54 protein-coding genes and 3 tRNA genes (1 of these 57 only partly in view) are annotated in these 57,066 nt (G+C 58.1%); 18 read left to right on the forward strand and 39 right to left on the reverse strand.

What is annotated here, in order from left to right; all coding sequences use genetic code 11:
* The 7 genes from NH395_RS14230 to NH395_RS14260 all read right to left on the reverse strand — a co-directional run.
* Positions 1-1,555: retention module-containing protein (locus NH395_RS14230; RefSeq protein WP_253025777.1), on the reverse strand; the 1,555-nt coding region annotated here is incomplete at its 3' end.
* A gap of 225 nt (positions 1,556-1,780) precedes the next feature.
* On the reverse strand, positions 1,781-2,428 hold the full coding sequence (locus NH395_RS14235; RefSeq protein ID WP_253025779.1) for a response regulator transcription factor: 648 nt from the start codon (positions 2,426-2,428) through the stop codon (positions 1,781-1,783).
* The gene (locus tag NH395_RS14240) at positions 2,428-3,855 is read right to left on the reverse strand and encodes an HlyD family type I secretion periplasmic adaptor subunit (RefSeq protein ID WP_253025781.1); all 1,428 of its coding nucleotides are present in this window, start codon (positions 3,853-3,855) and stop codon (positions 2,428-2,430) included. Before NH395_RS14240 ends, NH395_RS14235 begins: the two co-directional genes overlap by 1 nt.
* Positions 3,855-6,023, reverse strand: a complete 2,169-nt coding sequence (locus NH395_RS14245; protein WP_366065963.1) for a type I secretion system permease/ATPase — start codon at positions 6,021-6,023, stop codon at positions 3,855-3,857. Before NH395_RS14245 ends, NH395_RS14240 begins: the two co-directional genes overlap by 1 nt.
* Before the next feature lie 123 nt (positions 6,024-6,146).
* On the reverse strand, positions 6,147-7,943 hold the full coding sequence (locus tag NH395_RS14250) for a TolC family outer membrane protein (RefSeq protein WP_366065965.1): 1,797 nt from the start codon (positions 7,941-7,943) through the stop codon (positions 6,147-6,149).
* 445 nt (positions 7,944-8,388) lie between these two features.
* On the reverse strand, positions 8,389-9,258 hold the full coding sequence (locus NH395_RS14255; RefSeq protein ID WP_253025785.1) for a DMT family transporter: 870 nt from the start codon (positions 9,256-9,258) through the stop codon (positions 8,389-8,391).
* Complete coding sequence (locus NH395_RS14260; protein WP_066321760.1) at positions 9,255-9,524, reverse strand: SelT/SelW/SelH family protein; 270 nt, start codon at positions 9,522-9,524, stop codon at positions 9,255-9,257. Before NH395_RS14260 ends, NH395_RS14255 begins: the two co-directional genes overlap by 4 nt.
* Before the next feature lie 209 nt (positions 9,525-9,733).
* Here NH395_RS14260 and NH395_RS14265 point away from each other — a divergent pair, with 209 nt between their 5' ends.
* The 4 genes from NH395_RS14265 to ettA all read left to right on the forward strand — a co-directional run bounded on the left by NH395_RS14265 (position 9,734) and on the right by ettA (position 13,824).
* Positions 9,734-11,047 (forward strand): MFS transporter, encoded by a 1,314-nt coding sequence (locus NH395_RS14265; RefSeq protein ID WP_253025787.1) that lies wholly within the window; start codon positions 9,734-9,736, stop codon positions 11,045-11,047.
* A gap of 134 nt (positions 11,048-11,181) precedes the next feature.
* Positions 11,182-11,628 carry a PAS domain S-box protein gene (locus NH395_RS14270; protein WP_066321757.1) on the forward strand — a complete coding sequence of 149 codons (447 nt, stop codon included), beginning with the start codon at positions 11,182-11,184 and terminating at the stop codon, positions 11,626-11,628.
* Between the two features lie 140 nt (positions 11,629-11,768).
* On the forward strand, positions 11,769-11,984 hold the full coding sequence (locus NH395_RS14275) for a PA3496 family putative envelope integrity protein (RefSeq protein ID WP_066321755.1): 216 nt from the start codon (positions 11,769-11,771) through the stop codon (positions 11,982-11,984).
* Positions 11,985-12,162: 178 nt separating this feature from the next.
* Entirely contained in the window at positions 12,163-13,824 is a 1,662-nt protein-coding gene (ettA, locus tag NH395_RS14280) for an energy-dependent translational throttle protein EttA (protein WP_253025789.1), read from the forward strand.
* Positions 13,825-13,904: 80 nt separating this feature from the next.
* Here ettA and coq7 read toward each other — a convergent pair whose 3' ends face one another.
* The 6 genes from coq7 to phaR all read right to left on the reverse strand — a co-directional run bounded on the left by coq7 (position 13,905) and on the right by phaR (position 18,302).
* The gene (gene coq7 / locus NH395_RS14285) at positions 13,905-14,543 is read right to left on the reverse strand and encodes a 2-polyprenyl-3-methyl-6-methoxy-1,4-benzoquinone monooxygenase (RefSeq protein WP_253025791.1); all 639 of its coding nucleotides are present in this window, start codon (positions 14,541-14,543) and stop codon (positions 13,905-13,907) included.
* Between the two features lie 40 nt (positions 14,544-14,583).
* Positions 14,584-14,925 carry a histidine triad nucleotide-binding protein gene (locus tag NH395_RS14290; RefSeq protein WP_066321751.1) on the reverse strand — a complete coding sequence of 114 codons (342 nt, stop codon included), beginning with the start codon at positions 14,923-14,925 and terminating at the stop codon, positions 14,584-14,586.
* 55 nt (positions 14,926-14,980) lie between these two features.
* Positions 14,981-15,853 carry a phosphoribulokinase gene (locus NH395_RS14295; RefSeq protein ID WP_085919792.1) on the reverse strand — a complete coding sequence of 291 codons (873 nt, stop codon included), beginning with the start codon at positions 15,851-15,853 and terminating at the stop codon, positions 14,981-14,983.
* Between the two features lie 3 nt (positions 15,854-15,856).
* Positions 15,857-16,297 carry a thioesterase family protein gene (locus tag NH395_RS14300; RefSeq protein WP_253025935.1) on the reverse strand — a complete coding sequence of 147 codons (441 nt, stop codon included), beginning with the start codon at positions 16,295-16,297 and terminating at the stop codon, positions 15,857-15,859.
* Positions 16,298-16,391: 94 nt separating this feature from the next.
* A complete protein-coding gene (purD, locus tag NH395_RS14305; protein ID WP_253025793.1) occupies positions 16,392-17,678 on the reverse strand; it encodes a phosphoribosylamine--glycine ligase in 1,287 nt (428 codons plus the stop codon).
* 72 nt (positions 17,679-17,750) lie between these two features.
* Positions 17,751-18,302 carry a polyhydroxyalkanoate synthesis repressor PhaR gene (gene phaR / locus NH395_RS14310; protein WP_253025795.1) on the reverse strand — a complete coding sequence of 184 codons (552 nt, stop codon included), beginning with the start codon at positions 18,300-18,302 and terminating at the stop codon, positions 17,751-17,753.
* 169 nt (positions 18,303-18,471) lie between these two features.
* Between phaR and NH395_RS14315 the strand changes: the two genes are divergently transcribed.
* Positions 18,472-19,185 carry a 16S rRNA (uracil(1498)-N(3))-methyltransferase gene (locus NH395_RS14315; RefSeq protein ID WP_253025797.1) on the forward strand — a complete coding sequence of 238 codons (714 nt, stop codon included), beginning with the start codon at positions 18,472-18,474 and terminating at the stop codon, positions 19,183-19,185.
* 3 nt (positions 19,186-19,188) lie between these two features.
* Here the strand turns inward: NH395_RS14315 and NH395_RS14320 are convergent, their stop codons facing one another.
* From NH395_RS14320 to hemH, 6 genes are all read right to left on the reverse strand, one after another.
* Entirely contained in the window at positions 19,189-19,716 is a 528-nt protein-coding gene (locus tag NH395_RS14320) for an ATP-dependent zinc protease (protein ID WP_253025937.1), read from the reverse strand.
* 75 nt (positions 19,717-19,791) lie between these two features.
* Positions 19,792-21,072 (reverse strand): lytic murein transglycosylase, encoded by a 1,281-nt coding sequence (locus tag NH395_RS14325; protein ID WP_253025939.1) that lies wholly within the window; start codon positions 21,070-21,072, stop codon positions 19,792-19,794.
* A gap of 75 nt (positions 21,073-21,147) precedes the next feature.
* Complete coding sequence (locus NH395_RS14330; protein WP_253025799.1) at positions 21,148-21,579, reverse strand: DUF3429 domain-containing protein; 432 nt, start codon at positions 21,577-21,579, stop codon at positions 21,148-21,150.
* Positions 21,580-21,625: 46 nt separating this feature from the next.
* Positions 21,626-23,044 (reverse strand): DASH family cryptochrome, encoded by a 1,419-nt coding sequence (locus tag NH395_RS14335; RefSeq protein ID WP_253025801.1) that lies wholly within the window; start codon positions 23,042-23,044, stop codon positions 21,626-21,628.
* Between the two features lie 2 nt (positions 23,045-23,046).
* Positions 23,047-23,205: a DUF2256 domain-containing protein gene (locus NH395_RS18490; protein ID WP_366065973.1), complete on the reverse strand. Its 159-nt coding sequence runs from the start codon at positions 23,203-23,205 to the stop codon at positions 23,047-23,049.
* Positions 23,206-23,385: 180 nt separating this feature from the next.
* Positions 23,386-24,456 carry a ferrochelatase gene (hemH, locus tag NH395_RS14340; protein ID WP_253025803.1) on the reverse strand — a complete coding sequence of 357 codons (1,071 nt, stop codon included), beginning with the start codon at positions 24,454-24,456 and terminating at the stop codon, positions 23,386-23,388.
* A gap of 111 nt (positions 24,457-24,567) precedes the next feature.
* On the opposite strand from hemH, the gene NH395_RS14345 reads away from it, so the two are divergent.
* Entirely contained in the window at positions 24,568-26,148 is a 1,581-nt protein-coding gene (locus NH395_RS14345; protein ID WP_253025804.1) for a cryptochrome/photolyase family protein, read from the forward strand.
* Positions 26,145-26,543: a DUF393 domain-containing protein gene (locus NH395_RS14350; RefSeq protein ID WP_253025805.1), complete on the forward strand. Its 399-nt coding sequence runs from the start codon at positions 26,145-26,147 to the stop codon at positions 26,541-26,543. Before NH395_RS14345 ends, NH395_RS14350 begins: the two co-directional genes overlap by 4 nt.
* A 19-nt stretch (positions 26,544-26,562) precedes the next feature.
* Here NH395_RS14350 and NH395_RS14355 read toward each other — a convergent pair whose 3' ends face one another.
* From NH395_RS14355 to rnr, 9 genes are all read right to left on the reverse strand, one after another.
* The gene (locus tag NH395_RS14355; RefSeq protein WP_066321722.1) at positions 26,563-26,865 is read right to left on the reverse strand and encodes a DUF6482 family protein; all 303 of its coding nucleotides are present in this window, start codon (positions 26,863-26,865) and stop codon (positions 26,563-26,565) included.
* Between the two features lie 120 nt (positions 26,866-26,985).
* Positions 26,986-27,279 carry a hypothetical protein gene (locus NH395_RS14360; protein ID WP_066321721.1) on the reverse strand — a complete coding sequence of 98 codons (294 nt, stop codon included), beginning with the start codon at positions 27,277-27,279 and terminating at the stop codon, positions 26,986-26,988.
* Positions 27,280-27,343: 64 nt separating this feature from the next.
* Positions 27,344-30,253 carry a replicative DNA helicase gene (gene dnaB / locus NH395_RS14365; RefSeq protein ID WP_253025806.1) on the reverse strand — a complete coding sequence of 970 codons (2,910 nt, stop codon included), beginning with the start codon at positions 30,251-30,253 and terminating at the stop codon, positions 27,344-27,346.
* A 196-nt stretch (positions 30,254-30,449) separates the two neighbouring features.
* Complete coding sequence (gene rplI / locus NH395_RS14370; protein WP_066321718.1) at positions 30,450-30,896, reverse strand: 50S ribosomal protein L9; 447 nt, start codon at positions 30,894-30,896, stop codon at positions 30,450-30,452.
* 15 nt (positions 30,897-30,911) lie between these two features.
* Positions 30,912-31,763, reverse strand: coding sequence for a hypothetical protein (locus NH395_RS14375; protein ID WP_253025941.1), 852 nt, complete (start codon positions 31,761-31,763; stop codon positions 30,912-30,914).
* Positions 31,764-31,775: 12 nt separating this feature from the next.
* Positions 31,776-32,003, reverse strand: a complete 228-nt coding sequence (gene rpsR / locus NH395_RS14380; protein ID WP_009097135.1) for a 30S ribosomal protein S18 — start codon at positions 32,001-32,003, stop codon at positions 31,776-31,778.
* Positions 32,004-32,039: 36 nt separating this feature from the next.
* Complete coding sequence (gene rpsF, locus NH395_RS14385) at positions 32,040-32,429, reverse strand: 30S ribosomal protein S6 (RefSeq protein ID WP_066321716.1); 390 nt, start codon at positions 32,427-32,429, stop codon at positions 32,040-32,042.
* A 215-nt stretch (positions 32,430-32,644) separates the two neighbouring features.
* Positions 32,645-33,430 carry a 23S rRNA (guanosine(2251)-2'-O)-methyltransferase RlmB gene (rlmB, locus tag NH395_RS14390; RefSeq protein ID WP_253025807.1) on the reverse strand — a complete coding sequence of 262 codons (786 nt, stop codon included), beginning with the start codon at positions 33,428-33,430 and terminating at the stop codon, positions 32,645-32,647.
* A gap of 2 nt (positions 33,431-33,432) precedes the next feature.
* Positions 33,433-35,865, reverse strand: a complete 2,433-nt coding sequence (rnr, locus tag NH395_RS14395) for a ribonuclease R (protein ID WP_253025808.1) — start codon at positions 35,863-35,865, stop codon at positions 33,433-33,435.
* Positions 35,866-36,110: 245 nt separating this feature from the next.
* Between rnr and NH395_RS14400 the strand changes: the two genes are divergently transcribed.
* The 3 genes from NH395_RS14400 to NH395_RS14410 all read left to right on the forward strand — a co-directional run bounded on the left by NH395_RS14400 (position 36,111) and on the right by NH395_RS14410 (position 36,459).
* A tRNA-Leu gene (locus NH395_RS14400) sits at positions 36,111-36,197 on the forward strand.
* A 55-nt stretch (positions 36,198-36,252) separates the two neighbouring features.
* Positions 36,253-36,339, forward strand: a tRNA-Leu gene (locus NH395_RS14405).
* A 33-nt stretch (positions 36,340-36,372) separates the two neighbouring features.
* Positions 36,373-36,459: transfer RNA gene (locus NH395_RS14410), tRNA-Leu, on the forward strand.
* 40 nt (positions 36,460-36,499) lie between these two features.
* On the opposite strand, the gene NH395_RS14415 is transcribed toward NH395_RS14410, so the two are convergent.
* Both NH395_RS14415 and NH395_RS14420 read right to left on the reverse strand, forming a co-directional pair.
* Positions 36,500-37,360, reverse strand: coding sequence for a DNA/RNA non-specific endonuclease (locus tag NH395_RS14415; RefSeq protein WP_253025809.1), 861 nt, complete (start codon positions 37,358-37,360; stop codon positions 36,500-36,502).
* A gap of 52 nt (positions 37,361-37,412) precedes the next feature.
* Positions 37,413-37,688: an Lrp/AsnC ligand binding domain-containing protein gene (locus NH395_RS14420; protein ID WP_027338179.1), complete on the reverse strand. Its 276-nt coding sequence runs from the start codon at positions 37,686-37,688 to the stop codon at positions 37,413-37,415.
* Positions 37,689-37,997: 309 nt separating this feature from the next.
* Here NH395_RS14420 and NH395_RS14425 point away from each other — a divergent pair, with 309 nt between their 5' ends.
* Entirely contained in the window at positions 37,998-38,312 is a 315-nt protein-coding gene (locus tag NH395_RS14425; protein ID WP_066321706.1) for a high-potential iron-sulfur protein, read from the forward strand.
* 57 nt (positions 38,313-38,369) lie between these two features.
* Here the strand turns inward: NH395_RS14425 and NH395_RS14430 are convergent, their stop codons facing one another.
* From NH395_RS14430 to NH395_RS14450, 5 genes are all read right to left on the reverse strand, one after another.
* Entirely contained in the window at positions 38,370-39,935 is a 1,566-nt protein-coding gene (locus tag NH395_RS14430) for a SpoVR family protein (protein ID WP_253025810.1), read from the reverse strand.
* A 21-nt stretch (positions 39,936-39,956) separates the two neighbouring features.
* Complete coding sequence (locus NH395_RS14435; RefSeq protein ID WP_253025811.1) at positions 39,957-41,246, reverse strand: YeaH/YhbH family protein; 1,290 nt, start codon at positions 41,244-41,246, stop codon at positions 39,957-39,959.
* A gap of 25 nt (positions 41,247-41,271) precedes the next feature.
* The gene (locus tag NH395_RS14440) at positions 41,272-43,194 is read right to left on the reverse strand and encodes a PrkA family serine protein kinase (RefSeq protein WP_253025812.1); all 1,923 of its coding nucleotides are present in this window, start codon (positions 43,192-43,194) and stop codon (positions 41,272-41,274) included.
* A 357-nt stretch (positions 43,195-43,551) separates the two neighbouring features.
* On the reverse strand, positions 43,552-44,595 hold the full coding sequence (locus NH395_RS14445) for a low specificity L-threonine aldolase (protein WP_253025813.1): 1,044 nt from the start codon (positions 44,593-44,595) through the stop codon (positions 43,552-43,554).
* 140 nt (positions 44,596-44,735) lie between these two features.
* Positions 44,736-46,757 (reverse strand): NADPH-dependent 2,4-dienoyl-CoA reductase, encoded by a 2,022-nt coding sequence (locus NH395_RS14450; protein WP_253025815.1) that lies wholly within the window; start codon positions 46,755-46,757, stop codon positions 44,736-44,738.
* Positions 46,758-46,957: 200 nt separating this feature from the next.
* Here NH395_RS14450 and NH395_RS14455 point away from each other — a divergent pair, with 200 nt between their 5' ends.
* From NH395_RS14455 to NH395_RS14465, 3 genes are all read left to right on the forward strand, one after another.
* Positions 46,958-47,878, forward strand: a complete 921-nt coding sequence (locus NH395_RS14455) for a DMT family transporter (protein WP_253025817.1) — start codon at positions 46,958-46,960, stop codon at positions 47,876-47,878.
* A 108-nt stretch (positions 47,879-47,986) separates the two neighbouring features.
* Positions 47,987-48,307 (forward strand): hypothetical protein, encoded by a 321-nt coding sequence (locus tag NH395_RS14460; RefSeq protein WP_253025819.1) that lies wholly within the window; start codon positions 47,987-47,989, stop codon positions 48,305-48,307.
* 145 nt (positions 48,308-48,452) lie between these two features.
* Positions 48,453-50,021 (forward strand): bifunctional GNAT family N-acetyltransferase/carbon-nitrogen hydrolase family protein, encoded by a 1,569-nt coding sequence (locus NH395_RS14465; RefSeq protein ID WP_253025821.1) that lies wholly within the window; start codon positions 48,453-48,455, stop codon positions 50,019-50,021.
* 219 nt (positions 50,022-50,240) lie between these two features.
* Here NH395_RS14465 and NH395_RS14470 read toward each other — a convergent pair whose 3' ends face one another.
* Together NH395_RS14470 and NH395_RS14475 are read right to left on the reverse strand one after the other, a co-directional pair.
* A complete protein-coding gene (locus tag NH395_RS14470) occupies positions 50,241-50,540 on the reverse strand; it encodes an MGMT family protein (RefSeq protein ID WP_085919828.1) in 300 nt (99 codons plus the stop codon).
* Positions 50,541-50,555: 15 nt separating this feature from the next.
* Complete coding sequence (locus tag NH395_RS14475) at positions 50,556-51,419, reverse strand: LysR substrate-binding domain-containing protein (RefSeq protein ID WP_253025823.1); 864 nt, start codon at positions 51,417-51,419, stop codon at positions 50,556-50,558.
* 115 nt (positions 51,420-51,534) lie between these two features.
* Here NH395_RS14475 and NH395_RS14480 point away from each other — a divergent pair, with 115 nt between their 5' ends.
* Both NH395_RS14480 and NH395_RS14485 read left to right on the forward strand, forming a co-directional pair.
* Positions 51,535-52,707 (forward strand): TauD/TfdA family dioxygenase, encoded by a 1,173-nt coding sequence (locus tag NH395_RS14480; RefSeq protein WP_253025825.1) that lies wholly within the window; start codon positions 51,535-51,537, stop codon positions 52,705-52,707.
* Positions 52,708-52,762: 55 nt separating this feature from the next.
* Positions 52,763-53,701, forward strand: a complete 939-nt coding sequence (locus NH395_RS14485) for an ABC transporter substrate-binding protein (protein ID WP_253025827.1) — start codon at positions 52,763-52,765, stop codon at positions 53,699-53,701.
* A gap of 155 nt (positions 53,702-53,856) precedes the next feature.
* Here the strand turns inward: NH395_RS14485 and NH395_RS14490 are convergent, their stop codons facing one another.
* Positions 53,857-54,285, reverse strand: coding sequence for a secondary thiamine-phosphate synthase enzyme YjbQ (locus NH395_RS14490; protein ID WP_253025829.1), 429 nt, complete (start codon positions 54,283-54,285; stop codon positions 53,857-53,859).
* A gap of 97 nt (positions 54,286-54,382) precedes the next feature.
* Here NH395_RS14490 and NH395_RS14495 point away from each other — a divergent pair, with 97 nt between their 5' ends.
* Positions 54,383-54,934, forward strand: a complete 552-nt coding sequence (locus NH395_RS14495) for a lipocalin family protein (protein WP_253025831.1) — start codon at positions 54,383-54,385, stop codon at positions 54,932-54,934.
* Here NH395_RS14495 and NH395_RS14500 read toward each other — a convergent pair.
* The gene (locus NH395_RS14500) at positions 54,931-55,851 is read right to left on the reverse strand and encodes a LysR family transcriptional regulator (RefSeq protein WP_253025833.1); all 921 of its coding nucleotides are present in this window, start codon (positions 55,849-55,851) and stop codon (positions 54,931-54,933) included. The two genes, NH395_RS14495 and NH395_RS14500, sit on opposite strands and share 4 nt — an antisense overlap.
* A gap of 142 nt (positions 55,852-55,993) precedes the next feature.
* On the opposite strand from NH395_RS14500, the gene NH395_RS14505 reads away from it, so the two are divergent.
* On the forward strand, positions 55,994-57,066 hold the 5' portion of the coding sequence (locus NH395_RS14505) for a tartrate dehydrogenase (protein ID WP_253025835.1). Its footprint extends 4 nt past the window's final position; only the first 1,073 of its 1,077 coding nucleotides appear in the window; it begins with the start codon at positions 55,994-55,996; its stop codon lies beyond the right edge, outside the window.

Consider the following 57,066-nt stretch of genomic DNA (forward strand, 5'->3'; position numbering starts at 1 on the left):
TGACCGTGAAGGTCTGCTGCTGGGCTTCGGTGAACTGCGCCGAGGTCGGTGCGATGCTGATGGTGATCGGGTCGCCGTCGTTGGGCGTGCCCGGCTCGTCCGGCGTGCCGGGTTCGTCGGTCACGGTCACGCTGGTCTCACCGGCGGTGGCGAGCTCTTCGAACTCGCTGTCGCTGTCGTTGAGGACTTCGGCGATGCTGTTGGTCAGGGTGGCCTGACCGCCCACGAAGGCGTCGTCGCCCGCGGTCACGGTGGTGCTGCCGCTCACTTGACCGGCGGCGATCGTCACGGTGCTGCCATCCGCCAGGCGGAACTCGAGCCCGTTGTGGGCACCGAGATCGGCGCCTTCCGGCCCGGTCAGGGTCACGCTGTAGGTGACTTCGCCGCCTTCGGCGACGCTGTCGGTGTCCGCTGTCAGCGTGGCGGTGACGGTGTCGTTGTCGTCAACCGTCGTCACTGTGGCTTCAGCGCTGGTATCAAGTGCTTCGTAGTTACCGCCCTCGGTGGAGGCGATGCTCAGGGTCTGGCTCTCTGCACCCTGAAGGAAGACATCGTCGTTACGACTGTCGAACGTCACGCTACCTTCTGTGGCACCGGCAACGATCGTGATCTGTTGCTCGTTGCTTAGCGTGATCACCAGATCGGTTTCTGGAGCATTGTCCACGCGGGCGGTGACCGTAATATCACCGGCCTCAGTGACTTGTTCCGGGACTTCCAGGGTGACGGTGGTAACGTCATTGTCGTCCACCACATTGACACTACCGGTGCTGCTGGTGTCCAACGACTCATAGTTACCGCCGGAGGTACCGGCGATACTTAGATCGATAGGCTGACCGCCCTGCTGGAAAGCGTCGTCATCACGGGTAGAGAAGGTCACATCGCCACTGGTGGCTCCCGCCACAATAGTTATTTGCTGGCCATTACTGAGGGTAATGACCAAATCGGTTTCTGGTGCGTTGTCGACTGATGCCGTGACGGTGATTTCATCGGCTTCAGTAACCTGCTCTGGCATACTCAGCGTAATAATGCCCTGTAGTCCAGCCTCATCATCTTCAGCAGCTGCATCGTCTTCGACCGGAGCTTCGGCAAACTCAACCGCAGGCGGGCCACCATCCACACCACCTGCATACTCAAACTGCAAACCTTGAACAGATTCTTCGATGCGCGCGAGCTGGACGAAGTCGGCGCCACCGCCGCCGCCACCACCGGCAGCACCACCGCCTGCGGCGGTTGCTTCAAGGAGTTCAAGGATGTCGCCGTCTTCTTCTTCCAATACAGACAGCAACGTTTCTATCTCGCTGTCTTGGGCAACGGTTTCTTCTTCCGTCGGGGCGTTTTCGGCATCCACGTCATTGGTGATCGCGACTTCTTCGTTGCCGCCGATCAGCGTCGGAGGCAGACCGTCGTCAAAATCAAGTTGCACACTGCCATTGGTAGAGGTGACGAGCGTTTCGCCTTCCTGAAGAACATCACCGATGGCCAGTTCGCGCAGGTTACCGTCAGGATCGCGTGCCCAGGCCTGACCGGTAATGGTAACAACGGTTGCAATGCTCATAGGAGTCATCCTCTAACAACAGAAATAAGGTTTTATATTGATAGTCACACTAGGCCAGACTGGGGAAGCTTAGTATTGGACCGTGGTACAGGATGGGGGACTATTTCGGTAGGTACTTCATACGTACTGGGGGGCTTTAAATCGCCCCAGCGGTATAGAAAAGGGCTAGATAGCTGGGCAGGTTGCTATCCGCCAAAGAGGTTATAGCCGCTTGCTACTGGCTGACTACTTTGAGGTGGAGTAACTGAGAGTCTCGTTTGCCTTTGCTGATGCGCCTTTCCCGGTCAGCTTGATGATCAGCTGTAATCGGTCATGGATATCGAGCTTGGCGAAGATGGCGGTCAAGTGAGCTTTCACGGTTCTTTCCGTTATGTCGAGTTCTCGGGCCACCACTTTATTGCTGGCTCCCTTGGCCACGGCCAACGCCACTTCGCGCTCGCGCTGGGTCAGCACTTCCAGCACCGATGACTGAACCTGTTCGTCGCCATTGAGTAGCCGCCAGGTACTCCCCATGACCTGGGCCATCAAATCGGCCGGAACCCAGATACCCTGGTTCATTACCACCGTGGCGATTTGTTTTAGCGTATCGGCGGGACTCAGCGCGTGGGCGTAGCCTCTTGCGCCTTGTTGAAGCGCGTCCATCGCCGCGCCATTTTCCGGCATCATTGACAGCACGACAACGGTGGCACGCTGGGACAGGCGGCGCACGAAAGAGGGCCCGTCATTGCCATGCTCTTCTTTCAGCACCCACACCAGGGTGCCAGCATTCGCCCACGCCTCGGCCTCCTCGGCCGTTACGCACTCAGCCTCGGCGAAGGCGGCTTGCCAGCGAGGCATCAACGCCTGGTCTTGCGTGACAAAAAGGTGGTTCATCAGCGTTCCCCTAATGAATTATTCCACGCGCGCAGGACAGGTTTCAGGAGAAACTCCATCACCGTACGCTTGCCGGTCATGATATCCACCTGGGCGGTCATGCCGGGAATGATGTCCATGTCTTCGTTATTGATTTCACCCTGTTCAGTACGAACCTTGACGCGATAAAAGGTGTTGTCGTCGTCATCGGTAATGGTGTCGGCACTGATGTTTTCGAGCTCGGCCTTTAAACCACCATACTGGGAATAGTCGTAGGCCGTCAGTTTGACGGTTGCCTCCTGCCCTGGAGTCAGGAAGGCGATGTCCTGGGGTGCAATACGCGCCTCGACCAGCAGCCGGTCGTCGGTGGGAATGATATCGACGACCTCCTGCCCGGCTTGGGCGACGCCACCGATGGTCGTGATGTGCAGGGTCTGCACGACCCCTTTCACCGGCGAACGAATATCGGCGAGCTGCACGCGATTCTGCAAGCCCGAACTGCCTTCATCCAACGCCGCGATTTCACTCAGCGTATCGGACAGGTCGTTGCGCCACTGGCTACGTCGTTCAGCGCCCAGTTCGCGCAACTGTGATTCACTTTCCTCAACGGCGGCTTCGAGCCGCTCGATCGCCGCATTGGCCTGGTCGCGCTCGCCGCGGTTGCGGGAAACTTCGCGCTCCAGACGCAGTACCTCGACTTCCGATACGGCACCGGAGGACAACAAAGGTCGTGTGAGCTGGAGCTCTTCACTGGCCATCTGCAACTCACGAGTGGCGGTGTCACGCCGTAGTTTTGCCTCGAGCAACTCGGCTTCACGTTGGCGGATACGGTCGCGAATCACGGCTTCCTGCTGGCGTAACTCGTACAGGCTGCTTTGATAAGCTTCGCGCTCTTGCGAAACGACAAGTGGCGCTTGTGCCATCAGCTCATCACTGGGCGAAAAGTCAGAATCCGTTACCAGGGCACGCAGCCGCTCGGCACGGGCTTTTAACGCCTGGGCCTGCACCCGGTTCTCACGAAAATCGGAGACAAAGCGGGTCGGGTCGATGCGCATGATGACCTCGCCCGCCTCGACCATCTCGCCTTCCTGAACGAGGATTTCCTCGACCACGCCGCCGTCGAATGACTGAACGCGCTGCAGCTGCTGGGCGGGAATGACGCGGCCCTGACCGCGGGTGACTTCATCAATTTCCGCAAAGCAAGCCCAGACAATCAACGCAATGATGGCCAGCACGATGCCGTAGAGAAATCCGCGGGCACGGAGGGGGTCCTGCTGCATGCGCGCCCAGTCGGCGTCGCTGGCCCAGTCCCGATTTATATGGGCCGAGGTGACGCGCTTGGAAAACAGCCGGTCCATGAACGGGCGAAAGGGTTTGCCACCCTTTTCGCTAAACCGCCCCAGCGCTTCAAAGCCCTGCTGTTCGGCGGATTTACGCTTTTTCGCCATTAGTTCGCCCTCCCGACCTGGCCTTTGCGCAAGGCTTCGACGACTTGCTCGCGCGGGCCATCAGCAACCACTTTGCCCGCGTCCATCACGATAATGCGGTCAACAAGCGAGAGCAGCGAGGTGCGGTGGGTAACGATCACCATGGTTTTTTCTTGACTGAAACGCGTCAGGTTCTTCTTCAGCGCCTCTTCGCTGGCGTGGTCCATCGCGCTGGTGGGTTCGTCGAGCAGCAGCACGCTCGGGCTGTTCACCAGCGCACGCGCAATGGCGACCGATTGACGCTGACCGCCGGAAAGCATGCTGCCCCCCTCACCGACCGGCAGATCAAGCCCGTAAGGATTGGATTTGACCAGGGACTCAAGGCCGCTCAATCGGACAGCCTCCAGCAGCGCTTCGTCATCAACGCCCTCGCTGCCCGCCCCAGCGACGATGTTCTCGCGCAGGGTGCCGAAAAACAGCGCGATATCCTGGGGCACGTAGCCGATATGCCGCCGCAGTTGCATGGGGTCGAACTGGCGTATGTCGACATCATCCAGGAAGATGGCACCGCCCGTGGGCTGATAAAGCGCCAGCAACAGCTTGCTGAGGGTTGACTTGCCCGAACCGATACGGCCTATCAGGGCGACCTTTTCACCCGGCTTGAGTCGGAAGCTCACATCGTTGAGCGCACTGCGCTCTGCCTCCGGGTAGCTCAGGCTGACGCCGTCAAATTTGATATCGCCGTGGACCACGGGGCGGTTGATATAGGCTTTGCCCTCAACGCGCTCGGTGGGCTTGTCCATCACCTCATTGAGGGATTCAAGCGCCGTGGATGACTGGTGGTATTGCGCCATCAACCCCGCCGCCTGGCTGATCGGCGCCATCGCTCGTGAAGACAGCAGGTACGCGGCGATCAGCCCGCCCTGGGTCAGGTCACCTTCGATGATCATGTAGACACCGATAATGATGATCGCCACCGCCACCGTATGCTGCGTCCATAGCGCCACACTGGTGACGGAGGAGCTGACCAGGCGCAACTGCGCCGCCGTGCGGGAAAGAAACGCCGACGCCCGCTCCCACATGCCCTGTAACCGGCTTTCACTGCGCAGCGCCTTGACGGTTTCCAGGTTGCCGATGGATTCCACCAGGGTGGCATTGCGCTGGGCACCGATGCGCCAGGTGGTTTCGGAGAGCTCGTGCAGCTTGCTCTGCGCGGCCAGTGCATAAAGGAAAACGAACACCGCGCCAACCACGATAGGGATCACCAGGGGCACCCCAATCAGCGCGATAATCGAGGCAAACAGAATGACAAAAGGCAGATCCACGAGCGCCACGATGGTGGCAGAACCAATGAACGCCCGCACGGATTCAAAGGATTGCAGCGTGGCGGTAAAGGAGCCTGTTGACGCTGGCTTGGCTTCCATCCGCATACCGAGCACCCGTGACATGATGCTGGAGGTCAGTTTTACATCGGCACGGCTGGCCGCCAAATCCACAAAGGCGTTGCGCATCAGGCGCAGCGCCAGGTCGAAACACAGCACGATAAAGATGCCGACGGCCAGCACCCAGAGCGTCTCGGTGGCCGCGTTGGGTACCACCCGGTCGTATACGTTCATCACGAACAGGGGCATGGCAACGGCAAACAGGTTGATCACCGCCGAGCCGATCAATACATCCCGGTAAAGCTTGCGGTTTTCGCGGATAACCCCCCAGAACCAGTGCCGAGAGCGCTGCTTCTTGACCTCGGGGCCACGCGCATCAAAGCGAAACTTGGGCCTGACATAGGCCGCCTGGCCGCTGTAGGCGTCTTGCAGGCCGACCAGGCTGACAATGGAGCTTGCCTCGCCCAGCTCGGGGAAAATGACTTCCGCCTGGCCGTTTTTAATGTCCAGGTTGAGCAGCACACAGGCGCGCCCGGATTCCAGCAGCAGAATTGCTGGAAACAGCGCGGGGTTCAGCTGCGATAGGCGTGACTTGACCAGCCGGGCCGTCAGATCAGCGCGCGCCGCTGCACGTCCCAGCACGCCGGGCGTCAGCCTGCCTTCCTCTAGGGGTAGACCGGCAATAAGCGCTTCTCGTGTGGCATCGTGGTGATGAATGGATGCCACAGCGATCAAGCATTCAAGAAGCTCGTCTGTATCGGTTCGAGTAGATGGTTCGTCTGATGCTACGTCTTTTTCGTTAGACACACATACCCCAAATCATAAATGCGACCTGCTCAGATGAGTGCGCCCAGCGATGCTGTCTCGCGTTCTTGTGTTTGTAACGAAAACTGGAAGAACGCGAAACAACCTACAGCGCCATCCTCTTACTTAACTGCTGACAGGAAAGGCTTCATCATACCCCATATCGCTCAACTGGCGACGAAAGCCTGGTACTGCATCAGGGGTGGTGCCGATCTGAACACGGTAAAGACCACCACCGTTAACGACGCGGGTTGGCATGTTCAACTGACCTTCAAGTTCTTTTTGCAACTCAGCGGCCGATGATTGGCTGCTGAGGGCCGCTACCTGAAGAAATGAGCTTGCATTCGCAGGAGTGGTGTTAACGATCTCATCCGTGAACGCTGAAGGACGCTCCGAGGGCTTGTCCGAAACGTCAGCGACCGAACGCGTGTCAATGGCGCGATCCCCACCAAACGAGCTCGTTGTACTGACACCCGAAGAGTTACCATTGCCGGTACTACCCACCAGATCCTCCAGCGTATAGTTGGCAGGCGCTTGAGTCGGGCAGATTGCCTCGGCATCAATCTCGACGCCATCGCTATCCAGTTCGGACAGGCTCGGCATGTCGGCGCGAGAGACGTCCAGGGTGCGCATCAGGTGCCCCATTGAGGCCAGCGTCTCGGCGTCGGCAATGGCAACATCATACTGAGCGTTCACGTAAGCCCGGCTGGCTTCGAAGAACTCGTTTTCGCTGTCCAATACGTCGAGCAGTGTGCGCTCGCCGATATCGAACTGCTGCTGATAAGCGCCGCGTACCCGGTCAATGGATTGGCGATGCTGATTCAGGTACTGCATCTGCTCGCGCAGCCGCTGGGTGTCCCCGTAGGCGATCTGGGTCGTTTGGCGAACGTTGCGACAAGCCAGCTCGCGATTTTCAACGGCTTCTTCGATGCGTTCGCTGGCGGCACGGAATGAGGCCAGATCCGAGCCACCCCGATACAGGTTCATGCTGGCAACCAGTTCGATGCTGCTCTGGTCACGACGACCGAATGCTGACGAGTCATCGTTGTTGCTGCCGGTGCGCCCTACGATATCCAACCGCGGATGGAAACCTGCTTCGGCAATGTCCCGCTCCGCACGCGATGCGGCAATGTCTTCAATCGCGGCGTGAAAGTCGGGGTTACCTTCATAGGCAAGATTGACCGCCTCTTGCACCGAGCTTGGCAGCTCATCCGAGAGTTCCGGCGTGGACGCCAGATTTTCTACCGGCAGGTCGCCGACGATGCGGTTGTAGCGCGCCGAGACATCGTGCAGGTTTGAGGCTTCGGTCAGCAGGTTGGATTCGGCCAGCGCGACACGACCGGTAATCTGCTCAAGATCAACACCGCGGCCGGCGCCGGATAGCGCACGCTCTTCGATCTGATCGTAGACCCGCATGTGCTGGCGGTAATTATCCTGGGCCAGGCGAACCAGCTCACGATAGCGCAGCACATCCGCATAGGCCCTGGTCGCTTCCAGGGCAACGTTTTCACTGGCGCCCAGCAATTCGTAGTAACGTACCAGCTCCGCCCGGTCCAACTGCTCTACCCGTCCGGCCGTCGCAAAACCGTCGTAGACCATTTGGGTCAACTCGAGCTGCACGTAATCCGTGTCATAGCTACCGCGGCCATCACCTTCGACGGACTCGCGGCCCACGCCAGCGGTGGCATCCACACTTGGCAGATAACCTCCCCAGGCTTCATCCCTGTCGTAACCCGCCGCATTGAAGGCGCGGAACGCTGCGTTCACTTCGGGATTCTGGGTGATCGCCTGCTGGACAGTCTCTTGCAAGTTGGATGAACCCGGTATCGCCATATCGGATGGAAGTGACTGAGCCATCGCCTGGCTGAGCGGAAGAAGTGTCAGGCTGGTGCCCAAAGCGGCCGCCTGAATGATACGTGACAAGCCAAACCGTTGGTAAAGCCCGTTGGTGCAGCTGTTTTTTTTTTCATCTGTGGTCCCCTCATGAAATATGAGACAGCGACTGCAGCAAAGCCACCGCAATCACCGATAGCAATCGATACGTTATTTTTTTATCGCGGGACTCACCCAACACTTGCTATGTTCAGGTGGCGCATCCTTTCCCGGTTTCCATACCCTGGTGGTGCTCGGCTCTAGCGCCTTGCGTGTCAATGTGGCTCATCAAAAGAGCTTAAGCACCCTGATGACGTATTTCCTCTTTATAGCTTATAACGCATGAGTTACGTCAGAAATATTAATGTAAGTAATCGTAAAACAAAATTGCATTATGTACAAAGTAAAAATGCCATAAATTTCTTAATAAGCAGGCATTGATACGTAAACCAAAGCCACATTTTTTGTTTACAAAGCTGATAACAAAGGCTTAACCCTATGGTTGACGCGTTTGCTGCCAGCCTAGCCCAGCCAGAATCAGCACCAAACCTACCAGGGTTGAAGGATAAATTGACTCACCAACGACTACAAACAGTAACAAAAGCGAGACAGGAGGGGACAGAAAGATCAGGTTTGAGACCTTGGCGGTGCGCGATACCTTGTGAACCGCCAGCTGCCAAAAAATAAAGGCGATCCCCATCTCGAACAGCCCCACATAAATACCGGCCATCAGCGCCGAGCCGCCATGCCACTGAAACCCTGGCCCCCATAACAGCAACAGCGTCAATACCGGCAACCCAACGGTGAAATTTTGCCACTGCCCCACCAAGGGCTGGCGTTTGTCGCGGGCATTGAGCAGCCAGTAAAGCGCCCACAGGAGCGTGGACGCTAGCGCAAAGGCCACGCCAAGCGGGTCGGCAAAGTGGACATCGAACACATTGCCACGGGTGGCGATCACCCAGACGCCTGCGTAGGCGACCAGCCCAGCGGTGATATCCTTGACGGTCAGGCGGTGCCCCAAAAGCGGTACCGCCAGAAACGCCATGGCCAGTGCCCAGGTGTAATTCAGCGCCATGGCTTCCTGGCCGGGCAGCCGATCATAGGCGGCAAACAGCACCAGATAATAGGCAACCGGGTTCATCAGCCCGGCCCAGGCAGCGGTTTTCCAGCCGCTGTTTAGCGCTATTCTGGCGTTACCCTGGTACACCACCAGAATGCCCATCAGCAGCCAGGAGACCAGCGCCGCCAGCCACATCAGTTCCAGGGGCGACATCCAGGTCAAGGCTACCTTGAAAGCGGTGGCGACGGTGGACCAGAGGGCAACCGCCCCCAAGCCATATAGAATTGCTTGGCGGTCCTGATTCATCGGTCGGTATGACCGAGGTTGCGGGCGGGTTCAACGTGGTCTCGCACCCGCTGTTTGAGGGTTTTTATATCCGGAAAACCGTCATCGCGCTTGCGCTCCCATAGCAAGGCATCGTCGCACCAGATTTCGAAGGTGCCGCCGTGGCTTGGGCAAAGTGCCACTTCGTCCAGCGCTTCGCCGAAAGTGGAGAGCAACTCCTGTGCATACCAGCCGCTGCGTAGCAGCCACTGGCATTGCGTGCAATAGCGGATTTGAATGCGCGACATCCTTGAGCTCCTTGGCGAGACTCGCCATTATCCATGAGTACTGTTAATAATCTGCGTAACAATCTGCGGGCATTGACTAATCTGCAGGCGTTAACCACCGCGTATAGTGAATACCTGTACTAGACAGGGGTATTGCCCAGCAAGAGTGTACTGAATAACACGGCTCGTCAAAACGAGCCGCCCGGGACGACGACTGCCAAGGAGCCTAGATGGCCAGACATGACCTTTCTGAATCGCGCATCTACGAGTGGCTGACCGGCGACGAGGACAGCCGGATGTGCGATGACATTCCCGATAGCGCCTGCCATGAGCAACCGCGTAACTTCATGCTGCATTTATGGGCAGCATTGGGCAATAAGCTGGCGGATGAGCTATCCAGCGCACGTCTGGTTCTACCCTGGCTGATGGGCATTATCGGCGCACCGGTATGGATGGTCGGGCTTCTGGTGCCTATTCGCGAGTCCGGGGCACTGTTGCCGCAGATTTTTGTGGCGGGCTTCATTCGCCTCAAGCCGCAACGCAAATGGGTGTGGGTGGCCGGTGCTGCCCTGCAGGCGCTGGCGGCAGTCGTGCTGGCAGCGTTGGCGTTGTGGAGCAGTGGCAGCCTGGGAGGCAGCCTGGTCTTGATGGCACTGGTCATGCTGTCGCTGGCCCGGGGCCTTTCGTCCATCGCCACCAAGGATGTCATGGGCAAGACCATTGCCAAACGCCGCCGTGGCACCCTGATGGGCTGGAGCGGCAGTGTTGCCGGGGCAGCCACCCTGGCCGCCGGGGGTGTGTTGATGTTTCTGGATGACTCCCTGGGCAAGGTGACACTTGCGGCGCTGCTCGGCATTGCGGCTCTTGGCTGGGCCGTCAACGGGATCTGCGCTGCCCGTATCGAGGAAACGCCGGGCGCTGTCGAAGGGGGCGAAAACGCCTGGGACAGCATCAAGCAGGGGCTTTCATTACTCCAGCAGGACCGCACGTTTTTACACTTCAACCTGTGCCGGGCGTTGCTGCTTTCCAGTGCCCTGGCCCTTCCCTATCTGGCGCTGCTGGGGCAACAGCAAAGCGGCAGCGAGCTAAGCAGTCTGGGGCTACTGGTCGTGGTATCGGGCCTGGCCGCCATGGTGGCAAGCCCCGTGTGGGGCAAGCGCGCTGACCAGTCCAGCCGAGGCGTCATGCGCGATGCCGCCATCGGCACGGCCGTATGCTGTTTGCTGGGTGCTGGCATTGTATGGCTGCCTGCCGTCGTTTCCGAGCGTATATGGCCTTACGCACTGGTCTATGCGGCACTGGTGATTGTTCATCATGGGGTGCGTTTGGGTCGCAAAACCTACCTGGTCGACATGGCAAGCCAGGATAACCGCGCCCTTTATGTGGCACTCTCGAACACCCTGACGGGGGTACTGATGCTGCTGGTGGGCGGGGTGGTCGGCCTGTTGGCACAGTGGCTGGGCAGTAGCGCCTTGCTGCTCGTTTTGTCCGCCACCGCCCTGGCGGCGATGTTCAGTGCCCTGCGATTACCGCAGGTTGAGTGACGTTCAGGATTGCAAAGCAGGGCAACGCTCGCCATGATGGTAAGTCGGTGGCAGCCGTTATGCGGCCTTTTGCTATCATAAAAATTACGTGACAATACGCCACGATAGGTTTGGAGCTGCAACAGGACCCCTTGATGAAACGATCTCCCATGATCAGCCCCGCGTTGCTCGAACGCATGGTTGACGCCTCCGAAGACGGCATTGTGGTTGCTGAACAGGAAGGTGACGAAAACATCCTGATTTATGTCAACAAAGGCTTTGAGCGACTCACCGGTTACAGCGCCGATGAAATTTTATATCGGGACTGCCGCTTTTTGCAGAATGAGGATCGCGATCAAGATCCTCTCAACGCGATTCGTGAGGCGCTGAGTGCAGGCAAGCCTTCGCGGGAGGTGCTGCGCAACTATCGTAAAGACGGCACCATGTTCTGGAATGAGCTGTCGATCACGCCGGTTTTCGACGAAGCCGATAACCTGATGTACTACATCGGCGTACAGAAGGATGTTACCGAACGGGTGGAAGCACAACAGGCACTCGCCGAACTCCAGGCCAAGCAGGCAGACACAAAAACAGAAAAATAAAACGACAAGGCTTGATCTTCAACCTGACCGGCGTTATATAGCGGCAAGGCGCTTGATGAAGCGCTTGGCGCTTTCTGTTGCTCTGCCAACCAGAAAGCCATAATGACGCCGGCACGCCGGCTTGGGTTGGAGGGCCAGTCATGAGCCGTAATCCCTTGAGTCGTGAAACTTTCTCTCCTGAAGACGGTGAAGTGGATGAGTTCGATTCCTCCGACGCCGTCAATGACGAACACTACAGCCGTTCTCGGCCGAGCAACAAAGCCGATACCCTGCGCGCCAGACGCCAGGTTGAGGCCTGGCTTGAAGAACGCCGCCTCAAACGTGCCATCGATGACGGCTGGGACGAAGAAGAGTAATGATGCAGAGTCATCAGGAACATTCCTGATGTCTTCCCCGCTGCGGCATCAGGTACCAACCTGACCGCACCTAGACGGTCAGCCCTCCCTGGCTGGCCTTTCGTCACGTGGGGCTCTATCATCTGCCTATCGCTCAGCGGTGACGCTGGCATTTTTTTCATCAACTAGACGGATTTCCATGGCGCAATACGTTTTCACCATGAACCGGGTCGGCAAGATCGTGCCGCCCAAAAAGCAAATTCTTAAAGATATCTCGCTGTCGTTTTTCCCGGGGGCCAAGATTGGCGTACTGGGCTTGAATGGCGCGGGTAAATCCACACTGCTGCGCATCATGGCCGGTGTCGATAAGGAGTTTGAAGGTGAAGCCCGTGCGATGCCGGGAATCAACGTCGGCTACCTGCCTCAGGAGCCGGAGCTCGACGACAGCAAGAATGTCCGTGAGACCGTCGAAGAAGCCCTGGGCGCCATCAAGGAAGCCCAGGAAAAGCTCGATGGTGTTTACGCTGCCTACGCCGAGCCGGACGCCGACTTTGATGCCCTGGCGAGCGAGCAGGCACGCCTGGAAAATATTATCGAAGCGGCTGACGCCCATAACATCGAGCGCAAGCTGGACGTCGCTGCTGAAGCGCTTCGCCTGCCCCCCTGGGACGCCCAGGTCGGCAACCTTTCCGGCGGTGAGCGCCGCCGTGTAGCGCTGTGTCGTCTGCTGCTCTCAAGCCCCGACATGCTGCTGCTCGACGAGCCGACCAACCACCTGGATGCCGAGTCGGTTGCCTGGCTCGAGCGCTTTCTGCACGACTACAGCGGCACCGTGGTCGCCATTACCCACGACCGCTATTTCCTCGACAACGTGGCGGGCTGGATTCTGGAATTGGACCGCGGCCAGGGTATTCCCTTCGAGGGCAATTACTCACAGTGGCTCGAGCAGAAAGAGCAGCGCCTGGGTCAGGAAGCCAAGCAGGAAGCTTCTCGCCAGAAAGCCATCAAGCAGGAGCTTGAGTGGGTACGCTCCAATTCGAAGGGCCGCCAGGCGAAAAGCAAGGCACGCCTTAACCGCTTCGAGGAAATGCAGTCCGGTGATTTCCAGAAGCGTAATGAAACCAATGAGATCTATATTCCACCCGGCCCGCGCCTGGGGGATAAGGTCATCGAGTTTCATGATGTGGCGAAACGCTTCGACGACAAGCTGCTTTACCAGGACCTTTCGTTCTCGGTTCCCCCCGGTGCCATCGTCGGCATTGTGGGCGGTAACGGCGCCGGTAAATCGACCATGTTCAAGCTGATTACCGGCCAGGAACAGCCCGATGCCGGCGAGGTCGTGATTGGTGAGACCGTGGATATCGCTTATGTCGAGCAGCTGCGCGATGCGCTGGACGACAAGCAGACCGTCTGGCAGGCCGTTTCCGGTGGTCAGGATATCCTTAACATCAATGGTTACGAGGTCGCTTCACGGGCGTACGTGGGTCGCTTCAACTTTAAAGGCAACGACCAGCAGAAACGCCTGGATGAGCTGTCCGGTGGTGAGCGGGGTCGTTTACAACTGGCGCAAACGCTCAAGCAGGGTGCCAACGTGCTGCTGCTTGACGAACCGTCCAACGATCTGGATATCGAGACGCTGCGTGCGCTGGAAGAAGCCCTGCTGGCCTTCCCGGGCTGCGCCATGGTGATCTCCCACGACCGCTGGTTCCTTGACCGGATTGCGACGCATATTCTGGCGTTTGAGGGCGATTCGGAAGTGGTCTTCTTTGACGGCAACTACACCGACTACGAAGAAGATCACAAGAAGCGTGTGGGCAACGACACGCCCAAACGCATGAAGTACAAGCGCATCGATGCTTAAAGCGTGTGATCCTGAAAGCAAAAAGCCCCGCCATGCGGGGCTTTTTTTATGCGTGGCTGTTTATGGATATCTGCCAGCGGTTAGCCGTGATACGTCGTTTTACTGACCGCCTTGAAGGCGCCGCGCATCAGCCACTGTACCGGCGGAGGTAGACTGACACCGCCCGCTTCCAGCGCCAGTTGGGCATGGTGATTTTTCTCCACGGCCACTTTGCGAAGCAGGGTACGTGACGTCTGACCAGCCTCCGGCAGGCGTGACTGCTGATCACTGAACCGCTTGGCGGCTTGCGTTTCGCAGGCGGCCAGCAGCCCCAGGCCAAGGCGCTCACTCAGTACACCCGTAGTCGCGCCAATACTGAGCGAGGCTATATAGAAACACGGGGCAAGCAGGCTTGTACGGCTATCCAGTTGCCGCAGCCGCTGGCTAAACAGGGCCAGATGGCCAAGATCATTGGTCGCGGATTGTTGCATTTGTGCGCTGGCATCCGGCCGTTGGGCAAATAGCCGCTGTCCCTGGTAAAGCCCTTGCAGGCACACTTCACCGCTGTGGTTGACGCGCATCATGCCCGCCACGTGGTGGGCCTCGAAGGCGGTCAGGGTTTCATCGGCTGGCGCTACCAGCACAGGCGCTTTAGAGCGCGCCTTGGGTGGCGCCAGCGTGCGCAGCGCACGGTCAAACTGATAGATCCATTGGTCAGAACGGGGGCATTGACGCCTCATGGCTCGCTCCTGGGCCGTGGGTCGTAAAGGTCGCCACGACCTACCCGGCGGGCCAGGTAAACTGACGCCCGCCGAGCAGGTGCATGTGGATATGATAGACCGTTTGACCGCCCATTTCGTTGCAGTTCATGACGACGCGGTAGCCGTCGTCGGCAAAGCCCTGCTCCTGGGCGAGTGTCGCCGCGGTATATTGCAGCCGACCAACGGTCGCCAGGTCATCGGCATGAATATCATTGAGCGTGGCAATGTGCTTCTTGGGGATAATCAACTGGTGCGTGGGTGCCTGGGGATTGATGTCGTTGAACGCCAGCACGTGCTCGTCTTCATAGACAATATCCGCAGGGATTTCGCGGTTGATGATCTTGCAAAACAGACAGTCCATAAAAGCTCCTCGGTGAGCGTGACCTGGCAACACAGGTAAACGGTTACCTGTGAGCCTAACGAAAACGCCGCTGTGACAACAAGTGGCGCACCAACGGTGCCAGGATAAGCTCCATGGCCAGCGACATTCTGGCGCCAGGCACCACCAGGGTGTGGGGCCGGGTCATGAACGAATCCTTGATCATCGCCAATAGCCAGGGAAAGTCCACCGTGGAAGGATCTCGGAAGCGGATAACCACGAACGATTCCGCATCCGTCGGTATATCCTGCACCTCAAAGGGGTTTGATGTATCCACCGTGGGCACGCGCTGAAAATTGATATGGGTGCGCGACAGCTGGGGCTGGATATAGCGCACGTAGTCATCCATACGGCCCAGAATGGTGTCGATAACCGCTTCCTGGGAATAGCCACGCATCTTGGTGTCACGATCAATTTTCTGGATCCATTCCAGGTTCATCGTGGGGGCCACGCCCACCAGCAGGTCAACGTGGCGTGCGATATCGTATTCTTCCGTGACCAGGCCACCGTGCAGACCTTCGTAAAACAGCAGATCGGTTCCGCAGGGTAGCGACTGCCACTCTGTGAAGGTGCCTACCTTGTGGCCCGCCTCGATCTTTTGTTTATCCTCGGCGTGGATATAGTGCCTGAAGGTCCCCGTGCCATGCTCGCCGTATTCGATAAACATGCCTTCGAGGCGATCCAGCAGGTTGGCTTCGACGGCAAAATGCGAAAGCTCGTTCTTGCGCTCGGGCTCTTCGCGGAACATGCGATGCAGTTCATCGCGGGTGTAGCGATGGAAGGCGTCACCGTCCACCATGGCAGCGTGCACATCTTCACGCAGGAACATGCGCTCAAAGCTACGCCGCACGGTGGTGGTGCCGGCACCGGACGAGCCGGTGATGGCAATGATCGGATATTCACGGGACATCGGTCAGGTGCCTCTTGCTTGCGCTAATGCCTGCACGACCGCCTCTGGCACTTTCACCGGACGGCCCGACGCCATATCAATCAGCAGTTGATTGATACGCGCGGTCGCCACTGCCTTGCCGCTTTCTGCATGGGCGATGCGCTGATAGACCGTCAGCGCCTTGCCGTCGGGAGGCGGTACGGCGGTTTCGACCACCAGGGCATCCGGCCAGCGCGCTTCGCTTTGGTATTGCACCGCCAGGTCAGCCACCACGCTGGGATAGCCCTGCATGTCCCATTCAGGCAGATCGATAGCGGCAAACGCCTGGATGCGCGCCTCATGAAGCAGCGAGACCAGCGCGTCGTGGCCGAGATGACGACCGTAGTTCATATCCGTGACGCGGACGCTTAGCGAATGGCGATGAATGATCGCTGCGTCGGGAAAATCGATCTGAACCCGTTCCATCCAGTTATCCTTGTTGTGATCGGAAAGCGTTGTGGTCGGAAAGCGAGGCAGGATGCCCATGTGGCTATCAAAGCGTCAACCTTCGGGGGAAGCGTCAAGCTTCCCGGGCAATCGCCCGGTGAGCGATATCGCGGCGACAGATAACGCCCTCCCAATGAATTTCATCGACGCCCTGATACGCCTTCTGTTGCGCCTGGGAGACGCTATCGCCCAAGGCGGTAACGCACAGTACGCGGCCCCCTGCCGTCAGGACATCGCCCTGGTCATTGTGCTGGGTCCCCGCATGGAACACCTTACAGCCATGACGCTCGGCATTGGCAATGCCGCGAATCACGTCGCCCTTGCGGTAGCTGCCCGGGTAACCGCCCGCAGCCAGTACGACACCCACCGCGGCGCGAGGGTCCCACTCGCAGCGCTGACCGGCCAGCTTGCCTTGTGCACCGGCAAGGCACAGCGCGGCAAAATCCGAGGTCAGACGCAGCATGATGGGCTGGGTTTCCGGGTCGCCAAAGCGGCAGTTGTATTCAATCACCTTGGGGTTACCCTGGCCGTCGATCATCAGGCCGGCATAGAGAAAGCCGCTGTAGGCATGGCCTTCAGCGGCCATTCCCTTGACCGTGGGCAGTATCACCTGCTGCATGATGCGCTCATCGACATCCGGCGTGACCACGGGCGCCGGTGAGTAGGCGCCCATACCGCCGGTGTTGGGTCCGCTGTCACCGTCGTAGGCGCGTTTGTGGTCCTGGCTGGTCGCCATGGGCACCACGTTTTCGCCATCGACCATGACGATAAAGCTGGCCTCTTCACCGTCCAGGTATTCTTCGATCACCACCCGTGCGCCTGCATCCCCAAAGGCATTGGCTTCCAGCATGTCACGGATCGCCGCTTCGGCCTCAGGCTGGCTCATCGCCACAATGACGCCTTTACCGGCCGCCAGGCCATCGGCCTTGATGACGATGGGCGCGCCTACCTTGGCCAGGTAGTCAAGCGCTGGCTCAACGGCGGTGAAGGTTTGATAGTCGGCCGTGGGAATCGCGTGACGCGCCAGGAAGTCTTTGGTAAACGATTTCGAGCCTTCCAACTGGGCGGCTGCCTGGGTCGGGCCAAAGATGGACAGCCCCGCGGCCTGAAATTGATCCACCACGCCTTCGACAAGCGGTGCTTCCGGCCCCACCACCGTCAACGCCACGTCTTCTTCGCGGGCAAACGCCACCAGCGCGGAAATATCGCTTGCTTCGATGGCGACGTTGGTCAGCTTTTCCTCACCGGCGGTGCCTGCATTGCCCGGTGCCACAAACACCTGCGAGACGCGCGGCGACTGAGCCAGTTTCCATGCCAACGCGTGTTCGCGACCACCGCCGCCTATCATCAAAACCTTCATGGGTATCCTTCTTTGCGGAAGAGCAGATTAATAGCGGTATTATGCCACAGCTTGCCCGCGCGTCGCTGGCGCTTAGGATGACTTGTCGTCGCTCTTTTTATCATGCGCTTTTTTATCATGCGCTTTTTTATCATGCGCTTTATCGTCATGAGTTTCGTCGCTCTGGCCCGGATCGTCGCTGCCGTTTTTGCCGGTGGGCGGTGCCTGATTCATGGTCTTCTGCCAAAAGCGCATGTTTTCCTCGGCCAGCTCGCGCATGAACTCCATGGGCGTGTGGCGCATGGCCTGCTGCCACTGGCTCTGCATGCGCTTTTGCTGCTCCATCATGATCTGGGTGCCCTGCTCCAGGTAACGCGCCAGCGGTAGCGGCGAGGACATGTCATAGACCCGGATCAGCTGAGCCAGGAGGTCGTTGGAGAACACTTCGGCATCACTGTCGGCACTTTCCTGTTCGATGATAATCGACAGCAGGATCGTCCGCGTAAGGTCTTCACCGCTTTTGGCGTCCTCGACCCGAAACGGTTCTTCCTCGAGAATCAGACGGCGCAGATCCTCCAGCGTCACGTAACGGCTTTGTTGGGTATCGTACAGTCTGCGATTGGCATATTTACGAATGACGCGCACGGCGATTCTCCTTAAACGCGATAGGGCTTTGCTTCCCGTTTCTGTTATTGTGCCTGCACTTGACGGCCATGCAAGCCATGTAACGATATTCAATAGGCGTCGCGTCGGCCGGGACGTGACATACGGGCTTTTCTCTACCTTTCCAAGCACTCAATAATCGACCACTGCCATGAACCTGATTTTACTCGAACCTCACGATGTGGCCCAGAACGGCCAGGCGCTGTTGCGCGACCAACGCCGTTTGACACACCTGCGCGAGGTACACCGCGCCCAGCCAGGGGATACCCTCACCGTTGGCTGCGCCAACGGGATGATCGGCAAAGCCGAATTGACCGCCATTGGTCCCGATCAGGCAACGTTGCGCTGGGAACACCTTGGTGAACCCCCACCGCCTGCCCTGCCCGTGCATCTGGTACTGGCACTACCCCGTCCACGTATGCTGGCACGCACCCTGGAACACGTGACCGCGCTTGGCGTTAAGCGCATGACGCTGCTGCATACCAAGCGGGTCGAAAAAAGCTATTGGCAATCCCCCGAACTGCGTCCCGAGAAGATACACCAGCATCTGGTGCTGGGCCTTGAGCAAGCACGCGATACGGTGATGCCCAGTGTGACCCTGGTGAAGGGCTTTAGGGCGTTTCTAGACGAGCATTTGCCAGCGCTACTGGCACAGGGCCGTGGTCTTGTCGCCCACCCGGGCATGCCCCACCCTTGCCCGAGGGGCATCAGCGAGGAAACGGTCTTGTTGATAGGCCCTGAAGGCGGCTTTATCGACTGGGAAGTGGAACAATTATTGAACGCGGGCTGCGAAGGCATGCACCTTGGCCCGCGTATTCTGAGAGTAGAGACCGCCGTGACCGCCCTGCTATCACGGCTTTTTTAGTCGTCAGGTTTCATCGCTGGCGTCATCATCGTCGGGATCATGGGCCACTACTTCTGCATCTTCGTCGCAGTCGGGATCTTGCATGAAGGTTTCACGGACATCGAGCAGGCCAAGGTGGCTGATGGTGCGCCGTCCCAGCAATAGCGGGTAATTCATGTCTTCCCGGTTACGCAGGCTGAACTGCTCTTCGTAGACGGTGTCGCCCATGCACACGTTGAGCAGCACGACGGGGCGCCTGTCCGTGCCACCGGCTCCGCGGAGCTTCAGGTTACGGTATAACGGGCGCTCGATCTCGTCGCTGAATACCTCGCCGCTTTCCTGGTCTTCAAGCTTGAGACGAAAACGCACCCAGTCTTCGTCGTCCTTTTCAAACACCTCGATGTCCCGAGCGTCCAGCGACGAGGTCAATGCACCACTGTCGAGTTTGGCTTTGACTTCCGTTCCCCAGGGGTGCAGCGTTGCCTTTTCCACCCAGCCAAATACCTTGTCGTCATTGGCCATTGCCTGACTGCTTGCCAGTGCCGTGACCATGGCGAAACCACTCAACAATGTCGTTACTACCTTGGGCATCATCATTTCCTATCCTGATATCCTTTGGAAGAAGAGCTACTCAACCCGCTGACGCAGCCGCTCGAGCAATGATTGCGTCGCAAAGCCATCAGGGGTCAATCCCTCAGCCCGCTGAAAGGCACGCAGGCCCTGGCGGGTGTTGGGGCCCATGATGCCATCAGCCCCGCCAACATCGTAGCCAGCTTGGTTGAGGTAGCGCTGAAGCGCTTGGACATCATCCCGCGTCAAAGGTGCCTCTTCACGCGGCCAGCTTTGCTGGATGCCATCCCGCCCGGCAATGGCGTCGCTCAGCGTTGCCACCGCCAGCGCGTAGCTGGTTGCGTTGTTATAGCGCAAAATGGCACGGAAATTGGGCCCGACTAAAAACGCGGGCCCATCGGCCCCGGCAGGCACGATGATTTCGGCACTGTCAAAACGCGGGAGTTCGCCGCTCACGGCTTCCACCCCCTGCTGCGCCCAGGCCTGACTGTCGCGACGGCCTGTCTGGGCGTAGTCGTAACTATCCGGCAGATTCACTTCAACGCCCCAGGGTTGCCCAGGCTGCCAACCCGCACGGGCCAGGTAGTTGGCCGTTGACGCCATGACATCCGGAATGCTCTTCCAGATGTCACGGCGGTTATCGCCGTCACCATCGACCGCATAGGCTTCAAAACTGGTGGGGATGAACTGGGTATGCCCCATGGCACCCGCCCAGGAGCCACGCATTTGCTCAGCGGCGATATCGCCCTGCTGGATTATCCGTAAGGCAGCCAATAGCTCCTCGCGGGCGAATTGCTGGCGACGGCCATCAAAGGCCAGCGTCGCCAACGCTTCGAGAGTGGAGAAATCGCCAAAGTTGCTACCGTAATTACTTTCGATACCCCAGATGGCGACAATAACTTCGGCGGGGACGCCGTAGCGCTGTTCCATTTGCTGTGCAGAGCGCCGGTGTTCTGCAAGCCGGTCCTTGCCGTTGTTGATACGGGTGCTGGAAACCGCCGTATCAAGGTATTCCCAGATGGGGCGCACGAACTCAGGCTGATACCGATCGAGCTCGATAATCCGTCCGCGATAGCGAACCTGGTCAAACGCCTCTCGCAGCGTCGCTTCGCTGATGCCCTGGTCCCTGGCATAGCGACGGAAGGCGTCGCGCCACTGGTTGAAGCTATCGTGCTGAAGGTCTTCCGCAACCTCGCCGGCCACCTGGGCGTCCACTTCGGTCATCAGTTGCTGGTTCGCCAGCACCGGCGGGCTCGAAAGCAGCACGGCCATCATCCCGAGCGTGGCGCTGATCGAGGAAATTGTCAGTTTTTTATACAACGTCATTTTATACAACATCATGGCTTCCTTGAGGCAGTCCTTGGCAGCCTCGGATGATGGCGCAGAACGCCTCGGTTTACTAGGGGCTGTTGATCACCACAGACGCGTCAACAAGATGACATGGGCAAGGACGACAATCACGGTCAAGAGCGTGCGCAGTTGCCAATACCACCCCGGCCAACCACCGCGTCCATTGCGGCTGAGGTCGTACCCCCAAACAAGCACAAAGCCGACGCACAGCACGGCAAGTCCCCAAAGCGGACTGAATAGCAACGCGGGCCAGGCAATCAAGCTCGGCGCCATGGCGATTAGCAGCCGTGGGCTATGGCCCGGTTGCGGATTCTGAAGCGCCGCCCCCCAATGGGTACCCCCCAGAAATGACAAGATCACCGCGCTGTAACACAAGAACGCTCGCACTGCGGTTTCTTGCCAGCCCCCAGGTCCCCAGCCTGCCAACCCGAGGGTCAGCAGGAACGGCAAGAGGCCTGCCAGCCCCAACAACCAGGCGGTACGGCGATCTTCCATGGATACTCTCATCAGTTACTCGTCTGTCAGTTACTTGTCTGTCCAGTTACTTGTCCGTTGCTTCCAGCTGCGCTTCATCGATCAGCCAGCGCTGCCAGGCCTCGGGTGCCACCCGAGGTGCCGGGAAACGTTCAGCGGCAACTCGCCATGGCTGGTGCCGAGCCAAACCATTGGGTAAATTTTCCAGTTCAGGCAACCAGTGCGCCACATAAAAGCCTTTAGGGTCATAATGGCCGGCCTGCTTCAATACGTTAAAGTAGCGATCCTGGCGCGGATCGCGCCCGACCCCGGCAATATAACGCCAGTTGCCCCAGTTACTCGCCACATCGTAGTCCAGCAGGCAGTGCTCGAACCAGGCAGCGCCCAGTCGCCAGTCCACGCCCAGGTCCTTGACCAGGAAACTGGCGACGTTCTGGCGGACACGATTGGAAATCCACCCCGTGCGGCTGAGCTCCAGCATCGCGGCGTCGATAAACGGCACACCCGTCGTCGCGTTGCGCCAGGCGTCAAAGTCAGGATTGGTGGCAGGCAGTTGGGCCCGACCGAATAGGGTCTCTCCCTCCAGTTGCGCCGCGCGTAAAAAATACTCCCGCCATAGCAACTCGAAACCAATCCAGTAACTGGATTCATTACTACCGTGCTGTGATTCCCAGGCTTTCACCTCATCCTGCACCTGACGCGGCGATATGCAACCATGGGACAGCCAGGGTGAAAAGCGCGTAGAAAAATTAGCCCCCAAGAGCCCGTTGCGGGTTTTCTTGTAGGTCGCGGGGCCATGTTGCTGCCAGATGTACTGGTGCAGGCGCGCGCGGCCCGCCGCCTCGCCGCCTGCAAAATCCAACCCTTGGCGCGCATCGGGCTGCCAGTTCGCACTGACGGCACAGACCTTGTTCAGCGGCGGAAAGCCACGCGGCGCGTCGGGCCAGGCAGGTAAGGTAACCGGCGCGGCCAGGCTTGGGGGAATGACGCAATGTTTCTCGACCTGGCGCCGAAAGGCCGAGAAGCTCTCGGGCAGTTGAGATAGATCGAACGGCAGGGCCTGCTCGTCGATCAACCGGCCCGATTCATGACACTCAACCGCTGTGGTCTCCGACAGCCGATCCTTGACCGCCTGGATTTGCTGTTTTTCTTCTACGCCGACGTGCTCGGCAACCCTTACTTTGCGCGCCTGAAGCTTTCCGGCGAGCGCCACAACCTCTTCGACGGGATCGCCGATACGCACCAACAGGTCGCTGCCCCGCTGTAACAGCTCGCCGCGCAGTTCCATCAAGCATTGCCACAAGAAACGTAGCCTTGCCGGACCAATTCGAGATACATCGTCATCGTCGAATAATGGCGCCAGCCACGCCTCATCAAGTACATAAAGACAGACAAGATGATCCGGCAGGTCGTCCAGGCGCAGCAGTGGGTTATCCGTCACTCTGAGGTCGTCGTGCAGCCAGACGATATCGATCGTGCTGTTCATGCTCAGTTCTCCTCAGCGCGTTTTGCGATCCGGGCTTCGCGCTGACAGCGTTTGCTGCAATAGCGGACCTCATCCCAGCATCGCGCCCATTTCTTTCGCCAAGTAAACGGGCGCTGGCAGTGAACGCAGACTTTTTCCGGTAAATGGTGTTGATGTGGCATCTTGATGTTCGCCTAAAAGAAGGCGCCCTCTAAACATAGACATCATATCCTACATAGTACAATTATTGTACATATATTTCCCATGCCTATGCGTCACTCGCCGGTGCTACCAGGTACAAAAAAGCCACCCGTAGGTGGCCAATGAAAAACAGAGATACGTAGTAGAGATAGGGTGTTCGCCTACAACCATCCCGACAATTCGTTATTGACCACCGCCACCAGCGCATCGATGTGGTCTTCGCGGTCATTCAGGCAGGGTATATAACTGAAGGTTTCTCCTCCCGCCTCCATGAAGCTGTCGTGGATCTCTTCCTTGATTTCTTCCAGCGTCTCGACGCAATCCGATGAAAACGCTGGCGACAGGATGGCGATGTGCTTGTGGCCCTGCTTGGCCAATTCAGCTACGTGATCAACCGTCTGAGGGCCAACCCACTTTTCGGGGCCAAACTGCGACTGGAAGGCGGTGTCGACTTCTTCCTTGCTGAACCCCAGCTTTTCGCGCAGCAGGCGCGTGGTTTTCTGGCATTGGCAGTGGTAGGGGTCGCCTTCAAGCAGGTAACGCTCGGGCACGCCATGGTAACTGGCGACCAGCTTGGTCGGCCGGGACGCAAATCCTTCGTAGGCTTCCCGCACCGAGTTGGCCAGTGCATCCGTATAGGCCGGATGATCGAAGTAGGCGGGCACGGTGCGGATAGATGGCTGCCACTTCATTTTCATCAGGGTACGAAACGCCTGGTCGTTGGCCGTCGCCGTGGTAGGCGAGCCGTACTGAGGGTAGAGCGGAAAGAAGACAATCTTTTCGCAGCCTTTCTCCTTCAGGCGATTCAGCACGCTTTCGGTCGAAGGATTGCCATAGCGCATGCAGAAATCGACCTCCACATCATCGCCGTAGAGCGCCTTCAAGCGTTCGGTCATTTTCTGTGTTTGCGCTCGGGTGGTAGTCAGCAGTGGGCTTTCGTTCAGCTCGTTGTTCCAGATGCTTTTGTAGGCGTTACCTGATGAGAATGGCCGCTTGGTCAAGATGATCAGTTGCAGCAACGGCTGCCACTTCCAGTTGGCATAATCGACCACCCGTTTATCAGACAGGAACTCGCTCAGGTAACGACGCATCGACCAGTAGTCGGTGGCATCCGGCGTCCCCAGATTGGCCAATACCACGCCCACCTTCGCGCGGGGCACAGGGGGATGGTCGCTGGGGGCATGCATTAGGCGACCTTCGCCCGGCTGATCCTTTGCGACTTGCTCGGTCATGATATTCACTCCTGCTGACAGCACCTTGAAAAATAAATCCTATCACTTTTCTGCAAACCGGCGGCATAAAGTTATACTATTAACATTATTTGTACATATTTGGGTTAATTTATGTCTAAGCCTTTATTGCTCGTGCTGGGCGATCAGCTGTCGCTTTCTCTGACCACGTTGCGCCACGCGCCTGACAATGCCGTTGTCGCCCTATGCGAAGTGGCCGACGAAGCGAGCTACGTTCCCCATCATAGCCACAAGCTTGGCCTGTTCTTCGCCGCCATGCGCCACTTTGCCTACCAGCTGCGCCAACAGGACTTCGAGGTTCACTACAGCAATCTGGATGATGCTGACAACTGCCACTCGTTGATTGGGGAAGCAGAGCGCTTGGCCCTGCTTTACGGCTGCGATGAGATACGCGTGACGCGTCCCGGCGAATGGCGGCTTTATGAAGCCATGCTGAACCGCCAAACCGCCGAGCTGCCCTGGCAACTTCACGAGGACGATCGTTTTTTCACGACGCCCGACGACTTCAGCCAGTGGGCTGAGGGACGCAAACAGCTACGCCTTGAGTACTTCTACCGTGAGCAGCGTAAGCGCACCGGGCTGTTGATGGAAGACGGTAAGCCGATGGGCGGGCAGTGGAATTTTGATCATGATAACCGCGAGCCGATCAAGGGTGATCTGGCGTTTCCGGCGCCACCCAGGCATCACTACGAAAAGATGACCCAGGCCGCCTTCGATGCGGTGAAGCGTCATTTTCCCGACCACATGGGCGACCTGGCGACGTTCAACTGGCCGGTGACGCGCCGCCAGGCACTCACGGATTTGCGGCATTTCCTTGACCACTGCCTGGCCGATTTTGGCCGTTATCAGGATGCAATCAGCGAAAGCGCCGCCTTCCTGTTTCACTCCCGCCTGTCGGCCGCACTCAATATCGGCCTGCTCTCACCGCAAGAGGTGTGCCGGGCGGCCGAACAGCGTTACCTCGATGGAGAAGCGCCTATCAACGCCGTTGAGGGCTTCATTCGCCAGATACTTGGCTGGCGCGAATACGTGCGGGGGCTTTACTGGACGCAGATGCCCGACTACAAGCGCCGCAATTCGTTGGGTTTCGAGCGTGATCTGCCTGCCTTCTATTGGGACGCCAAGACCGATATGCACTGCTTGAAGCGGGCAGTGGAAATGACCATGGACAACGGCTACGCGCACCATATCCAACGCCTGATGGTGACCGGCAATTTCGCCCTGCTGTGCGGGGTCAAGCCGGAGGCACTGTGCGACTGGTATCTGGCGGTATACATCGATGCCTGCGAATGGGTGGAGTTGCCCAATACGTTGGGCATGGTGCTGCACGCCGACGGTGGCCAGATGGGGTCCAAGCCCTACTGCGCGTCAGGCAAATACATCAACAAGATGTCGGACCATTGCCAACACTGCCGTTACTCACCCAACCAGGTCACGGGTGAGAAGGCCTGCCCCTTCAACAGTCTTTACTGGCATTTCCTCGAGCAACACCGCGACACCTTGCAACATAACCCGCGCATGAAATTGATTTATGGCTCGCTTGATCGGATGGCACCTGACAAGCGCACGGCCATTCATCAACAGGCGCAGCAATTTCTCGACCAGCTTGAAACCTCGCCGGGTTACGGGCAATCCCACCACACCGCTGGCTATTCAAAGGAGACCACTTCATGAGTCGATTCAGCCCGCTTGGCGCCAGTGCGCCTGTGACGCTCTATCACGATGGTCACTGCCCTTTTTGCCGTGTGGAGGTTAACTGGCTTTCCCGGCACCACCATCAGGACCGCATCCGGCTGGTGGATATTCAGAGTGCTGACTTCAACGCCACCCACGATCGAGAGACATTCGAGGCAATGATGGGGTTGCTTCACGTGAAAGACAGCCAGGGCAACTGGTATATCGGCATGGAAGCTAGCCGAGCTCTGTATGCCGTTCTGGGATACCGGCGGCTGGTTTGGCTATCGTGCCTACCGGGATTGAAAGGATCCCTTAACTGGGGCTACCGATGGTTTGCCCGTCGACGGGTGCGACTGGGCCAGTGGTGGGAAAAACGGTCTAGCGGATCGTGATAGCGCGCATGCGGAAGATTTAAAAAACCAGCGGCACACGCGAGCTTAACGGAGCATTGTAATGAGCATCACGACCAATCATTTCGTCGTGAGCGACGTGCTGAACCAGATAAGCGCGGTGGATGTCGGCGCGTTTCAGCTCCAGATAGATATCATCCAGTGCGCGAAACATCATCGGCTTACCACGCCGGGTTAACATATGGCGTGTGCCTTCCACGTCTTCCAGTTCCACTTGATAGTAGCGGCTGCCCGCATGGCTGATAACACGTATTTCGAAATTATCATGTTGAGCAACAAACGCCTTGAGCGACGTCATTTCCATGGTTCCCTCCTGGGTTATTAGCATCTCAGTCACATAGCATGCCGAAAGATAATGGCATTTTTGTTGCAGTGCTATGTTAGGGCTATGACGCTGATACCCCAGGAGAGTTCCTGGCTCAGACTATTGATATTCCGAGGGGTCAATCGCCTTGCCTAGCGAATTGCGATCGATCCAGTTGCCTGCTTTGGTCTGCTTGTAACGAAACACCACTTTATCCCCTACCTTCACCGGCAACTCCGAGTCTTCGGTCTGGTAGCTGTATTTTTCGCCATCGACCTCGATGTAGTAGCGGTACAGGTCGGGCATGCCCAGCCACTCCTTGAAGGGCCCTTCTCGTTCGAGGGACTGCAACTCCCCGCGCGCTTCCAACTTGGGTAGACGCTGACGATTACCACGTCGAAAACCACCTGCCATGCTGTGCTCCCGTTCTGTTTACTGATTGGCCGGGCATTATACGAACCTGACTCCCGGTCTCAAGTTAATCACCGAAGGCTTCCCCGTAGCTATCCGGTGCCAGATCTTCAAAGCGTGTGTAGCGGCCGATAAAGGCCATGTGTACGGTGCCGATGGGACCGTTACGCTGTTTACCGATAATCAGCTCGGCAATACCCTGATTATCAGGATTATCTGGATTATAGACCTCATCGCGGTAAACGAAGGCGATCACGTCGGCATCCTGTTCGATGGCGCCCGATTCCCTCAGATCCGACATGACCGGACGCTTGTTGGGGCGCTGCTCAAGGGAGCGGTTCAGCTGCGAAAGGGCGACGACCGGACAGTTGAACTCTTTCGCCAACCCCTTCAGTGAACGTGAAATTTCCGAGATCTCGCCGGTGCGGTTTTCGGAAAAACCGCTGATCTGCATCAGTTGCAGATAGTCGATCATGATCATCGCCATATTGCCGTGCTCACGCACGACACGGCGAATACGCGAGCGCATTTCATTGGGCGACAGCGCCGCTGTATCGTCAATAAACAGCTGCTTGTCTTTCAGCAGGTTGACCGCTGAGGTCAGCCGCGGCCAATCCTCGTCTTCCAGTTGCCCGGTACGCACGCGGGTCTGGTCGATACGCCCCAGGGAAGACAGCATCCGCAGCATCAGCGATTCGGCGGGCATCTCCATGGAAAACACCATCACCGGTTTATCGCTGGAAATGACGGCGTGCTCGACCAAATTCATGGCGAAGGTGGTGTTATGAACACAGATATCTTCCGCAACAAAGTTATGCGTATCGTCTACCGTCAAGTCGTAGACCTGCTGCATGCCGAGGGGCTCGATGGCGACAACCTCATCCCAATAAACATCGGATGTCGCTAGATTTTCGAGGTATGCATCCCCCTCTAAGAGACGGGCAAATTCGGCAGCCCGGTGGCGTGATAGGCAGCGCTCACTGCTACCTGACAAATGCGAATTATAACCCACCGGTAAGGGATCACCCGATTGCGCAAACAGCTCACGCCAGGAACGCTCGCCTTTCCTGGCCAGCACATAGCGATTGACCGACTTGGGCAAGCTATCGCGGTTACTGTGCGCGCGTTTTGTATTGATACAGGCACTAAGCGATTCTAATGCCTGCTCTTTGCTATAAATACCAACGTCCTGGATGAAACGTTTTTGGCTTGCCTGGTCAAGTATCTCAAGCTCCCAGGGTGATTGGCGCAGATTGGCATACTGATTCTGCTTCTCACGAATTTTGCTCAAAATACCAAAGCGCAGAAGCAAATGCTGGACATCGCGGATCAGTTCACGGCTTGACGACGCATAGCTGATGCGTCCTTGGCCATTAGCCTGAACAAAAGCGCTGCCATCACAGGCAAAAAGACGGTTAAGAAATAGAGCTAACGACTGTTTAGGTAGCCGAAATATGCAATCTGGCATGCGCTTGTGCAGTGCTTTTTTTGCCCACACACCGTGCGCTTCAAGAAATTGCCTGACAGGGTTTGGCGCATTTTTAGCCACAGCGCTATAGTCAGACTCAGCACTGTCACTCGCCAAGGGCATGTTCAACGTCTCGCAAAGACGCATGTAGGTTGCCTGAGCGGGCACAGAGTTTCCACTACACCAGGCACTAACCGCTGCTTTACTCACGTTTAACAACCCGGCAAGCGCCTCCCCGGTCATGTTCTGCGCCCGAAGCGTCTCTCGCAGTGCTTGTGAAAACCGCTCCCTCAAGGGGTGAAAGCGTGCCGCATCCCGGCTTACCCGCAATGAAGGCGTTCGCTCAGCACCTTTGTCAGCATTTTCAACCAAACGACAAGTGACGCCAGGAAAATGGCTTACCGCTTGGGTAAACTCAGCACGAAGTTCCGGATTATTATTAGTGAACATGGGGCAGGCTTGCGTTGTGCCGCCATCAGCCAACATAAACGCCAACATCTTGACTTGATGCTCAGGCATTGTCTCTTGGCCAAACACCGGTATTTCACGGGGCACCGCAATGCGCTCACCAACGGCTATCTTTTCCAGCGGCTGCCAGCCATCACCGGTTAAAAACGGGTGCGTTAGCGTTGTCGCCACTTCTCTTCCTGTCGCCGTACGAACACGGAAAACGGGCTTTTCGCCATCGTCGACAAACGCCGATGCATGGGATTGCTTCAGCTTGAAATCATCGGTTAGCGTCAGAAGCGGCGCTTGTTGACGTGCCACGAGTTCATCAATCGTAACCAGCGCGCCAGTGTCCGGGTCGACCAGACGCGACCCACTCATCAAGCACTTACCCATCGAGGGCCTTCCGGCGATGATCACCAGGTCGGACGGCTGGAGCCCGGATGTCATTTCATCGAGATCGCGAAAGCCCGACGATAAGCCGGTCATCTGGCCTTTGAGGTTGAAGAGCTCGTCGATGCGGTCGACCGCTTTGGTCAACAGGTCGCTCATGCCGATGGGGCCACCCGTCTTGGGGCGCTCTTCGGCAATCTGGAAGACCAGCCGCTCGGCTTCATTGAGCAACTCATCGGCGGGACGGCCCTGGGGCGCAAAGGCTCCTTCGGCGATCTGATTGGCGGCCCGGATCAGCTTGCGCAGCGTCGCCCGTTCGCGGACGATATCCGCATAGGCGCGAATATTGCTCGCCGAGGGCGTGTTCCTTGCCAGTTCGGCCAGAAACGCCAGCCCGCCCACGGTATCCAACTGGTCGCGATCTTCCAGCGCTTCAGAGAGCGTCACCACGTCCATTGGCTGCCCGGACTCAGCCAGGTGGATCATCACGTTGAACACCAGGCGATGCTCATAGCGATAGAAATCGTCGGCCACCAAGCGGTCGGAAATACCGTCCCAGGCCTGATTATCCAGCATCAGCCCGCCCAGTACTGACTGCTCTGCCTCTAGCGAGTGGGGTGGCAGCTTGAGCGCTGCCGTTTCCTGGTCAGCGGGTGGCTGGTCCTGCATAACGAGCTCCTTTAAACACGACGGCGTCGTCAATAAACGCTATATCTTAGCCGCCGATGATCGCAATCACTACCGTGAGCGTCACGCTCGACTGTCTACAAATACTGACTGTCTCTACAAATACTGACTGTCTACCAATAATAAAGGGCGCGGGGAAATCCCCGCGCCCTTTAGGACGTTGCCGGTCGTACAGTGCTTACTCTGCGACGACGACGACGCGTACAGCGGCATCCACTTCAGCGTGCAAGTGAAGCGCGATGTCGTATTCGCCGGTCTGGCGAATCGGACCCAGCGGCATACGCACTTCGCTTTTGGAAACCTCGATACCGGCAGACGAAATGGCGTCTGCCAGGTCGCGAGGACCAATCGAGCCGAACAGCTTGCCTTCTTCGCCCGCTTTAGAGACCAACGACAGTTCGATGTCGTTGAGCTGTTCAGCGCGTGCTTCGGCTTCTGCCTTGCGCTCGGCCGCTTGGGCTTCGAGCTCAGCACGCTGGGCTTCGAACGCCGCAATATTATCTTTCGTTGCCGGTACTGCCAGGCCGTAAGGCACCAGGTAGTTACGACCATAACCAGGCTTAACAGTGACTTTGTCACCAAGGCCGCCCAGCTTACCAATTTTGTCGAGCAGAATGACTTCCATCTCGTAAACCTCTAGTCAATTGCTGCGGGCAAGGCGTGCGCGAATGTTCGCGAATGTATCTATCAGCCCCAACAGCAGCACAATGAGAATCGTGGGCCAGGTCGTGATCAGCAGCACATAGAACGCTACCAGCCACAGCCCGTTCATCCCCTTTAATCCAACAATACCATGCACTAATGCAATGCCAGCCACTAGCAGTGGTATCCAGGCCAGCATCGCCAACGCGGAGATGCCCAGCACCATGCTGATAACACTCAAGACAATCAGCACGACCAGTTCCTTGGGTGCTAAACGCAGCCCATGAAACTCTTCACGGAAACCACCCGGGTTATAAAGCCCAGCTTGCCAGCTACGCGCCAGTGCCAGACAGGCAACCGCCGCAAGTAGCACGACAAACCCAGTGACACCACCAACGACAAGCGCGGCTAGCTGCTGGGTATCATAGCCCTGATCGGCAAACTCGTTGAGCATCCGGTCAACTTCCTGCGAGCCTTGGCGTAGCTGTTCGAGCATCTGCTCGGTACCCGCCGGTGGGCTGAAGATACCCAGCTGTACCATCACGGCGGCGGCAATCGCGCCGAGAATAAGGGCTTCACTCCAGCGCATGCGCTCACGCAGGACAACGGCCATCAACGTCACCAGCAAGATACTGGCCAGCGGAATCACATCACCCTGCACCCACCACATCCCGGCTGGCAATGCCGCCGCGATGGTAACGGGCAGGGCTTGCGCAAAACCGCGGCGAAGCGTTACCAGTGCGCTGATGGCGGCACCCAGCCAAAACAGCCAGGGCACGAGGGTGGCCAACGCTGCCCCGCCTGCGGCGTAGGGCGTGCCACGCATTAGCCATCGCGCCAGTGCTAGCATCACGTTAAGCGCTTACTGGTGGCTGTCGGAATAGGGCAGCAGCGCCAGGTAGCGCGAACGCTTGATAGCCGTTGCCAGCTGACGCTGGTAGCGGGCCTTGGTGCCGGTAATGCGGCTTGGAACAATTTTGCCGGTTTCGGTGATGTAAGCCTTCAGCGTGTCGAGATCTTTATAGTCGATCTGCTTGACGCCTTCGGCGGTGAAGCGGCAAAACTTACGGCGACGGAAAAAACGTGCCATGGAATAAGCTCCTTAGGTTACGTGGAGTGAATGCAATCAGGCAGATTCGGATTCAGATTCTTCAGCTTCAGCGCGCGGTTTTTCTTCGCGACGCGGACGCTTCTCTTCTGCCGGCTTCATCATCGGCGATGCTTCGGTCACGGCTTCTTTACAGCGCACAACCAGGCTGCGGATGATGGCATCGTTGAAGCGGAAGATGTTCTCGATTTCGTCGAGTGTCTCACCCGTACATTCAACGTTCATCAGCACGTAATGGGCTTTGTGGATCTTGTTGATCGGGTAAGCCAGGTGACGACGGCCCCAATCTTCAAGGCGATGCACAGTGCCGCCGCTTTCGGTCACGAGGCTGGTGTAGCGCTCGACCATGGCGGGGACTTGCTCGCTTTGATCCGGGTGGACCATAAACACGATTTCATAATGACGCATGGGATCTCCTTGCGGTTTGGCAGCTTCTTATGCGCAAGCACTAGGCAACGCGACATAGAAGCAAGGAGTTAACTGAAGTGCCATCGTCCATTGATGATTCAATGGCATTGGCATCAAGCAGAACAACGATTTAATAACCGTACGTAGCAAACGTTCATAAGAACGAGCACCCGTTTGCCAGACAAACGGGCGCATGCATTCTAGTGGTGGTCGGGTTAACTTGCAAGCTGACGCTGGCGTACCGCCTCAAATAAACAGATACCGGCAGCAACGGACACATTCAGACTCGACACCTGCCCGGCCATGGGCAGCTTGGCAAGGTTATCGCACGCCTCGCGGGTCAAACGGCGCATGCCCTTGCCTTCGGCCCCCATGACCAGCGCGGTCGGGCCCGACATGTCGATGTCGTATACGCTGGCGTCGGCCTCACCGGCGGTGCCGGTAATCCACACGCCTGCATCCTTGAGCTTGGCCATCGCCCGGGCCAGGTTAGTGACCTGATACACCGGCACGACCTCGGCGGCGCCACAGGCCACTTTCCGCACGGTTGCGTTCAGGGGCGCCGCCTTGTCTTTCGCGACGATCACCCCGTGGGCCCCGGCGGCGTCGGCACTGCGCAGGCAGGCACCGAAGTTGTGCACATCGGTCACGCCATCCAGCACCAGCAACAAAGGCGGCGTGCTCGACGGCCAGGCGCGAAGCTTGAGCCACAGCGATTCTTCATTTTCAGGAGACAGCGGCGGACAAAAGGCCACCACGCCCTGATGCGCAGCCCCTTGGGTCAGTTGATCCAGCACGACACGCGGGTGCTCTATGATGCGCGCGCCCTGGCCACCCGCCTGGGTCAGCAGTTCGCTCAACCGATTGCCAGCGCCCTGCTGTACCCAGATCTCCCTGGGGGCTTCACCGCGCTCGAGCAGACTCTGCAAGGCGTGAACGCCGTACACCTGGTCGAGGCCATCCGGGGTATTCGGGCGCTTCTGTGAGGCTGACGACTTCATGTTCAGCCCTTGTTCGGTGATGGCTTGCGCGGACCTTTGCGCGTGCGCCGGGGGCCACGACGCGTATCGGGCTTATCCTTGCCGGACTTATCCTGGCCGGGCTTATCCTTGCCGGACCTTTCTTTATCGCCCTTGCCAGACGTCTTGGCCCCTTCGGTGGAGGTTTTTTTGCGCGGCTGGCGACGCGGACGCGGCTTCTCGTCGGCCAAGGCAAAATCGATCTTGCGATCGTCCATGTCCACGCGGGCCACCTGAACACTCAAACCATCACCCAGGCGGTAGGTGGTGCCGGTGCGCTCGCCTTTAAGGCGATGCTTTTCCGCCTCGTAGTGGTAGTAGTCGGACGGCAGCGAGGTGACGTGCACCAGGCCTTCCACGTAGAACGCATCCAGGCGGACGAACAAACCAAACTGAGTGACCGAGGCAATGGTGCCATCGAAGGTTTCGCCCAGTTTGTCGGACATGAACTCGCACTTGAGCCAGCTTTCCACGTCGCGGGTGGCGTCATCGGCGCGGCGCTCGGTCATGGAGCAGTGCTCGCCCAGTTCGAGCATCTGCTCGAAGGTGTACGGGCACCATTTGCTCGGCGGCTCGACCGGGGCACCTTCGACTCTTAGCACGGTATTGGTCTGGCGCGGCCCGCGAATTACTGAGCGGATGGCGCGGTGCACCAGCAGATCCGGATAGCGGCGAATCGGCGAGGTAAAGTGCGCATAGGCCTGATAGGCCAGACCGAAGTGCCCTTCGTTCTGCGGTGAATACACCGCCTGATTCATCGAGCGCAGCATGACGGTCTGGATGATATCGAAGTCTGAACGATCAGTGATCGTCTCACGCAGCGCCTGGTAGTCTTGAGGCGTTGGCATATCACCACCGCCTAGCGAGAGCCCTAGTTCGTTAAGGAAGAGACGCAGCTTATCGAGCCGCTCGGGCGTCGGCCGTTCATGAATACGGTACAGCGCAGGCAAATCATGTTTATCCAGGAAGCGTGCGGTGGCGACGTTGGCCGCCAGCATGCACTCTTCGATCATCTTGTGCGCATCGTTACGGCTGCGCGGCACGATTTTCTCGATCTTGCGCTCATCGTTGAAGATGATCGCCGTTTCGGTGGTGTCGAAGTCGATCGCCCCGCGCTCTTCCCGCGCCTGGCGCAGCAGCGTGTAAAGCTCATGGAGATTTTCCAGCGGCTTGACCAGCCCGGCGTGTTCTTCGCGCAGTGCCTTACCTTCATCGTTGTCCTCCTCGAGCATCGCCGCCACCTTGTTGTAGGTGAGACGTGCATGGGAGTTCATCACCGCTTCGTAGAAACGGTAGCGGCTGATAGCGCCCGTCTTCGAGATATTCATCTCGCAGACCATCACCAGCCGGTCGACGTGCGGATTGAGTGAACACAGCCCGTTGGAAAGCAGCTCCGGCAGCATGGGGACTACCTGACCGGGGAAGTACACCGAGTTGCCCCGCTTGCGCGCTTCATCGTCAAGCGGCGTGCCGGGGCGAACATAGTGGGAAACATCCGCAATCGCCACCAGCAGCTTCCAGCTACCCGACTTGGTTTTCCAGGCGCAGACCGCATCGTCGAAGTCCTTGGCCGACTCGTCATCGATGGTCACCAGCGGTGTGTCACGCAGGTCGACCCGGTGCTGCTTATCGTCTTCAAGCACCTCTGCCGATATACCGCTTGTCTGGTCCAGCACTTCCGGCGGGAATTCAGCCGGAATCTCGTAGCTGCGGATGGCGATATCGATTTCCATACCCGGGTCCATACGCTCGCCGAGCACTTCGATCACCTCACCCACTGGCTGCACCCGGGTTTCAGGTTGCTTGACGATCTTGGCTGAAATGACCTGCCCGTCTTTAGCACCGTTGCAGGCGCTGTGGGGGATAATCACTTCCTGGGTGATGCGCGGATTTTCGGGGATCAGGATGCCGAATTCCGGCGTATTACTGCGGTAAACACCCACAATGGTCTGCGTGTTGCGTGAGATGACATCGGCAATGGTGGCTTCATCGCGACCACGGCGGTCACGGCCGCTGATTCTCACCAGTACATGATCACCATGGAAGACGCGACGCATCTGGCGCGGAGGCAGTACCAAGTCTGGTTTCTTGCCGTCGTCGCGCAATAGAAAACCGAAGCCGTCACGATGGCCAAGCACCTTGCCCTTGATGAGGTCGAGCTTGTTGATCAGCGCATAGGCGCCTCGACGGTCGCGCAGCACCTGGCCGTCGCGTTCCATGGCGGCCAGCCGACGGCGCACGGCTTCATGATGGTCTTCGTCTTCCAGACCCAGCAGCTGACTCATATCTTCGTGGGTAACTGGTTTGCCGTGCTGTTCCAGCGCCGCCAGTAGATATTCACGGCTCGGCGCGGGGTTATCGTATTTATGCGCCTCGCGCTCGGCGTGCGGATCATCATTCAATGTCCAGTACTTCATGCGATCAACATCCTTGCTTGCGTTGGCGGGAGGCGTAAAAAAAGCGCGTGCATTGCATGCCGCGGATGGGGGCTTTCAGCCTTCACTTGGCTGAAAAATTTCATATTTTGTTTGGTCATGCGCGCATTATAGCGCTGTGCGGCCCATCACCCAACCACCTTGGCAACGATTCTCGTATTTCGACGTCAAAAACCGCTGCCTAACGCTTGCATTTAGCCAATACACCGGTATCATACGCGCCACTTGCCCAGATGGCGGAATTGGTAGACGCGCTAGCTTCAGGTGCTAGTGACCGTATGGTCGTGGAGGTTCAAGTCCTCTTCTGGGCACCAATCAAACTTGTGTTATCCCCTTTTCACAAGGTTGATGGTGTAAAAAGTTGTGTTCGCCCAGGTGGCGGAATTGGTAGACGCGCTAGCTTCAGGTGCTAGTGACCGTATGGTCGTGGAGGTTCAAGTCCTCTCCTGGGCACCAATCGAACACAACCCGCAAGTAACAACTTGATGCGCCCAGGTGGCGGAATTGGTAGACGCGCTAGCTTCAGGTGCTAGTGACCGTATGGTCGTGGAGGTTCAAGTCCTCTCCTGGGCACCATCGATAGTGCCCGCATCAGTTGAACTCCTGAGTTACCTACTTACTGATAACGCCCCGGCTTTTTCGCCACTTCTTCCAGTGCCCAGCCGCCAGTGCGGATTTCGCTTTCCAGGACACTTTCCACGTTGTCATTCAGCTCGTGGAAAAAGTCCAGACCGGTACGTGCTTCGATGTCATCAATGCTGACCAGGTAGTCGTCCAGCGGCTCGTTGCCGCGCACATCCTGGGGCATGATAAATGCAAGCGCCAGCGGTGCTTCATCGTGGGGTGCCACGATGATCTTGTAGAACGCCTCGGGCACTTCGACCAGGCCCACGCGATTGAAGACGTTATCCATAAAGCGTTCAGGAAAGATGGGGCCGGTAATGATTTGCAGGCGATCGAAACGCGGCGCGAAATGGTCCATGACGGCTTCTTCCAAACGCTGCCAGAGCTGGCGATTCAGATTGGGCCGTTGCGGGGTCATGTTGCTCATGTAGAAGGTATCGAGCTGTGCACTGCGCCCGTGAACGGCGGCGATGGCATAGTTGGGGGCCAGGTGGCCGCGATCGTAGCCGCTGCCGGAATAGCTGTCAGTGCCCACCGGCCATAATGTCCGCCAGTCGGGACGAAAGTCCGGACGCGACCCGATGCGCGTATCGTCCACGGCGGCGACCTGATAACTGACCCAGAGCGGGTTGACGCGAACGTCCGACCAGCCCACCAGAAAACCATCGTTGCGCAGCACCCGGTGGAAGGACGTAAAGCTCAGCGCCTCCCAGGTCGGCACGCCCTGCCAGGTGTACATATCTTGATGCTGACGCTCCTGGTACTGCCAGAGCACGCTGCCCAGCACCACAAACAGCACGAGAATCCCTATTCGTCTGGCCTGCCGACGCCAACCCAAGCGTAACTTACCCAATCCCACAACTCCCCTGACCCGCTAGATCCAGCCCTTGATCAGACAGGGCGCGTTACCAACCCAGTGAAAACATGGTTTCCAGATCGTGGCGCGAGTGCACCTGCATGGCGTTGAGCGTTTCCGTGTCGCTGATGCCTTCAACGGCATTGAGTCGTTCGGTGACCAGGTCGGCCAGGCTCTCGAAGTCGCGAGTACGTGCGATAGCCACCAGATCGTAGCGGCCGCAGGTCGAATACACCTCGCTGATACCGTCGACATCCGCCAAGCGCTCAGCGACGGCCTTGACCTGACCTTTCTCGGTATTGATTAGGATGACTGCGTTTTGCATCGCGCCCTCATGAACTGTCGGTGTTGGATATGGTCTGATAGTGGCAGGAGTATAACAGGGCCCTGGCAGCGGGCGTAGTGGCGCAAAAGTAGTGGCGCAAAAACAGTGAGGCTCAAAATAGCGACGCTAACAATAGTCGCTCTCTCAGCGTGACTGATTGTCGCTGCACCGTTCAGGGTATTCGCACTCCACGACGAGTTTCGCTAGCATGCCAATATGCGCCTATTACATTAGGCGCTGTATAATAAATAGCAACGTCGATAACAGACACCGTGACAATACGTCAGTCAATGACGACTAGGAGCAACCATGGCTAACCAAAGCCGACGTGCCTTCATGCGATCCAGCATGCTCAGCCTGGCTGCCCTGCCGCTGGGTGCGGGTATCCTGTCCAAAACCGCCTTTGCGCAAACGCTGCCGCGCCTGGACCCTTCGGCAAGCAATGCTCAGGCATTGAACTACGTGGAAGACGCAGCGGATGCCAGCGATCACCCGGCCTATGAAGAGGGGCAGCGGTGCGACAACTGCATGTTCTACTCCGCCGACAACCAAGGCTGCCAGCTTTTCCCGGAAAACAGCGTCGAGCCCGGAGGCTGGTGCCAGTCCTGGGTCGCACAAGGTTAACAACCAAAATGGCAGAGACGTCATACGCCTCTGCCATCATCCCCTCTTGAGTTTATGTCACTCTTCGCTTTGAGTGTTTTCTTCCACCGGCCACCGATAACGACGCGTGACGCGCCCTTCTTCCATTGAAATCAAGTGGACGGGGAAACCCCATAGCTTCTGCAAGTGCCGAATCACCGGATATACGCTACGTGCCAGTGGGCGGCGGCTGTCTTGCACATGGTGCAGAGTGAGTGAACGATCCCCCCGAATGGCCGCTTCCACGACCTGAATATTGGGCTCGCGCACCGATAGGGCGTATTGCGTTGCCAGCGCATCGCGTACTCGCCGGTAGCCCTGTTCGTTGTGAATGGCGGCCACCTCCAGCATTTCTTCCTGATCATCGTCGACCACCAGAAACAGCTTGTGATCGCGCATGACCTTGGGCGACAAAAACTGCTGGATAAAGGATTCATCCTTGAAGTTGCGCATCGCGAATTCGACCGCTTCCCGCCAGGGCGAACCCGCCATATCCGGAAACCACTGGCGATCCTCGTCGGTGGGCGCTTCGCAGATGCGTTTGATATCCATGAAAATGGCAAAGCCCAGGGCATAGGGGTTGATGCCGTTGTAGTAAGGGCTATCAAACGCTGGCTGGTTGATCACCGCTGCATGGGACTGTAAAAACTCGAGCATGAGGCCTTCATCGACATTGCCATCGTCGTAAAGGCGATTCATCAAGGTATAGTGCCAGAAGCACGCCCAGCCCTCGTTCATTACCTGGGTTTGCCGTTGGGGATAAAAATACTGCGCCAGTTTACGCACGATACGCACGATTTCGCGCTGCCATGGGGCCAGTAGCGGCGCGTTCTTCTCGACAAAGTAGAGCAGGTTTTCCTGGGGCTCGGGAGGATATCGGCCGCCACTATGCAGCCCAAGCGGGTCATCTTCTTCCGGCGATAAACTGCCGGGCAACGACTCGCCGCCTTCCGGGCTGTCGGGGATCGTGCGCCACAGCAGGTTCACCTGGGTTTGCAGGTAGGCCTCACGTTCGTCCTGGCGTTTGGCTTCTTCTTCCGCCGAAATCGGCGACGGCCGCTTGTAACGGTCCACCCCGTAGTTTTGCAGCGCATGGCAGGCATCCAACAGCTGCTCGACCGCCTGAACGCCATGGCGCTCCTCGCACTTTGCGATGTAGTGGCGAGCGAACACCAGATAATCGACGATGGACTCCGCGTCGGTCCAGGTGCGAAACAGGTAATTGCCTTTGAAGAAAGAATTATGCCCGTAACAGGCATGGGCCATGACCAGCACCTGCATCATCAGGGTGTTTTCTTCCATCAGGTAGGCGATGCAGGGATTGGAGTTGATGACCAACTCGTAGGCCAGTCCCATCTGGCCACGCTTGTAGGCCTGCTCGACGGCGAGGAACTGCTTGCCGAACGACCAGTGGTGGTAGCCTACCGGCATGCCGACGCTGGCGTAGGCATCCATCATCTGCTCGGTGGTGATCACTTCAATCTGGTTGGGATAGGTGTCCAGCCGGTATTCGTCGGCAAGCCGAGCCAGCTCGGCATCAAAACGCTCAAGGATGCTGAAGTTCCAATCGGAACCGGTCGCAATCGGCTTGTGGGTGGCTTTCATGGCGCACTCCTCAACGGGCGGTCAGTGCTGCTGACTCAAGCGACGCTTGAACAATTCACGGAAGACGGGGTAGATATCCCCGGCGTCGATAATCTGGCGCATGGCAAACTGCTCGGGAAAGCGAGCGGCCACGGTCTCGTATTCCTGCCATAGCGACTGATGGTCATGGGGAGTGATTTCCACATAGGCATAGTACTGGAGCTGCGGCATCAGCTGCTTGATCAGCAAGTCGCGGCACACGTTTGAATCATCATCCCAGTTGTCGCCGTCGGAAGCCTGGGCAACATACAGGTTCCACTGCTCCGGCGGGTATCGCTTGTCGATGATCTTCTTTACCAGGGTGAGCGCACTGGACACGATGGTGCCGCCGGTTTCACGCGAGTAGAAAAACTCCTCTTCGCTGACTTCCCGGGCGGCGGTGTGGTGGCGGACAAAGACGAGCTCGACTTTCTCGTAATGCTTTTCCAGAAACAGATACAACAGCAGGAAAAACCGCTTGGCGATGTCCTTGTGGTTCTGGGTCATCGAACCGGAAACATCCATGACGCAGAACATTACCGCCTGACTTGAGGGCTGTGGCTGGGCAGCCAGCTGGTGATAACGCAGGTCGTAGGTATCGATAAACGGCACCGCTTCAATGCGTTTTTCCAGGCGCTCGATCTCGGCCTTCAGTTCAGAAATTCGCGCCGGATTGCGCAGCACCGGGTCTTTACGTTCCTCGGCCTCAAGTGCCTGCTGAGCCTCTCGCAGGGCGCGCTTGATGGGGGCGCGCATGGCGATACGCCGGGCATAGGCTTCACGCATCGAGCGGGTAATGCTGATGCGCGCAGGCACCCCGTCCCGCGCCAGGCCGGCGCGCACCATCTTGATTTCCTGCAGCGACTTGAGCGGTTTGCGCTGAAGGTGAGGCAGCTCCAGTCCATCAAAGACAAATTCCAGAAACTCTTCGCGGCTCAGGGTAAAGGCAAATTCATCGGTGCCTTCTCCCTGATTGGAAGCGCTGCCTTCACCAGCGCCGCTGCCGCCGCCCTGCCCGGGTGGGCGTTGAATTTTATCCCCCGCCAGAAACTCCTTGTTGCCGGGGGAGACAATTTCGCGCGCCCCGCCCGGTCCGTGCTGAAACACCGGCTCGGAAATATCCTTGGTGGGGATCGACACCTTCTCGCCCCGCTCCATGTCGGTAATCGAGCGACGGTTGACGGCCTCTTCCACGGAGCGCTTGATATGCTTGCGGTAACGCTCCAAAAAGCGCTGCCGATTCACCGCGCTCTTGTGCTTGGCATTGGGCCTGCGATCGATGAAGTAGGTCATGTGACCTCCTTTTTAAGCGCATCCGCTACTGGGACTTGCGTACGCGCAGGTACCACTCGGAGAGTAGCCGCACTTGTTTTTCGGTGTAGCCACGATCCACCATCCGCGCAACGAAATCCTCGTGCTTCTTCTGGTCCGACTTGGACGCTTTGGCATTGAAGGAAATCACCGGCAGCAGCTCTTCGGTATTGGCGAACATCTTGTGTTCGATCACGCCTTTGAGCTTTTCATACGACTGCCAGCTGGGGTTCATGCCGTTGTTTTGCGCCCGCGCGCGCAGGACAAAGTTGACCACTTCGTGGCGGAAGTCCTTGGGGTTGGAGATCCCCGCGGGCTTCTCGATTTTTTCCAGCTCCTCGTTGAGTGACTGGCGGTTGAGCAGCTCACCGGTTTCGGGGTCACGGTACTCCTGGTCCTGGATCCAGAAGTCCGCGTAGGTGACATAGCGGTCAAAAATGTTCTGCCCGTACTCGCTGTAGGACTCGAGGTAAGCGGTCTGGATTTCCTTGCCGATAAACTCGACGTAGCGCGGGGCCAGAAACTCCTTGATGAAGCCAATGTAGCGTTCGAATACTTCCGACGGTAACTGCTCGCGCTCGAGTGCCTGTTCCAACACGTAGAGCAAATGCACGGGGTTAGCCGCCGTTTCCGTGCCATCAAAGTTGAACACCTTGGAGAGAATCTTGAAGGCAAAGCGGGTTGATAGCCCCTGCATGCCCTCATCCACTCCGGCGGCGTCGCGGTATTCCTGGATCGACTTGGCACGCGGGTCGGTATCCTTGAGATTCTCGCCGTCGTAGACGCGCATCTTCGAGTAGATACTCGAGTTTTCGGGCACTTTCAGCCGCGAAAGCACGGAGAATTGCGCCAGCATGCGCAACGTATCCGGTGCGCAGGGCGCAGCGCTGAGCGATGAGTCTTCAAGCAGCTTCTGATAAATCTTGATTTCTTCGGTTACCCGCAGGCAGTAAGGCACCTTGACGATATACACCCGGTCGAGAAACGCCTCGTTGTTGCGGTTATTGCGAAACGCCTGCCACTCGGATTCGTTGGAGTGGGCCAGTATCACGCCGTCAAAGGGAATCGCCCCCATGCCTTCGGTGGGGTTGTAGTTGCCTTCCTGGGTGGCCGTGAGCAAGGGGTGCAGCACCTTGATGGGTGCCTTGAACATCTCGACGAACTCCATCAACCCCTGGTTGGCACGGCACAACCCACCCGAGAAGCTGTAGGCGTCCGGGTCGTCCTGGGAATAGAGCTCCAACTGACGAATATCGACCTTGCCGACCAGGGACGAAATGTCCTGGTTGTTCTCATCGCCGGGCTCGGTTTTGGAAATAGCAATCTGGTTAAGCCGTGACGGGTACAAACGCACGACCCGGAACTGGGAGATATCGCCGCCATATTCTTTCAAGCGCTTGGCCGCCCAGGGCGACATGACACTTTTGAGGTAGCGTTGAGGAATCCCGTACTCTTTTTCGAGCAACTCGCCGTCTTCTTCAGGCGAGAACAGGCCAAGGGGTGACTCATAAACCGGCGAGCCTTTAATGGCATAGAAGGGAATCCGTTCCATCAACAGCTTGAGACGCTCCGCCAGCGACGATTTACCGCCGCCCACCGGCCCCAGCAGGTACAGAATCTGTTTGCGCTCTTCTAGCCCCTGGGACGCATGACGGAAGTACGACACGATCTGCTCGATGGCTTCTTCCATGCCGTGGAACTCGGCGAACGCGGGGTAGCGCCGGATGACTTTATTGGAAAAAATTCGCGAGAGACGCGAGTCCTTGGCCGTGTCGATGACCTCAGGCTCGCCAATGGCTTCCAGCATGCGCTCGGCCGCACTGGCATAGGCCTTGGGGTCGCGGCGACATAGCGCCAGGTACTCCTCAAGGCTCATGTCTTCTTGCTGAACGCGGGCAAAACGGTCTTGAACGTGATCAAAGATGCTCATGGAACTCTCCTGTAGCCCATCCCCAGGCAATCACCGCCAGACAGTCAACATCGATGCGATGCGCCAAACGAGGTGTCGCTTATCAGCATAGTCAGCATTAGCAAAATGTGATGACTCAAACTTCAACGCTAACGCTTTCATTCTATGAGCGTAGAGTAGGGAGATTAGTTGCGTTGACAGACCCAACGCAAAACGCCGCCTGGAAGGCGGCGCTAGAGACTAAAAAACGGTCCGAATAACCCTCGGCGGGGGCGCTGTGAACCCATCCATGGGCGCTACATTCGCCACCCATGGCGAATAACCCCCGCTACGGGTTAGTTCAGACCTAACTCAGCATAAAACCTCTTAATGTGCATGCTATTCGAGCACTTCCTGGATATCGGTCAGCAGCTGGTCGAGTAATTCAACGGTGGTGTTCCAGGCGCAGACAAATCGCGCACCGCCAGCGCCAATGAAGGTATAAAAGGTCCAGCCTCTGGCTTTCAACGCTTCGATGGCCCGGGGCGGCAATTCAACGAAGACGCTGTTGGCCTGGGTCGGAAACATCAGCGACACGCCGGGTAAGGCTTGCAGGCCATCGGACAGATAGCGCGCCATGGCGTTGGCGTGCTGGGCGTTGGTCAACCAGGCACCGCTTTCCAGCAACCCAAGCCAGGGCGCAGAGACAAAGCGCATTTTAGACGCCAGCTGGCCTGCCTGCTTGCAGCGATAGGAGAAATCTTCGGCCAGCTCCCGGTTGAAAAACAGAATCGCCTCACCAAACGCCAAGCCGTTTTTGGTACCCGAGAAGCACAGCGCGTCGACGCCTACCTGCCAGGTCAACTCGGCCGGGGTGGCATCCAGGCTGGCACAGGCGTTGGCAAAGCGGGCGCCGTCCATATGCAGGCGCAGGTCGTACTTGTCCGCCATGGCGCGGATGGCCAGCAGCTCCTCTCTGGAATAGACGGTGCCGACTTCGGTGGCCTGGGTCAGCGAAATGACCTTGGGCTTGGGATAGTGGATATCGCTGCGCTTGGTGACCAGCGCTTCGATGCCTTCCGGGGTCAATTTGCCGTTGGCACCCGGCGACGTCAGCAGTTTGGCGCCGTTGGAGAAGAACTCAGGGCCGCCGCACTCGTCGGTTTCAATGTGGGCCAGCTCATGGCAGATCACACTGTGGTAGCTACGCCCCATGGCGGAGAGAGCCAGTGAATTGGCAGCGGTGCCGTTGAAGACGAAAAACACGTCGCAATCGAAGTCGAACATATCGCGAAAACGATCGGCGGCCCGGGCTGTCCAGCGGTCATTGCCGTAAGCGAGGTCATCGGCTTGGTTGGCTTGCAGCAGATATTCCATGGCTTCCGGGCAAATACCGGAGGTGTTATCACTGGCCAAAAATCGTGGGGTACACTCCGAGGTCATGGCGATAATCCTTATGGCGAGTCCTTGTGGGCAATCCTTTTCGTCTAACGGTCTGGCGGCGTGAGCTGGGTGCCACCCACACCGTTTGGACTCGTTAGACTTAATAACTAGGTTACACCCAGTCTATCGCCATTTCAGTGCTATAAGGAAGCGGCCAGACGGGTGCCCTGGTCAATGGCGCGCTTGGCGTCCAGCTCAGCGGCTTCATCGGCGCCGCCAATCACATGCACGCGGCGGCCTTTCTGCTCCAGCGGCGCGATCAGGTCCCGCACCGATTCCTGACCTGCGCAGACCACGATGGAAGCCACGTCGAGCACCTGATCCCGCCCTTCTTGGCGGATATGTAGACCGTCGTCGTCGATCTTGAGGTACTCACAGCCGGTGAGGGTTTTGACGCCGCGCTGTTTGAGCGATGCGCGATGTACCCAGCCCGTCGTCTTGCCCAGGTATTTACCCGGCTTGGAGGTTTTACGCTGCAGCATGACGATCTCCCTTGGCGACGCAGGCGGTGCGGGCGCTTTCAAACCGCCCCGCGCCGCCATCGAAAGGTCCACGCCCCATTCCTCACACCATGCGGCCAGATCCAGTGTCGGGTGCCCCTGATGGGCCAGCAACTCAGAGACATCAAAGCCGATACCCCCCGCGCCTATCACCGCCACCGTGGGCCCAACGCGCTCAGGGTGTTCAATCGCTTCAGCATAGCTCAGCACCTTGGGATGATCGGCACCGGGTAGCGTCAGTTCACGGGGCATGACGCCGGTGGCAATCACCACCTCATCGAAGTCCGCCAGGGATTCGACGGTGGCATCAGTGTTCAGGCGGACCTCCACGGCGTGTTTATCCAGCATCACGCGGTAGTAGCGCAGCGTTTCGTTGAACTCTTCTTTGCCGGGGATCTTGCGGGCGTAGTTGAACTGCCCGCCGAGTTCGCCACGACGCTCAAACAGTACGACGGTATGGCCGCGGCGAGCCGCTTCCACGGCTGTCGCAAGGCCCGCCGGGCCGCCGCCGACCACCGCGACGCGCTTCACCTTGCGGGCAGGCTCAAGCGTCAATTCGGTTTCATGGCAGGCGCGAGGGTTGACCAGGCAGGAGGTGAGCTTGCCCGCAAAGGTGTGATCCAGGCAGGCCTGATTGCAGGCGATACAGGTGTTGATTTCGTCGGCCAGCCCCGCTTCGGCCTTGCGTACCCATTCCGGGTCGGCGAGAAACGGCCGCGCCATCGAGACCATGTCGGCATGCCCTTCGGCCAGAACCTGCTCTGCCACCTCCGGCATGTTGATACGATTGGTGGTGATCAGCGGGATCGACAGGGCCGCTTTCATGCGCTTGGTCACTTCGCTGAACGCCGCTCGGGGGACGCTGGTGACAATGGTCGGTACCCGGGCTTCGTGCCAGCCAATGCCGGTATTGATCACATCGGCACCGGCCGCCTGAATGGCTTTCCCCAGGGCAACGACTTCTTCCCAGGTGCTGCCCTCCTCCACCAGGTCGATCATCGACAGGCGAAAGATGACCAAAAATGAATCGCCGACAGCGGCACGGATGCGTTTGACGATTTCGACGGGAAAGCGAACCCGACGTTCGAAATCACCGCCCCATTCGTCGTCGCGCTGATTGGTCCGCTGACAGATAAACTGGTTGATCAGATAGCCTTCGGAGCCCATCACCTCAACGCCATCGTAGCCCGCCTGCTGAGCGAGATTCGCACAGTGCACGTAGTCGGCAATTTGCTGCTCGACCTCATCGCTGGTTAGCGCGCGCGGTGTAAAAGGGTTGATCGGTGCCTGAATGGCCGACGGTGCCACCAGCTCAGGCGAGTAAGCATAGCGGCCGGCATGCAGAATCTGCATACATAGATGCCCACCCTCGGCGTGAACGGCGTCGACGACCTGGCGATGTTCTGCCAATTGCGATGCCTCGGTCAGCGCGTTGGCGCCCTGGAATACCGCCCCCTCCGCATTGGGGGCAATACCGCCTGTTACGATCAGACCCACCCCGGCCCTTGTCCTCTCTGCATAAAACGCAGCCAGCCGCTCAAAGCCGTTGGGCGCTTCTTCCAGATTAGTGTGCATGGAGCCCATCAACACCCGATTTGGCAGCGTTAAATGCCCCAGTGTGATCGGACGGAAAAGATGCGGATAGGCAGGCGCACGAGTCATCACGGTTCTCCAGAGGGTTATTCGATGATTATTCAAACAAGCGTATGACATCCTGCCCGCCACGTACAGTCCCCCGTTCTGATGACAAGCACTGATGACAAGTCCAAGCGACAGGTTCTTGTGAAAGGGCCTTGCTCACTCAGCAAAAGGGCGTCACATTACTCGGCTAACGATAAGGGACTGTTTCCAGGGAATGTGCTATGCCATTGATGTATTTTTTAGCCCCGCTGACCACTGTGCTGATCTGGTCGGGGAACATGACCATCAATCAGTTGACCGTCGGGGCCATCGCACCGAGTAGCATCGCGTTCTTGCGCTGGCTGCTGGCACTGCTGGTGATGACGCCTTTTGTACTGCCTGCCGCCATACGCCACCGCGATGAAATCCGCCGCCACTGGCCCAAACTGGCTTTGCTGGGGCTGCTTGGCATGGGCCTGTGGCAAGGCTTGGCCTATGTCGCCGCGGAAACCACCAGCGCCACCAACATGGGCATACTGGCAGCAATGGTGCCGCTCCTGACCGTGCTGTTGAGTGCGTTGATTTTACGCGAGCCGCCCACCCGTGGTGGTGTGGCGGGTGGGATCCTGGCGTTTATCGGCGTGACCGTTCTGCTGGGTCGTGGCAACCCGCTTTCCCTGCTACAGCTGGAAGTCGCCTATGGCGACGCCCTGATGGTGGTGGCGGCTACCTGCTATGCGCTTTACGGCGTCATGCTCAAGCGCTGGGCGATGAAGTTGCCGCCCTGGGTCATGCTTTACGCCCAGGTATGCTTTGCCGTGCTGCTACTGCTGCCGCCTTATCTAATGGGGCCGATGACGCCGGTGGACAGCCAGAACATAGGGCTCATCCTCTATGCAGGCATCCCGGCATCAATCATTACCACCTTTTTATGGATGCGTGCCGTCCGCCAAATTGGCGCCAGCCAGGCGAGTATTTTCATCAACCTGATGCCGCTGTTCAGCGCCCTCATCGCCATGGCGTTTCTGGGCGAGCAAGTGGCGGGCTTCCACTTTATCGGTGGTCTGCTGATATTGGCGGGCGTCATCATGGCGCAAACGTTGACCCAGCCCTTGGCCCAAGCCTTTAAGAGAGAAGGTGCTGCCATGCGTAAACGCAGCTAATGAAATTCATACTTGTAAAAAAAAATATCTCCACTAAACTTGTACACACATTCATTGAAACAACACCTTTGAATGATAAAGCACTCAACCAGATCATAAGGATTTGCCATGAAAAATGTAATTAGGACAGTCGCGCTGGTAGGTACATTTGGCTTGATGTCAGGGATGGCATTTGCCGAACATCATGAAGACATGAAGGATCATGAATTGAACGAAGCGGAAGCAAGCGTCGATTCCGCCAATGATCCTTCTGACGGTCAGTCCGAACCAGATGCGATGATATCTGATGATGCGGTAGTAGAAGACGAGAACATCACGGAGAGTGCCAACGATCCGGACGATGGTACGACAGAGCCTGAGGGACAGTTGGAAGACGGTGAAGTCGCTGAAGACAACGGTGTCGACTCTGCAAATGATCCCGAAGACTGATCATCCACTCTTGTCACCTTGTAAAAGCCCCGGCATCTAGCCGGGGTTTTTCGTTAGCGCCGAGTGACAAGGGTAGAGCCATTGTCACAGTTTATCGATCGAGAGTGTTATCATGACACGATAGTTTTCACACAAAGGGTAATGCATGTCCCTAGAAGAACTGCACCTTAATCTCCGCAACCTGACGAGCGATGACTATGAACAGCTGAAGTCATTGATGGATGCGGTGTATCACGACATCGGGGGTGCCTGGCCGAAGCTTACGATCGATAAACTGATCCAGGAGTTTCCTGATGGCCAGATCGCTATCGAGGACGATGGGGTCCTGGTTGGTGTAGCGCTGACCGTTCAGGTGGATTACGACGAGTTCTCCAACCCGCACAAGTATGACGACCTGATCGGCCATCGCGAGATCATCCGTAATGATCAGGATGGCGACGCCATGTACGGCCTGGATGTGCTGATTCATCCCGACTACCGGGGTTACCGCCTGGGTCGCCGCCTTTACGAGGCGCGCAAGGAGCTGTGCCGTTCGCATAACCTGCGCGCCATTCTGGCGGGTGGGCGAATTCCCGAATACCATCAGCATTCCGATGAACTGTCCCCGGCCCAGTACATCGATAAAGTATCGCGTAAGGAGATTTACGACCCCATTCTCTCGTTCCAGTTGGCCAACGACTTCCAGGTCAAGCGCCTGCTGCGCAAGTACCTACCCGAAGACGAGCAGTCCAGGGGCTACGCCACGCTGCTTGAGTGGAACAACATCCTCTTCGAACCCGCAGAAAGCGTGCTGGACACCCGCCCGACCCAGGTGCGGGTAGGGGCAGTGCAGTGGCAGATGCGCGAGTTCTCTTCCGTCGAAGCCGCCCTACAGCAGATCGAGTACTTTGTGGACGCACTGTCGGATTACCAAAGTGACTTTGCCGTCTTTCCGGAGCTGTTCAACGCGCCGCTGATGGGGCTGCAGGACCGTGAAGCCCAGCAGGACCAGATGGGCGCGATTCGCTTTCTGGCGGGCTTTACCGAGCGCTTTGTCGCCGAGCTGTCGCGGATGGCGGTGTCCTACAACATCAATATCATCGGTGGCTCGATGATCGAGGCGGGCGAGGATGACCGGCTTTATAACGTCACCTACCTGCTGCACCGCGATGGCAGCATCGAGAAGCAGTCGAAGCTGCATATCACCCCCCAGGAGCGCCGCGACTGGGTCATCGAAGGCGGCGACGACCTGCAGGTGTTCGATACCGACGCGGGCCGCGTGGGCATACTGATCTGCTACGACGTTGAGTTCCCTGAACTGGGCCGCCTGCTTGCCGATCAGGATATGGACATTCTGTTCGTGCCTTTCTGGACCGACACCAAGAACGGTTATCTGCGGGTGCGCCATTGCGCCCAGGCGCGCGCCATCGAAAACGAGTGCTACGTGGTGCTGTGCGGCAGCGTGGGTAACCTGCCGTCGATCGAGAACCTGGATATCCAGTACGCACAGTCGGCGGTGTTCTCGCCATCCGACTTCGCCTTCCCCCATGACGCGGTGCTGGCGGAAACCACGCCCAATACCGAGATGATCTTCTTCTCGGACCTGGACCTGACCCGCCTGACCGTGGTGCGCGCCGAAGGCTCGGTAACCAACCTGAAAGACCGCCGCAAGGATCTCTTCGACCTGCGCTGGCGCGACTGGTCCTGGAAGTCAGGCGCCAACCTCGACGACTAGCAACCGCTCCTAAAATAGCCACAAAACCGACAACGCCGCCTTTATCAGGCGGCGTTGTTATTGGCTTTCTAATAAAGCCGTGAGATGACATCTGAACCGGCATGGAACAACCCTACGCGGGGGCGCTGTGAACCCGTCCATGGGCGCTACTTTCGCCATCCATGGCGAAAAACCCCCGCTACGAGTTGTTCCATGCCTCATCACCTATACCAGCTTCTGTCAGTCAGGCCAGACAAGGTGCGCAGGGACGCGCCCCTTGGCATCAAACGCCACACCTTCATCGCGCAGTTTTTGATGCTGGCGGGCTGCGCCGCCGTGGTCGGCAAGCTTCAACGACGCGGCAATGACCCGGTGCCAGGGCAACTGGTGACCGTCCGGCAAGTGGCGCATTGCAGAACCCACCATGCGCGGGGTCGCGCCTTCGGTCATTGCCGCAATCCGCCCGTAGGTCGTCACCCGCCCCGCCGGTATCTGATCGACAATGGTATAGATCTGTTCGAGTAGTTCGGGCCGGGGCATCGTTTTACTCTCCTTCTAAATCGCGTTTATCAACCACTGCCATACCGTTTCAGCGTCTTCGCTAACGATACGACGGCTCGGCCTTACCAGCCAGAAACGCTCATCGCTTGGCACGCTTAGTGAAAATGGGGCCACGAGATCATCGCGCTGCTCGAGCAGGCGACGATGCGTCAGCGCAACACCGCCTCCCTGGCTTGCCAGCGCCAGTGTCATGACCTGATTATCGCAGGTCAACGCATGGCATTGTGCCTCCAGATGCGACACCCCCGCCGTCTGTAACCAGCCGGGCCAGCCGACCCCAAAGCCCACGGCGTGGAGCAGGGTGTGCCCGGCCAAGGCTTCCGGTGAGGTCAGCGTTTTGGCAACCTGCGGAGAGCACACCGGCAATAGCTGCTCATCACCCAGCGGCCACATCTCGACACCACTCCATTCCCCACGCCCGTAGCGAATTTCAATATCCGCCCCTTCTGGGCCAAAGTCATCGGGCCAGATAGCGCTGACCAGGCGCAGGGAGAGTTGGGCGTGCTGACGATGCAGTTGAATAAGCCGGGGCGCCAGCCACGACTGCTGAATGACCGGCGTCGCGCGCAACGTGACCGGCTGTTCACTGGTCATGCCGAAAACCTCGGACGTCCCTTCGCTAATACGCGCAAAGGCATCGTGAATGCTGGGTAACCAGGCCTGCCCGGCGGGGCTCAGGGTAAGACTGCGGGCATGGCGAACGAAAAGCTTCTGCCCCAGACGGTCTTCCAGCAGCCGGATACGTTGACTGATCGCTGCCTGGGTCACCCCAAGCTCATTGCCTGCGGCGGTAAAGCTGAGCGTTCGAGCAGCGGCTTCAAAGGCTTGTAGCCATAGTAGTGGCGGCAACGAGTTCATGAAAAAGCTACCTATAAGCTGAGTGAGGTCTTAGGGGCCAGATTAATCGTTTGTCACTGCCATTGCGACTGCGCATCCTAGATGGGCGTTATTTAGTCAATGCCGGGAGGAAGTGATGAACAGTGCCGTTTTCGCTGAAGAGCAATACCAAGCGCCCCAAATGGGTGAATTAGCCCCCTATCAGGACGGCCCATCACTGACTGAGGCGGTGCCTACCGATGAAGGCATTCGCCTCACGTGGCAGGATGGCCAGCACACCACGCTACCGCTGCTGTGGCTGCGCGACCATTGCGCCTGCCCCGCCTGTCGGCACCCGCAAACCCACGAGCGGTTGTACCTGCCGCTTGAGGATATCAGTGAAACGCCGACCATCGAACTTGCCGGAGGCCATCTTTACCTGACCTGGCAGGATGGCCACGAAAGTGCCTTCCACAGCGGCTGGCTTTACCAGCGCCGTCCGGAAACCGAGATCCCCACGGCCGTTCCATCGTTGGCCCCCTGGCGGGATCAGTTCACCCCCGAGCGCATTCGTCATGCCGATTTCCTGACGCCCGAGGGCGAAAAAGCCTGGCTGACGGCCATGTTGCGCGACGGTTTGGCGCTGATCACCGAAGGCCCGCTGGTTGAGGAAGAAGTCAGCCGCCTGGCGGAGCGTATCGGACCCCAGCGTGCCACCAACTTTGGTTCGCGCTTTGATGTTCGCTCAAAGCCCAACCCCAACAATGCTGCCTATACTGCCGTCGGCCTGCCGCTGCACATCGACCTGCCCAACTGGCGTCAGCCGCCGGATATTCAACTGCTCTACTGCCTGCAGAACGAGGCGAATGGCGGCCAATCGCTGTTTGCCGACGGCGCCCGGGTGGTCGATGCATTACGCCAGCAGGACCCGGAAGCCCTGAAGATTCTGAGCGAAACCGCCATCGATTTTCGCTTTCAGGATGACACGCACGATATCTCGGTACGCGAGCCGGTCATCAAGCTCGACGCTGACGGTAACCTCATCGAAATCCGCCTAAACAACTGGATTCGCGACACGCTGCACCTGCCGGCGCCCAAGATGGCCGCCTGGTACCGCGCCTACCGCGTTCTGTGGCAGCTGTTTCACAGCGAAGCGCACCAGATCGAGTTCACCTTATTACCTGGCCAGATGGTGGCGTTCGACAACCGCCGCGTCCTTCATGGACGGCGTGAATTCGACCCCAACAGCGGCGCACGTCACTTGCAGGGCACCTATCTAGACCGTGACATGCTCGCTTCCAAGCTGCGCGTCCTCGCACGTAGTTCATGAGAAGCGCATAACGAGCGAATGCATTGATAATAAACCAAGCAAGGAGATCGATCGTATGACACACCTGAAACCTCTCGCCTCAGGCATTGCCTTTGCCAGCGTAGCGTTGTTTGCCTCGGCAGCCCACGCCGATGACGAAACCCTCGACTTTGGCGTACCCGCCTGGCCGGGCATTACCGTCAAGACCGCCATCGCCGAACAGTTGCTCAACCCGCTAGGCTACGAAACCACCACTCAGGAAATCGGCCTGCAGGTGATTTACCAGGGGATTGAAAGCGGCGACATCGATACCTTCCTGGGTGCCTGGCTGCCTGCCCAGCGCGAGATGTTCAACCCGCGCAAGGAATCGGGCGTACTGGTCGATGTGGCCAACAACGTCGATGGCGCGCAAATGACGCTGGCCGTGCCCGAATACCTCTATGAAGACGGCCTGCAAAGCTTTGCCGATCTTGACGACTACCGTGACCAACTGGATGGCAAGATTCATGGCTTTGGTGCCGGTTCGGCGGCCAGCGAAATCCTCAATAACGCCATTGATAACGACATCTGGGGACTCGGCGACTGGCAATTGGTCGACACCAGCGAAGTCGCGATGCTTTCCGCCGCGAGTGACTCGATCTCTCGCGAAGAACCCATTGTGTGGGTTGGCTGGACGCCTCACTGGATGAACCTTGAGTTGCCGATGCGCTATCTCGACGACGAGAAAGACCTGTTCGGCGAGAACAATGGTGAAAGCGAAGTGCTCACCCTGATGCGTTCTGGCTACGCCGACGCCAACCCCAATGTCGTGACGTTCTTTGAACAGTTCACCTTCAGCGCCGAAGAACAAAGCTGGATGATCCAGCAGTTCGGCCAGGAAGAGCGTGAACTGGACAGTGTCGCCGAGCAGTGGATCAACGAAAACGCCGAGCGGGTGGAAGCCATGCTCGCCGACGTGACCACCACCGACGGCGACCCCGCCTGGCCGGTTATTGAAGCTCAGCTCAACGAGTAACGCTCACCGGTAGCGTTGTCGAGGGGCTATCTTTCCATCAGACCGCCATGGAAGGCGGGAATGCCAAAATTGCCGGGAGCCTTTCCCGGCCCTGGAAACAGCCCCTCGCTTCAACCTGCCCTCGCACCCCGTCATTGAGTCGTTGTAAAAGGCGACTACGGGTCAGCTTTCCCGGTAAGTGTCGCCATGACACGCCGAGGACCACCCTGCTCACGGTGTTCACCGAGCCAGACCCCCTGCCATGTGCCAAGCACCAGGCGGCTATCACGCACCGCCAAGGTTAATTGCGTACCCAACAGGCTTGCCATGACATGGGCGGGCATGTCATCCGGGCCTTCCAGCGTATGACGGAAATAATCCAGCCCCTCCGGCACCAGGCGACGCATGAAAGCGTCCATATCATGGCGAACATCCGGGTCGCTATTTTCATTGAGGGTCAGCGAAGCTGAAGTATGCAGTAACTGCAGATGCAAAATGCCCATCTCACATTCCGCCAGCCAGGGTAGCGCCCCGACCAGCTCTTGGGTGATAAGATGGAAGCCCCGTGGCCGCTCGGTTAGGTGAATCTCATCCTGGTGCCACATAACCCTCGCCTTAACATTATGGGTGTGTCATTCCATTCTACTCATTGTTATTGGCGACGCCCGAATTAGCAAACGCCCGTCACCCCAGGAGCACACAATGTTAAAACCATGGAAGGTGTTAAAATCATGGAAGGTCGTCCTCGGCAGTGCCGCCATTGCCGGTTGTACCGGCATCCCCGACGGCACTCAGCCCGTTACCGGCTTTGAGCTGGACCGCTACCTGGGCCAATGGTACGAAATCGCCCGGCTGGATCATTCCTTCGAGGAAGGGCTGCAATGCGTGACGGCAACATACAGCCTTCGCGAGGATGGTGGCGTCAGAGTGATCAACCGCGGCTACAACCCGGAGGAGCAGGCCTGGGACGAAGCCGAAGGGCGCGCTTACTTTATCGACGATGACGATATCGGCCGACTCAAAGTCAGCTTCTTTGGCCCCTTCTACGGCGGTTATAACATTCTGGCGCTGGATGACGACTACCAGTGGGCACTGGTATCAGGCCCCAACCGCGATTATCTCTGGATTCTCTCGCGTACCCCGGACATGGACAGCGAGCTGGAAAACCGCCTGCGCGAACGGGCGGCCGAGCTGGACTTCCCGACCGACGAACTGATCAATGTCGCCCATGATGATACATGCCCCGAGCGCTAAAGCGGCATGGCAGGCACGCGCATTGCCATTTCTTGCTGCAAGTAATCGATAAAGGCACTGATGCGTCTGGGTATATGACGACGATGTTCAAATAGGGCGTAGAAATCCGCGCGTACGCCTTGCCAGCCGGGTAACAACGGCACCAGCGCGCCGCTGGCAAGGTACTCGTTGACATCCCACCAGGAACGCAGCATCACCCCGTGGCCTTCGAGCGCCAGGCGGGTCACCACCTCACCGTCGTTACTGGCCAGTCGACCGCTGACTTTTACCGCTTGAACATCGGCGGGCGAGCCGCAGCGCTCGAATCTCCACAGTGGGAAATCACTGTCGTTTTCGCGGATGACCAGACAGCTATGCTGCGCCAGATCTGCAGGGGTGGTTAACGCAGGCATCCGTTCGAGGTAGCTGGGTGATGCGCAAAGCACGCGACGATTGACCAGGATGCGCCGCGCCACCAGGCGGGAGTCCGGCGGCTCCCCGATGCGCACCCCCACATCAAAACCGTGGTCGCTGAGGTTCAGCGGAAAATTGGTCAATTCCAGCCAGCTTTCAATCCCCGGGTTCTCGACACAAAAGCTGGATAGCAACGGCGCGACATGTCGCCTGCCGAAGCCGAAGGTGGCATTTACCCGCAAACGCCCGCCGAGTGCCTGGCTGAACGAATCCCCGAGGCCATTTTCCAGCTCGTCGAGCTCTTCAAGAATCAATCCCCCGCGGGCCAGGTAGTGCTCACCCTCAGCGGTCAGCGTCAGACGCCGCGTGGTTCGCGCCGCCAGCATGACGCCCAACCGGGCTTCCAGCTGTTTTAGCCGCTTGCTGACCGCCGACAGCGAGAGCCCCAGCTCCCGCGCGGTGGCGGTCAAGCTACCGGCACGCGCCAGCTGCTGAAAAAAGGCCAAATCATCCAGGGGAGTCACTGATTCTTCACCTCAGGGCAACAATAGCTTGCATCATAGACTAATTATCTTCTTTGCTATAGGGGCTACACTCACATCACCGCGACACCTTAATAAACGACACCTTAATCGCATCGTTAGCCCTATCTAACCAGGAGTCACCATGGCCCACCGTATTGCAGTGATTGCCGGCGACGGCATTGGCACCGAAGTCATGCCCGAAGGCATCCGTGCTCTGGAAGCTGCCGCCAAGCGTTTTAACATCCCGCTGGAATTCACCACCTTTGAGTTCGGCAGCTGCGACTACTATCTGGAACACGGTAGCATGTTGCCGGATGACTGGTTCGAGCAGTTGAAAAGCTTCGATGCGCTGTTTTATGGCGCGGTGGGCTGGCCGGACAAGGTGCCCGACCATATTTCCCTGTGGGGCTCGCTGTTGCAGTTCCGCCGCCGCTTTGACCAGTACATCAACCTGCGCCCGTGCAAGCTGATGCCCGGTATCAAAAGCCCGCTGGCAGGCCGCGAGCCTGGCGATATCGATTTTTATGTCGTGCGCGAAAACACCGAGGGCGAGTACTCGAGCATCGGTGGCAAAATGTATGAAGGCACCGAGCGCGAAATCGTCCTTCAGGAAACGGTGATGAGCCGCACCGGCGTTGACCGGGTCCTCAAGTACGCCTTTGACCTGGCGCAGACCCGCCCGCGTAAAAAGCTGACCTCGGCCACCAAGTCCAACGGCATCTCGATCACCATGCCCTACTGGGATGAGCGCGTGACGGAAATGGCCAACAGCTATCCAGAGATCGCCGTGGATAAATTCCACATCGATATCCTCACCGCCAACTTTGTGCTGCACCCGGACTGGTTCGACGTGGTGGTGGGCAGCAACCTGTTCGGCGATATTCTTTCCGATCTGGGCCCCGCCTGTACCGGCACCATCGGCATTGCGCCCTCGGCCAATATCAACCCGGAAGGTAACTTCCCCAGTCTGTTTGAACCGGTCCACGGCAGCGCACCGGATATTGCCGGCAAGGGCATTGCCAACCCCATCGGCCAGATCTGGTCCGGCGCCATGATGCTCGAACACCTGGGTTATCAAGAAGCCGGGGAAGCAATGGTCACCGCCATTGAAGCCGTGTTGAGTGACGGCGATAGCCAGGTTCTCACCCGGGATGTTGGCGGGCAAGGCAGCACAGAAAGCCTTGGCAAGGCCATTGCCGAACGGATTGCCGCGCA

It is taken from the genome of Halomonas sp. Mc5H-6 (assembly GCF_024124705.1).
GTDB lineage: Bacteria > Pseudomonadota > Gammaproteobacteria > Pseudomonadales > Halomonadaceae > Vreelandella > Vreelandella subterranea.

Excerpts from the sequence above, each read along its gene's own strand:
- NH395_RS14235 (WP_253025779.1), bottom strand. The coding sequence starts at position 2,428 with ATGAACCACCTTTTTGTCACGCAAGACCAGGCGTTGATGCCTCGCTGG.
- NH395_RS14240 (WP_253025781.1), bottom strand. The coding sequence starts at position 3,855 with ATGGCGAAAAAGCGTAAATCCGCCGAACAGCAGGGCTTTGAAGCGCTG.
- NH395_RS14255 (WP_253025785.1), bottom strand. The coding sequence starts at position 9,258 with ATGAATCAGGACCGCCAAGCAATTCTATATGGCTTGGGGGCGGTTGCC.
- NH395_RS14260 (WP_066321760.1), bottom strand. The coding sequence starts at position 9,524 with ATGTCGCGCATTCAAATCCGCTATTGCACGCAATGCCAGTGGCTGCTA.
- NH395_RS14265 (WP_253025787.1), top strand. The coding sequence starts at position 9,734 with ATGGCCAGACATGACCTTTCTGAATCGCGCATCTACGAGTGGCTGACC.
- NH395_RS14270 (WP_066321757.1), top strand. The coding sequence starts at position 11,182 with ATGAAACGATCTCCCATGATCAGCCCCGCGTTGCTCGAACGCATGGTT.
- NH395_RS14275 (WP_066321755.1), top strand. The coding sequence starts at position 11,769 with ATGAGCCGTAATCCCTTGAGTCGTGAAACTTTCTCTCCTGAAGACGGT.
- ettA (WP_253025789.1), top strand. The coding sequence starts at position 12,163 with ATGGCGCAATACGTTTTCACCATGAACCGGGTCGGCAAGATCGTGCCG.
- coq7 (WP_253025791.1), bottom strand. The coding sequence starts at position 14,543 with ATGAGGCGTCAATGCCCCCGTTCTGACCAATGGATCTATCAGTTTGAC.
- NH395_RS14290 (WP_066321751.1), bottom strand. The coding sequence starts at position 14,925 with ATGGACTGTCTGTTTTGCAAGATCATCAACCGCGAAATCCCTGCGGAT.
- NH395_RS14295 (WP_085919792.1), bottom strand. The coding sequence starts at position 15,853 with ATGTCCCGTGAATATCCGATCATTGCCATCACCGGCTCGTCCGGTGCC.
- NH395_RS14300 (WP_253025935.1), bottom strand. The coding sequence starts at position 16,297 with ATGGAACGGGTTCAGATCGATTTTCCCGACGCAGCGATCATTCATCGC.
- purD (WP_253025793.1), bottom strand. The coding sequence starts at position 17,678 with ATGAAGGTTTTGATGATAGGCGGCGGTGGTCGCGAACACGCGTTGGCA.
- NH395_RS14315 (WP_253025797.1), top strand. The coding sequence starts at position 18,472 with ATGAACCTGATTTTACTCGAACCTCACGATGTGGCCCAGAACGGCCAG.
- NH395_RS14320 (WP_253025937.1), bottom strand. The coding sequence starts at position 19,716 with ATGGTCACGGCACTGGCAAGCAGTCAGGCAATGGCCAATGACGACAAG.
- NH395_RS14325 (WP_253025939.1), bottom strand. The coding sequence starts at position 21,072 with ATGTTGTATAAAATGACGTTGTATAAAAAACTGACAATTTCCTCGATC.
- NH395_RS14330 (WP_253025799.1), bottom strand. The coding sequence starts at position 21,579 with ATGGAAGATCGCCGTACCGCCTGGTTGTTGGGGCTGGCAGGCCTCTTG.
- NH395_RS14335 (WP_253025801.1), bottom strand. The coding sequence starts at position 23,044 with ATGAACAGCACGATCGATATCGTCTGGCTGCACGACGACCTCAGAGTG.
- NH395_RS18490 (WP_366065973.1), bottom strand. The coding sequence starts at position 23,205 with ATGCCACATCAACACCATTTACCGGAAAAAGTCTGCGTTCACTGCCAG.
- hemH (WP_253025803.1), bottom strand. The coding sequence starts at position 24,456 with ATGACCGAGCAAGTCGCAAAGGATCAGCCGGGCGAAGGTCGCCTAATG.
- NH395_RS14345 (WP_253025804.1), top strand. The coding sequence starts at position 24,568 with ATGTCTAAGCCTTTATTGCTCGTGCTGGGCGATCAGCTGTCGCTTTCT.
- NH395_RS14350 (WP_253025805.1), top strand. The coding sequence starts at position 26,145 with ATGAGTCGATTCAGCCCGCTTGGCGCCAGTGCGCCTGTGACGCTCTAT.
- NH395_RS14355 (WP_066321722.1), bottom strand. The coding sequence starts at position 26,865 with ATGGAAATGACGTCGCTCAAGGCGTTTGTTGCTCAACATGATAATTTC.
- NH395_RS14360 (WP_066321721.1), bottom strand. The coding sequence starts at position 27,279 with ATGGCAGGTGGTTTTCGACGTGGTAATCGTCAGCGTCTACCCAAGTTG.
- dnaB (WP_253025806.1), bottom strand. The coding sequence starts at position 30,253 with ATGCAGGACCAGCCACCCGCTGACCAGGAAACGGCAGCGCTCAAGCTG.
- rplI (WP_066321718.1), bottom strand. The coding sequence starts at position 30,896 with ATGGAAGTCATTCTGCTCGACAAAATTGGTAAGCTGGGCGGCCTTGGT.
- NH395_RS14375 (WP_253025941.1), bottom strand. The coding sequence starts at position 31,763 with ATGCTAGCACTGGCGCGATGGCTAATGCGTGGCACGCCCTACGCCGCA.
- rpsR (WP_009097135.1), bottom strand. The coding sequence starts at position 32,003 with ATGGCACGTTTTTTCCGTCGCCGTAAGTTTTGCCGCTTCACCGCCGAA.
- rpsF (WP_066321716.1), bottom strand. The coding sequence starts at position 32,429 with ATGCGTCATTATGAAATCGTGTTTATGGTCCACCCGGATCAAAGCGAG.
- rlmB (WP_253025807.1), bottom strand. The coding sequence starts at position 33,430 with ATGAAGTCGTCAGCCTCACAGAAGCGCCCGAATACCCCGGATGGCCTC.
- rnr (WP_253025808.1), bottom strand. The coding sequence starts at position 35,865 with ATGAAGTACTGGACATTGAATGATGATCCGCACGCCGAGCGCGAGGCG.
- NH395_RS14420 (WP_027338179.1), bottom strand. The coding sequence starts at position 37,688 with ATGCAAAACGCAGTCATCCTAATCAATACCGAGAAAGGTCAGGTCAAG.
- NH395_RS14425 (WP_066321706.1), top strand. The coding sequence starts at position 37,998 with ATGGCTAACCAAAGCCGACGTGCCTTCATGCGATCCAGCATGCTCAGC.
- NH395_RS14430 (WP_253025810.1), bottom strand. The coding sequence starts at position 39,935 with ATGAAAGCCACCCACAAGCCGATTGCGACCGGTTCCGATTGGAACTTC.
- NH395_RS14435 (WP_253025811.1), bottom strand. The coding sequence starts at position 41,246 with ATGACCTACTTCATCGATCGCAGGCCCAATGCCAAGCACAAGAGCGCG.
- NH395_RS14440 (WP_253025812.1), bottom strand. The coding sequence starts at position 43,194 with ATGAGCATCTTTGATCACGTTCAAGACCGTTTTGCCCGCGTTCAGCAA.
- NH395_RS14445 (WP_253025813.1), bottom strand. The coding sequence starts at position 44,595 with ATGACCTCGGAGTGTACCCCACGATTTTTGGCCAGTGATAACACCTCC.
- NH395_RS14450 (WP_253025815.1), bottom strand. The coding sequence starts at position 46,757 with ATGACTCGTGCGCCTGCCTATCCGCATCTTTTCCGTCCGATCACACTG.
- NH395_RS14455 (WP_253025817.1), top strand. The coding sequence starts at position 46,958 with ATGCCATTGATGTATTTTTTAGCCCCGCTGACCACTGTGCTGATCTGG.
- NH395_RS14460 (WP_253025819.1), top strand. The coding sequence starts at position 47,987 with ATGAAAAATGTAATTAGGACAGTCGCGCTGGTAGGTACATTTGGCTTG.
- NH395_RS14465 (WP_253025821.1), top strand. The coding sequence starts at position 48,453 with ATGTCCCTAGAAGAACTGCACCTTAATCTCCGCAACCTGACGAGCGAT.
- NH395_RS14470 (WP_085919828.1), bottom strand. The coding sequence starts at position 50,540 with ATGCCCCGGCCCGAACTACTCGAACAGATCTATACCATTGTCGATCAG.
- NH395_RS14475 (WP_253025823.1), bottom strand. The coding sequence starts at position 51,419 with ATGAACTCGTTGCCGCCACTACTATGGCTACAAGCCTTTGAAGCCGCT.
- NH395_RS14480 (WP_253025825.1), top strand. The coding sequence starts at position 51,535 with ATGAACAGTGCCGTTTTCGCTGAAGAGCAATACCAAGCGCCCCAAATG.
- NH395_RS14485 (WP_253025827.1), top strand. The coding sequence starts at position 52,763 with ATGACACACCTGAAACCTCTCGCCTCAGGCATTGCCTTTGCCAGCGTA.
- NH395_RS14490 (WP_253025829.1), bottom strand. The coding sequence starts at position 54,285 with ATGTGGCACCAGGATGAGATTCACCTAACCGAGCGGCCACGGGGCTTC.
- NH395_RS14495 (WP_253025831.1), top strand. The coding sequence starts at position 54,383 with ATGTTAAAACCATGGAAGGTGTTAAAATCATGGAAGGTCGTCCTCGGC.